The sequence below is a fragment of the Xanthomonas sp. DAR 35659 genome (genome assembly GCF_041242975.1).
GTDB lineage: Bacteria > Pseudomonadota > Gammaproteobacteria > Xanthomonadales > Xanthomonadaceae > Xanthomonas_A > Xanthomonas_A medicagonis.
In genome coordinates, this window is sequence record NZ_CP162488.1 from 2,771,151 (window position 1) to 2,828,821 (window position 57,671).

General features: G+C 69.7%; 39 protein-coding genes (2 of these 39 cut by a window edge). All 39 read left to right on the plus strand.

Translation table 11 applies throughout. The features are described 5' to 3' along the window. Positions 1-36, plus strand: partial view of a flagellar motor switch protein FliN gene (gene fliN / locus AB3X07_RS11705; protein ID WP_369938789.1) — the 3' portion only. It extends 303 nt beyond the left edge of the window; the window shows 36 of its 339 coding nt (coding positions 304-339); the start codon falls outside the window, past its left edge; its stop codon occupies positions 34-36. Continuing rightward, a complete protein-coding gene (gene fliO / locus AB3X07_RS11710) occupies positions 33-452 on the plus strand; it encodes a flagellar biosynthetic protein FliO (RefSeq protein ID WP_369938790.1) in 420 nt (139 codons plus the stop codon). Before fliN ends, fliO begins: the two co-directional genes overlap by 4 nt. Before the next feature lie 2 nt (positions 453-454). Then, on the plus strand, positions 455-1,303 hold the full coding sequence (gene fliP / locus AB3X07_RS11715) for a flagellar type III secretion system pore protein FliP (RefSeq protein ID WP_369938791.1): 849 nt from the start codon (positions 455-457) through the stop codon (positions 1,301-1,303). Between the two features lie 4 nt (positions 1,304-1,307). Continuing rightward, positions 1,308-1,577, plus strand: a complete 270-nt coding sequence (locus AB3X07_RS11720; protein ID WP_369938792.1) for a flagellar biosynthetic protein FliQ — start codon at positions 1,308-1,310, stop codon at positions 1,575-1,577. Between the two features lie 16 nt (positions 1,578-1,593). Beyond that, positions 1,594-2,385: a flagellar biosynthetic protein FliR gene (gene fliR, locus AB3X07_RS11725; protein WP_369938793.1), complete on the plus strand. Its 792-nt coding sequence runs from the start codon at positions 1,594-1,596 to the stop codon at positions 2,383-2,385. Between the two features lie 123 nt (positions 2,386-2,508). Further along, on the plus strand, positions 2,509-5,457 hold the full coding sequence (locus AB3X07_RS11730) for a diguanylate cyclase (protein WP_369938794.1): 2,949 nt from the start codon (positions 2,509-2,511) through the stop codon (positions 5,455-5,457). Between the two features lie 168 nt (positions 5,458-5,625). Next, positions 5,626-8,544 carry a diguanylate cyclase gene (locus tag AB3X07_RS11735; protein WP_369938795.1) on the plus strand — a complete coding sequence of 973 codons (2,919 nt, stop codon included), beginning with the start codon at positions 5,626-5,628 and terminating at the stop codon, positions 8,542-8,544. 293 nt (positions 8,545-8,837) lie between these two features. Beyond that, on the plus strand, positions 8,838-9,968 hold the full coding sequence (gene flhB, locus AB3X07_RS11740; RefSeq protein ID WP_369938796.1) for a flagellar biosynthesis protein FlhB: 1,131 nt from the start codon (positions 8,838-8,840) through the stop codon (positions 9,966-9,968). Next, positions 9,965-12,049 carry a flagellar biosynthesis protein FlhA gene (flhA, locus tag AB3X07_RS11745; protein WP_369938797.1) on the plus strand — a complete coding sequence of 695 codons (2,085 nt, stop codon included), beginning with the start codon at positions 9,965-9,967 and terminating at the stop codon, positions 12,047-12,049. The genes flhB and flhA overlap by 4 nt, the downstream gene beginning before the upstream one ends. A gap of 170 nt (positions 12,050-12,219) precedes the next feature. Beyond that, a complete protein-coding gene (gene flhF, locus AB3X07_RS11750; RefSeq protein ID WP_369938798.1) occupies positions 12,220-13,872 on the plus strand; it encodes a flagellar biosynthesis protein FlhF in 1,653 nt (550 codons plus the stop codon). Then, entirely contained in the window at positions 13,859-14,743 is an 885-nt protein-coding gene (locus tag AB3X07_RS11755) for a MinD/ParA family ATP-binding protein (protein WP_369938799.1), read from the plus strand. The genes flhF and AB3X07_RS11755 overlap by 14 nt, the downstream gene beginning before the upstream one ends. Then, positions 14,740-15,489 carry an RNA polymerase sigma factor FliA gene (locus AB3X07_RS11760; RefSeq protein ID WP_145708117.1) on the plus strand — a complete coding sequence of 250 codons (750 nt, stop codon included), beginning with the start codon at positions 14,740-14,742 and terminating at the stop codon, positions 15,487-15,489. Before AB3X07_RS11755 ends, AB3X07_RS11760 begins: the two co-directional genes overlap by 4 nt. Before the next feature lie 17 nt (positions 15,490-15,506). Continuing rightward, positions 15,507-15,899, plus strand: a complete 393-nt coding sequence (gene cheY, locus AB3X07_RS11765) for a chemotaxis response regulator CheY (RefSeq protein ID WP_010341542.1) — start codon at positions 15,507-15,509, stop codon at positions 15,897-15,899. Then, complete coding sequence (locus AB3X07_RS11770; RefSeq protein WP_369938800.1) at positions 15,900-16,511, plus strand: protein phosphatase CheZ; 612 nt, start codon at positions 15,900-15,902, stop codon at positions 16,509-16,511. It abuts the gene before it with no gap. A 4-nt stretch (positions 16,512-16,515) separates the two neighbouring features. Next, a complete protein-coding gene (locus AB3X07_RS11775) occupies positions 16,516-18,252 on the plus strand; it encodes a chemotaxis protein CheA (protein ID WP_369938801.1) in 1,737 nt (578 codons plus the stop codon). Positions 18,253-18,600: 348 nt separating this feature from the next. Beyond that, positions 18,601-19,341 (plus strand): flagellar motor protein, encoded by a 741-nt coding sequence (locus AB3X07_RS11780; RefSeq protein WP_369938802.1) that lies wholly within the window; start codon positions 18,601-18,603, stop codon positions 19,339-19,341. 9 nt (positions 19,342-19,350) lie between these two features. After that, positions 19,351-20,319: a flagellar motor protein MotD gene (gene motD, locus AB3X07_RS11785; RefSeq protein ID WP_369938803.1), complete on the plus strand. Its 969-nt coding sequence runs from the start codon at positions 19,351-19,353 to the stop codon at positions 20,317-20,319. Between the two features lie 12 nt (positions 20,320-20,331). Beyond that, positions 20,332-21,120 (plus strand): ParA family protein, encoded by a 789-nt coding sequence (locus tag AB3X07_RS11790; RefSeq protein WP_369938804.1) that lies wholly within the window; start codon positions 20,332-20,334, stop codon positions 21,118-21,120. Beyond that, complete coding sequence (locus tag AB3X07_RS11795) at positions 21,117-22,568, plus strand: chemotaxis protein CheW (RefSeq protein WP_369938805.1); 1,452 nt, start codon at positions 21,117-21,119, stop codon at positions 22,566-22,568. The genes AB3X07_RS11790 and AB3X07_RS11795 overlap by 4 nt, the downstream gene beginning before the upstream one ends. A gap of 235 nt (positions 22,569-22,803) precedes the next feature. Continuing rightward, entirely contained in the window at positions 22,804-23,112 is a 309-nt protein-coding gene (locus AB3X07_RS11800; RefSeq protein ID WP_369938806.1) for an STAS domain-containing protein, read from the plus strand. Further along, positions 23,109-23,474 carry a response regulator gene (locus tag AB3X07_RS11805; protein ID WP_369938807.1) on the plus strand — a complete coding sequence of 122 codons (366 nt, stop codon included), beginning with the start codon at positions 23,109-23,111 and terminating at the stop codon, positions 23,472-23,474. Before AB3X07_RS11800 ends, AB3X07_RS11805 begins: the two co-directional genes overlap by 4 nt. Before the next feature lie 34 nt (positions 23,475-23,508). Beyond that, positions 23,509-25,506 carry a chemotaxis protein CheA gene (locus AB3X07_RS11810; protein ID WP_369938808.1) on the plus strand — a complete coding sequence of 666 codons (1,998 nt, stop codon included), beginning with the start codon at positions 23,509-23,511 and terminating at the stop codon, positions 25,504-25,506. Positions 25,507-26,029: 523 nt separating this feature from the next. Continuing rightward, complete coding sequence (locus AB3X07_RS11815) at positions 26,030-28,195, plus strand: methyl-accepting chemotaxis protein (protein ID WP_369938809.1); 2,166 nt, start codon at positions 26,030-26,032, stop codon at positions 28,193-28,195. Between the two features lie 520 nt (positions 28,196-28,715). Further along, positions 28,716-30,878, plus strand: a complete 2,163-nt coding sequence (locus AB3X07_RS11820) for a methyl-accepting chemotaxis protein (protein ID WP_369938810.1) — start codon at positions 28,716-28,718, stop codon at positions 30,876-30,878. A 343-nt stretch (positions 30,879-31,221) separates the two neighbouring features. Continuing rightward, positions 31,222-33,465 (plus strand): methyl-accepting chemotaxis protein, encoded by a 2,244-nt coding sequence (locus tag AB3X07_RS11825; protein ID WP_369938811.1) that lies wholly within the window; start codon positions 31,222-31,224, stop codon positions 33,463-33,465. Between the two features lie 278 nt (positions 33,466-33,743). Next, positions 33,744-36,404: a methyl-accepting chemotaxis protein gene (locus AB3X07_RS11830; RefSeq protein WP_369938812.1), complete on the plus strand. Its 2,661-nt coding sequence runs from the start codon at positions 33,744-33,746 to the stop codon at positions 36,402-36,404. A 295-nt stretch (positions 36,405-36,699) separates the two neighbouring features. Beyond that, on the plus strand, positions 36,700-37,464 hold the full coding sequence (locus AB3X07_RS11835; RefSeq protein WP_369938813.1) for a transporter: 765 nt from the start codon (positions 36,700-36,702) through the stop codon (positions 37,462-37,464). 13 nt (positions 37,465-37,477) lie between these two features. Next, positions 37,478-39,835: a methyl-accepting chemotaxis protein gene (locus AB3X07_RS11840; RefSeq protein WP_369938814.1), complete on the plus strand. Its 2,358-nt coding sequence runs from the start codon at positions 37,478-37,480 to the stop codon at positions 39,833-39,835. 662 nt (positions 39,836-40,497) lie between these two features. Next, on the plus strand, positions 40,498-40,641 hold the full coding sequence (locus tag AB3X07_RS11845; protein WP_369938815.1) for a hypothetical protein: 144 nt from the start codon (positions 40,498-40,500) through the stop codon (positions 40,639-40,641). Between the two features lie 222 nt (positions 40,642-40,863). Next, on the plus strand, positions 40,864-43,116 hold the full coding sequence (locus AB3X07_RS11850) for a methyl-accepting chemotaxis protein (protein ID WP_369938816.1): 2,253 nt from the start codon (positions 40,864-40,866) through the stop codon (positions 43,114-43,116). 303 nt (positions 43,117-43,419) lie between these two features. Further along, a complete protein-coding gene (locus AB3X07_RS11855; protein WP_369938817.1) occupies positions 43,420-45,978 on the plus strand; it encodes a methyl-accepting chemotaxis protein in 2,559 nt (852 codons plus the stop codon). Between the two features lie 195 nt (positions 45,979-46,173). Further along, on the plus strand, positions 46,174-48,879 hold the full coding sequence (locus tag AB3X07_RS11860; protein ID WP_369938818.1) for a Cache 3/Cache 2 fusion domain-containing protein: 2,706 nt from the start codon (positions 46,174-46,176) through the stop codon (positions 48,877-48,879). Between the two features lie 61 nt (positions 48,880-48,940). Further along, positions 48,941-49,723, plus strand: a complete 783-nt coding sequence (locus tag AB3X07_RS11865; RefSeq protein WP_369938819.1) for a flagellar brake protein — start codon at positions 48,941-48,943, stop codon at positions 49,721-49,723. Between the two features lie 114 nt (positions 49,724-49,837). Beyond that, on the plus strand, positions 49,838-50,329 hold the full coding sequence (locus AB3X07_RS11870) for a chemotaxis protein CheW (protein WP_128419442.1): 492 nt from the start codon (positions 49,838-49,840) through the stop codon (positions 50,327-50,329). Between the two features lie 179 nt (positions 50,330-50,508). Continuing rightward, the gene (locus AB3X07_RS11875) at positions 50,509-50,889 is read left to right on the plus strand and encodes a hypothetical protein (protein ID WP_369938820.1); all 381 of its coding nucleotides are present in this window, start codon (positions 50,509-50,511) and stop codon (positions 50,887-50,889) included. Between the two features lie 100 nt (positions 50,890-50,989). Further along, positions 50,990-53,380, plus strand: a complete 2,391-nt coding sequence (locus AB3X07_RS11880) for a methyl-accepting chemotaxis protein (RefSeq protein ID WP_369938821.1) — start codon at positions 50,990-50,992, stop codon at positions 53,378-53,380. Between the two features lie 153 nt (positions 53,381-53,533). Further along, positions 53,534-55,783: a methyl-accepting chemotaxis protein gene (locus tag AB3X07_RS11885; RefSeq protein WP_369938822.1), complete on the plus strand. Its 2,250-nt coding sequence runs from the start codon at positions 53,534-53,536 to the stop codon at positions 55,781-55,783. Between the two features lie 166 nt (positions 55,784-55,949). Next, positions 55,950-56,516 carry a Tar ligand binding domain-containing protein gene (locus AB3X07_RS11890; protein ID WP_369938823.1) on the plus strand — a complete coding sequence of 189 codons (567 nt, stop codon included), beginning with the start codon at positions 55,950-55,952 and terminating at the stop codon, positions 56,514-56,516. A gap of 67 nt (positions 56,517-56,583) precedes the next feature. Then, positions 56,584-57,671, plus strand: the 5' end (the start) of a protein-coding gene (locus AB3X07_RS11895; protein WP_369938824.1) for a methyl-accepting chemotaxis protein. Its footprint extends 1,150 nt past the window's final position; 1,088 of the gene's 2,238 nt are visible here — the first part of the coding sequence; its start codon is at positions 56,584-56,586; its stop codon lies off the right edge, out of view.

The following is a 57,671-nucleotide window of genomic DNA, read 5'->3' on the forward strand; positions in this document are numbered from 1 at the left end:
GTCAGCCCCACCGAGCGCATCCGGAGACTGCGGTGAGCGCACTGCTCGCCGCCGCGACCCAGGCGGCCAAGGCCGCTTCCGGCGTGGGCAGCAGCGCCGCGCCGTCGCCGCCAAGCCTGTTCGGCGCGGTGCTGGCGCTGCTGCTGGTGCTGGGCCTGATCCTGGGCATGGCCTGGGTGCTCAAGCGCCTGCCCGGCAGCGGCTTCCGCCCGGCCGACGGCCTGCGCGTGGTGGCCAGCCTGGCGGTCGGCGCCAAGGAGCGCGTGGTGGTGGTTGAGGTCAACGGCGAGCAGCTGTTGCTCGGCGTGTCGGCCGGCGGGGTACGCACCTTGCATCACCTGCCCGAGCCGCTGCCGAAGGCGCCGGCCCCGTCGCTGCCGAACCTCAAGCAGCTCAAGCACCTTCCCGATTTCGCCCAGCTGCTGGCGCAGAAGCTGCGCAAGGACAAATGACCATGTTGCTTCGTTGGAACCGTTACGCGCGCGGCCTGCGCCTGTTGCTGATCCTGCTGGCGCTGAGCCTGCTGCCGGCGCTGAGCTGGGCCCAGGCCCGGACCGCACCGCCGGCGGCCCCGGCGGCCCCGGCGGCGCAGGACGCGCCGGCCGCGCAGAACGCCGCGCCGACCCTGCCCTCGCTGCCGCAGGTCAATGTCGGCAAGGTCGGCGCGCAGCCAGTGAGCCTGCCGCTGCAGACCTTGCTGCTGATGACCGCGATCACCCTGCTGCCGTCGATGCTGCTGGTGCTGACCGCGTTCACCCGCATCACCATCGTGCTCGGCCTGCTGCGCCAGGCGCTGGGCACCGGGCAGACTCCGTCCAACCAGGTGCTGATGGGCCTGGCCCTGTTCCTGACCGCGCTGGTGATGATGCCGGTGTGGGAAAAGGCCTGGGGCCAGGGCATGAGCCCCTACCTCAACGGCCAGATCGACTTCCAGACCGCCTGGACCCTGACCACCCAGCCGCTGCGCGCGTTCATGCTGGCGCAGGTGCGCGAGGCCGACCTGATGACCTTCGCCGGCATGGCCGGCAACGGCACCTACAGCAGCCCCGACGCGATCCCGTTCCCGGTGCTGGTGGCCTCGTTCGTGACCTCGGAGCTGAAGACCGCCTTCGAGATCGGCTTCCTGATCTTCATCCCGTTCGTGATCATCGACCTGGTCGTGGCCAGCGTGCTGATGTCGATGGGCATGATGATGATGTCGCCGATGCTGATCTCCGCGCCGTTCAAGATCCTGCTGTTCGTGCTGGTCGATGGCTGGGTGCTGACCGTCGGCACGCTGGCCGCCAGCTTCAACGGAGTCTGAGCCGATGAGTCCCGAATTGGCCCTGACCGAACTGCGCGGCGGCCTGATCACCGTGCTGTGGGTGGCCGGCCCGCTGCTGCTGGCGATGCTGGTGGTGGGCGTGGTGATCGGCGTGTTCCAGGCCGCCACCCAGCTCAACGAGCCGACCATCGGCTTCGTCGCCAAGGTGATCACCCTGACCGCGATGCTGTTCGCCACCGGCAGCATGCTGCTGGCGCACCTGGTCGAGTTCACCACCATGCTGTTCCAGCGCATCCCGCATCTGATCGGTTAGCCGGGCCAGCACGCCGATGGATTCCGCCACGCAAATGGTGATCGATGGCCAGCAGGCCTTCGCAATGGTCGGCGCGATCCTGTGGACCATGCTGCGCATCGGCGCGATGCTGATGGCGATGCCGGTGGTCGGCACCCGCGCGGTGCCGGCGCGGATCCGGGTGATGCTGGCGGCGACCCTGGCGATGGCGCTGGCGCCGTTGCTGCCGCCGGTGCCGGACTGGGACGGGTTCGATGCCGCCGTGGTGCTGAGCGTGGCGCGCGAGCTGGCGGTCGGCGCCAGCATGGGCTTCATGCTGCGGCTGATCTTCGAGGCCGGCGCGATGGCCGGCGAACTGGTGTCGCAGAGCACCGGCCTGGGCTTCGCGCAGATGGCCGATCCGCTGCGCGGGGTCACCTCCGGGGTGATCGGGCAGTGGTTCTACCTCGCCTTCGGCCTGCTGTTCTTCACCGCCAACGGCCACCTGGCGGTGGTGGCGCTGCTGGTGGACAGCTACAAGGCGCTGCCGATCGGACACGCCCTGCCGGACGCGCAGGCGATGGCCTCCGTGGCGCCGGACTTCTTCATGACCATGATGCGCGGCGCGGTGACCCTGGCGCTACCGGTGATGGTGGCGATGCTGGCGGTGAACCTGGCGTTCGGCGCGCTGGCCAAGGCCGCGCCGGCACTGAACCCGATCCAGTTGGGCCTGCCGGTGGCGGTGGTGCTCGGCCTGGCGCTGCTGGCGGTACTGGTCGGGGAAATGGGACCGCCGGTGCAGCGCCTGTTCGACGCGGCCTTCGACGCCGCCCGGCAGGTGACCGCCTGATCCGCCGCCAGGGGCGCGATTCAAGCCGCGCGCGGCGACGCCGATAGTGTCTTTACAAGGGGTTGCAGGCGCTGCAACGCCCACCGCCGCGCAGGGCCTTCCGGGGACGCTACAGTCATCGCCGTGCCGATCAGCCACCCGCCGCCGTCGCCCTCCCCGTCGCGCGGCATCGCGCGGCGGCTCGCCGCGCTGCTCGCGCTGTGCGTGTGCGCGGCCGGTGCGCTGGCGCAGGAGTACAGCTTCCGCGACTACGCGCAGTCCGACGGCCTGCAGGGCCTGAGCATCAACTGCCTGTACGCCGATCGCCACGACGTGGTGTGGGCCTGCACCGAACTGGGCCTGCACCGCTACGAGCGCGAGCGCTTCGAGCAGGTCGGCGCCGACACCGGCCTCAATAGCCCGCTGATCCACGCCATCGCCGAGGATCACCGGCAGCGCATGTGGGTCGGCGCCTCCAATGCGCTGTACGTCGGCGATGGCCGCCGCTTCACCGCGGTGACCGGCGCCGACGGCCGGCGCATTCCGATCGGCCAGGGCAGCGCGCTGGCCCTGCGCGGCGAGGAGTTGATCGCGCTCAGCGACAAGCGGCTGTTGCGCATCGGCGCCGACGCTGGCGGCCGCTGGCAGGTGGCGCCGTTGCGCAGCGCCGACGGCGCGGCGCTGGCCGAGATCTCCAGCGTCACCGCGATCGGCGGCACGCTGTGGCTGGGCTGCGGCCGGCAACTGTGCCGGCTCGACGCGCAGGGCCGGCTGCGCCGCTTCGGCGCCGCCGACGGCGTGCCCGAGGACCGCTGGGTGTCGCTGCTGCGCGGCCGCGACGGCACGCTGTGGGCGCGCGGCGTGCACCATGTGCTGGCCTGGCCGGCGGGCGCGGGCGGGTTCGCCGAACGCCCGCCGCCGCCGGGCAGCGCGTTGTCCACCCTGGCGGTGGGCATCAACCTGGTCGAGGACACCGCCGGCCGCGTGCTGACCCGCAGCGATGGCGGCCTGTTGCGCTGGGAAGGCGATCGCTGGCGCGCCTTCGAGGGCAGCCAGGGCCTGGGCGCGCTGGCGCCCAACATCTGTTCGGTGCTCAGCGACCGCCACGGCCGGCTGTGGATGGGCACCCGCGGCCGCGGCGTGCAGCGCTGGATCGGCTATGGCGTGATCCAGCACTGGGAGGAGCCGCAGGGACTGGCGACCGGGCCGACCTGGTCGATCCTGCGCAGCCGCGGCGATGGCCGCCTGTACGTCGGCAGCGAAATGGGCGCCAACGTGCTCGACCCCGCCAGCGGCCGCATGCGCCCGCTGACCGATGACGCCGGGCAGGCGCTACGCCAGGCCGTGCAACTGGCCGACGACGCCGACGGCACCCTGTGGCTGGGCCAGTCCTCCGGCCGCGTGCTGCGCCTGGACCGCGCCAGCGGCCGCATGCAGGAGATGACCAGGGTGCCCATGTCGCTGCAGCGGATGTTCTTCGACGCCGCCGGCACGCTGTGGCTGCTGACCGGCCGCGGCGTGTTCCTGCTGGCGCCGGGCGAACGCGTCGCGCAGCCGGCGCGCGACCTGCCGGCCGACCACTTCAACGGCGCCGGCTACGACCCCCGCGGGCGCCTGTGGCTGCTCGGCGACCGTGGCCTGTACCTGCGCCAGGCGCAGGGCTGGCAACCGATCCGCCTGCGCGGCGCGCTGCCGGATGCGGATCTGGACAAGTTCACGATCGACGCCGACAACGACGCCTGGCTGTCGTTCGGCGACGTCGGCGTGTGGCGTGGCCGCTTCGATCCGGGCAGCGCCAGCCTGGACCTGCGCAAGGTCGACGATCCGCTGCTGAACCGGATCGTGCCCTACGTGCTGCGCCAGGACCGGCAGCGACGGGTGTGGGTCGGCAGTAGCCAGGGTTTGGACCTGTGGGCGAACGGGCGCTGGATCCGCGTCACCCAGGCCGAAGGCCTGCTGTGGGACGACACCTCCGAGTCGGCGTTCTTCGAGGACGCCGACGGCTCGGTGTGGATCGGCAACAGCAAGGGCGTGAGCCAGGTGCTGGACCCGGCGCGGCTGTTCGCGCCGCGGCCGTTGCGGCTGCAGCTGCTGCGCGCCACCCGCGCCGGCCGTGCGGTCACTAACGGCGCGCAGTTGCCGTGGTCGCAGCAGCCGATCGAGATCGCCTTCGCCGTGCCCGGCGCGGTCGGCGGCAACGACACCCTCACCTTCCGCTACCGCCTGGAAGGCCTGCAGGAGCAATGGGCCGGCACCGAGCAGGAGCACCTGACCTACACCCTGCTCTCGCCGGGCCGCTACGCGCTGGAGGTGCAGGCGCTGGACGAACGCCAGCGCGCACGCAGCAAGGTGGCGCGGCTGGAATTCCAGGTGCTGCCGCCGTGGTGGCGCAGCCCGCTGGCATGGATGGTCTACGCCTTGGCCGCGGCACTGCTGGTGACCGCGGTGTGGCGCTGGCGGGTCAAGCACCTGCTGTCGCGCGAACGCACCCTGGCGCGGCTGGTCGCCGAGCGCACCCGCGAACTGGAACACGACAAGCGCGAACTGGAGGTCGCCCGCGCCGCGCTGGCGCTGAAGGCGGTGCGCGACGATCTCACCGGCCTGCTCAACCGCGTCGGCATCCTCGACGCGCTGGCCACGCAGATGCAGCGCAGCCGCGACGACGGCAGCCCGCTGGCGGTGGCGATGATCGACCTGGACCACTTCAAGCACATCAACGACCTGCACGGCCATCTGGTCGGCGATGCGGTGCTGGCCCGGGTCGGCCGGCGCATGAACGCCAATCTGCGCGGCGCCGACCTGATCGGCCGCTACGGCGGCGAGGAACTGCTGGCGGTGCTGCCGGGCCTGGCGCCGTCGGCGCACGCCCGGCTGTACGCGCTGCACCAGGTGATCGGCGCCACGCCGTTCCTCACCGACGCCGGTGTGCTGGAGGTCACCGCCTCGATCGGCGTGGCCTGGTACCGTCCGGGCGAGAGCGTGCAACAGTTGCTCAGCCGCGCCGACGACGCGCTGTACCGGGCCAAGCATGGCGGCCGCAACCGGGTCGAACTGCATCTGGATCCGGTCCCCGGGGACGCGGTGCGACAGTAGCCGGCGACGGCTCAAGCGCACGCCTGGCGCGGCCGATACAGCACACCATCGGCTGCGTCGCCGGTGCTGGCGCGTGCGCCGACACGGGCCGCCGCCTCCCTTCCCGACCGCCGCTTCCGCCTGGACACCCGCCGCACGCCATGTCCGCCTCTCCGCCAATTCCCGCCCATGACCGTCGCGGCATCCGCGCCGGCTGAGGCAAGGCGCCCGCGGCGCGGTCGCGCACGCGCCGCCGCGCTGCTGTGGCTGGGCCTGGCGCTGGGCGGCGCGGTGCAGGCGCAATCGATTCCGCTGCGCCGCTACGCGCACGACCAGGGTCTGCTCGGCCTGGCCGACACCTGCCTGCTGCAGACCGGCAACGGCAGCCTCTGGGTCTGCACCGAAAGCGGCCTGTACCGCTTCAACGGGCATCGTTTCGAGCAGGTTCCGTTGCAGGACCAGCGCGGCCACATCGTCAGCGCCGTGGCCGAGGACGCCGAGCGGCGCCTGTGGGTGACGACCTTCGATGCGGTCTACGTCGGCGACGGCAACCGCATGCGGCAACTCGGCACCGATGAAACCGGGCCGCTGCGCAAGAACACCTTGCGCCTGGCCACGCCGCGCTGGGGCACGGTGCTGCTCAACGGCCAGCAGGCGCTGCGCGCGGTCCCCACCGCCGGGGGGCGCTGGCGGCTGCAGCCGCTGTTCGACGCGGCGACCCTGGCGCGCCTGCCGCAGTTGCGCCGGATCGTCGCGGTCCAGGCCGAGGCGGACACGCTCTGGCTCGGCTGCGGCGAGGAACTGTGCCGGGTCGCCGCCGACGGCGCGGTCGCGGTGTACGGCCAGGCCCAGGGCCTGCCGCGCGACCGCTGGCGCCGCCTCGTGCGCGACCGCGAGGGCGCGCTGTGGCTGCGCGGCGAGCACCACCTGATGCGTCTGCCCGCCGCCGCCGCGCGCTTCGTCGCGCAGGCCCCGCCGGACAGCGTCGCCCAGGAAAAGCTGGTCGCGCGCGCGCAATTGGCGCTCGATCCGCAGGGGCGCGTGCTGATCCCCACCGCACAGGGCCTGGCGCGCTGGGAACACGACCGCTGGCGGCAGTTCGGCCGCGGCAACGGCCTGCCGGACGGCGGCATCGTCGCGCTGCTGTTCGACCGCGCCGGCGATCTGTGGATGAGCGTGGACGGCGAAGGCGTGGTGCGCTGGGACGGCTACGGCTGGATCGAGAACTGGGACGCCAGCCAGGGCATGAGCACCGCGCCGACCTGGAGCATCCAGCGCCAGGACCCGACCACGCTGCTGATCGGCAACGAAGGCGGGATCAACCGCCAGCGCGGCGCCGACCAGCCGTTCCGGCCCTGGCTGGCCGACGCCGGCGCGCAGATCGTCGGCTTGCAGGTCGCCGCGGACGGATCGGTGTGGAGCGTCGGGTCGCTGGGCGAACTGCACCACCACGACCGCGACGGCCGGCTGCTGCGCCGCTATCCGCGCCTGGGCAGCACGGTCAAGCGCCTGTTCGTGGACGACGCGGGACGGCTCTGGCTGCTCGCCGTGGACGGCGTGTACCTGCTGCAGCAGCCGCAATCCGATGCCGTGCCGCGGCGGGTGGAGGCATTGCCGGGCGGCGAGTATTCCGACATCCAGCAGCGCCGCGACGGCAGCCTGTGGGTCGCCGGCGCGGCCGGCGTGTTCCGCCTGCGCGGCAGCGCCTGGACACCGATCCGGTTGCTGGTCGACGGCACCTCCACGCAGTCGTGGGTGAGCAAGCTGCTGATCCAGGACGACGACCAGGTCTGGGCCGCGCTGTACCACCCGGGCGTGTGGCGGGGCCGGCTCGACGGCGACACCCTGCGCTTGCAGCGCACCGACCAGCCGCAGCTGCAGGAGCTGCAGATCTACCTGTTGCGGCGCACCGGCAACGGCTGGGTCTGGATCGGCCACAACCAGGGCCTGGACATCTACGACGGGCGCCGCTGGTCGCGCCTGACCCAGTCGCAGGGCCTGCTGTGGGACGACACCTCCGAATCGGCCTTCTTCGAGGACCGCGACGGCTCGGTGTGGATCGGCAACAGCAAGGGCGTCAGCCACGTGCTGGCGCCGCAGCGCCTGTTCCAGGGCCGCGCACCGTCGCTGACGCTGGACGAGTTCACCCGCGGCGGCCATCCGATCGCCGCCGGCGCGCGCCTGCCCTGGAACAACGAGCCGCTGCACATCGAAGTGGGCGCGCCGGACCTGTACGACGACCGCAACCGGGTCTCGTTCCGCTACCGCTTCGAAGGGGTCCACACCCGCTGGATCCACACGCCCAACTTCGAGATCGACCACCCGCCGCTGCCGCCCGGCAACTACGTGTTCGAGATCCAGTTGCTCGACGCCTACCGGCGCAGCGCCTCGGCACCGACCCGGGTGGCGTTCACGGTGGCGCCGGTGTGGTGGCGCAGCGTGCCGATGCTGACGCTGTATGCCCTGCTGTGCAGCGTGGCGGCGATGGCGGCCCTGCATTGGCGCGAACGCCGCCTGCACCGGCGCCAGCGCGAGCTGGCCGACCTGGTCGCGCTGCGCACCCAGGAACTGGAATACGACAAGCGCGAACTGGAGATCGCCCGCGCCGCGCTGGCGGTGAAGGCCACCCACGATGCGCTGACCGGCCTGCTCAATCGCGCCGGCATCCTCGAGGCGCTGGCCGCGCAGATGCAGCGCGCCCAGGTCGAGCGGCAGCCGCTGGCGGTGGCGATGATCGACCTGGACCACTTCAAGCGCATCAACGACGTGCACGGCCACCTGACCGGCGACGCGGTGCTGGTCAAGGTCGCCCTGCACCTGACCGCCAGCCTGCGCGGTTCGGACCAGATCGGCCGCTACGGCGGCGAGGAACTGCTGGGCGTGCTGCCCGGCCTGCCGATCCCCTCGCACGAGCGGCTGCAGCACCTGCGCGCGGCGATCGCCGGCCAGCCGCTGCAGATCGGCGACCTGGCGCTGGCGGTCACCGCCTCGATCGGCGTGGCCTGGTACCGGCCGGGCGAGAGCCTGCAGCAATTGCTGGCGCGTGCCGACGAGGCCCTGTACCGGGCCAAGCACCTGGGCCGCAACCGGGTCGAACTGCAGCGCTGACGCGCGGCGCCCTCCCTTGTATTCGCGGCCGGCCCGCTGGGGGCACTGTGGGAAGGACTGCAGTCCCGACGGCCTCCGAAGCCGGTGCGCTGGACGGCTTCGTTCGTCGCGGCTGAAGCCGCTCCTACAGGGACTCGCGGCCAGCCTGCCGGCTGCCGGGGTCCGCCGCCGGGCCGGGCCGCGGCATCGCTGCCGCCGTGCCGTGGGCCGCCGCCGCGCAGGCAGTGTCGACGGAACGGAACGGTCCTTGCAGGAGGCTGGGTCGACTCCCCTGCCCGGCCCTGCCCACTGCCATGTCCGAAAGCGAAGACGGCGGCGAACGCACAGAACAACCTACCGAAAAACGCCTGCGCGAGGCGCGCGAGCAGGGCAACATCCCCCAGTCGCGCGAACTGGCGACGGCGGCGGTGTTCAGCGCCGGCATCTTCGCGCTGATGGGCATGTCCGGCTCGTTGACCGCTGGCGCGGTCAGCTGGATGAAGGGCGCGCTGCGCCCGGACCCGCGCCTGCACGACAACCCGGACGCGCTGTTCGGCTATTTCGGCGAGCTGCTGCTGGGGCTGCTATGGGTGACGCTGCCGCTGGTCGGCATCTGCCTGGCCGCCGGCTTCGTCGCCCCGCTGCTGATGGGCAGCCTGCGCTTCTCCGGCAGCGCGCTGGTGCCCAAGCTCGACCGGCTCAACCCGATGGCCGGGCTGACCCGGCTGTACGGCCCGGAAAGCCTGGCCGAACTGTTCAAGTCGATGCTGCGCATGGGCTTCGTCGGCGGTGCCGCCGCCCTGTGCATCTCCAACAACGTGGACGGCCTGCGCAGCCTGATGCGGCAGCCGCTGGAGACCGCCATCGGCGACGGCCTGGGCTTCACCCTGCGCCTGCTGCTGTACACCGCCGGCGCGCTGGCGCTGCTGGCGGCGATCGACGCGCCGTACCAGAAGTGGAACCACACCCGCAAACTGAAGATGACCCGCGACGAAGTGCGCCGGGAAATGAAGGAAAGCGAGGGCAGCCCGGAGGTCAAGGGCCGCATCCGGCAGATGCAGATGCAGCTGTCGCAGCGGCGGATGATGGAGGCGGTGCCCAGCGCCGACGTGGTGCTGGTCAACCCGACCCACTACGCGGTGGCGCTGAAATACGAGGGCGGGCGCATGCGCGCGCCGACCGTGGTCGCAAAGGGCGTGGACGAGGTGGCCTTCCGGATCCGCGAGATCGGCGAACAGCACCGCGTCGCAGTGGTGTCTGCGCCACCTTTGGCACGCGCCTTGTATCGGGAAGGCGAACTCGGCAAGGAAATTCCCGTGAGACTGTATTCGGCGGTGGCGCAGATCCTCTCCTACGTGTACCAGCTGCGCGCCTGGCGCAGCGGGCCGATGCCGCCGTTGCCGCCGCTGGAGGTCGATGAATTCGCCCCGGGGAGCCAGCCATGAGCCAACCCGCCGCGCAGATGAACACGCGCAAGATGATGGACATGATCAAGCACGGGCTCGGCGCCCCGCTGATCGTGATGGCGATGCTGGCGATGGTGGTGGTGCCGCTGGCCGCGCCGGTGCTGGACGCCCTGTTCACCTTCAACATCGCCATCTCGCTGATGGTGCTGCTGGCGGTGGTGTACGTGAAGCGGCCGCTGGAGTTCAGCATCTTCCCGATCGTGCTGCTGATGACCACGATGCTGCGCCTGGCGCTGAACGTGGCCTCCACCCGCGTGATCCTGATCAACGGCCAGGACGGCCACGGCGCCGCCGGCAAGGTGATCGAGGCCTTCGGCCAGTTCGTGATCGGCGGCAACTACGCGGTCGGCATCGTGGTGTTCGCGATCCTGACCATCATCAACTTCGTGGTCATCACCAAGGGCGCCGGGCGCGTGTCGGAAGTGACCGCGCGCTTCATCCTCGACGCCATGCCCGGCAAGCAGATGGCGATCGACGCCGACCTCAACGCCGGCCTGCTGACCCGCGAGGAAGCCAAGCTGCGCCGCGAGGAAGTGCGCGAGGAAGCGGACTTCTACGGCTCGATGGATGGCGCCAGCAAGTTCATCCGCGGCGATGCCATCGCCGGCATCCTGATCCTGTTCATCAACTTGATCGGCGGCATGGCGGTCGGCGTCCTGCAGCACGGCATGCCGGTGGCGCAGGCCGCGTCCACCTATACGCTGCTGTCGATCGGCGACGGCCTGGTCGCGCAGTTGCCGGCGCTGCTGGTGTCCTCGGCGGTGGCGATGCTGGTCACCCGCGCCTCGCGCTCGCAGGACATGGGCGCCTCGATGATGGGCCAGGTGTTCGGCCAGCACAAAGCGCTGGCGGTGGCCGCGGCGATCCTGGGCCTGGTCGGCCTGGTCCCGGGCATGCCCAACGTCGCTTTCTTGACGCTGGCGCTGATCCTGGGCCTGCTGGCCTGGAAGATGTGGAAGCGCAGCCTGCTGCCGGAAGAGGCCAAGCCCGACCCGGCGCAACAGGCCGCCACGGCCGGCGCCCAGGCCAATGCCGAGCTGGGCTGGGACGAACTGCGCCCGATCGACCCGCTGGGCCTGGAGGTCGGCTACCGGCTGATCCCGCTGGTGGACAAGGCCCAGGGCGGCGAACTGATGGCGCGGATCAAGGGCGTGCGCCGCAAGCTCACCCAGGACATCGGCTTCCTGATCCCGCCGGTGCACATCCGCGACAACCTGGAACTGCCGGCCAACGCCTACCGCCTGTTGGTGCACGGCGTGCCGGTGGCCACCGCCGACATCCATCCGGACCGCGAACTGGCGCTGGACCCGGGTGGCGCGCTGGGCAAGATCGACGGCATTCCCGGCAAGGACCCCGCCTTCGGCCTGGACGCGATCTGGATCCAGCCGCACCAGCGCGCCCAGGCCGAGACCATGGGCTACACCGTGGTCGACCCGGCCACGGTGATCGCCACCCACTTGTCGCACCTGATCCGCGAACACGCCCCGGAACTGCTCGGCCACGAGGAAGTGCAGCAACTGCTGGCCACCCTGGGCAAGAGCGCGCCCAAGCTGGTCGAGGACCTCACCCCGAAGGCGCTGCCGCTGTCGGTGGTGGTGCGCGTGCTGCAGAACCTGCTGATCGAGAAGATCCCGGTGCGGCAGCTGCGCAAGATCGTCGAGGCCCTGGTCGAGCACGCCCCGCAGAGTCAGGAACCCGGCGCGCTCACCGCCGCGGTGCGCAACGCGCTGGGCCGGTTCATCGTCCAGGAAATCGCGGGTATGTCCGCCGAACTGCCGGTGTTCACCCTGGCCCCGCAATTGGAACGTGTCTTGCAGGACTCTACGCAAGGCAACGGTGCCGCACTGGAACCCGGCCTGGCCGAGCGACTGCACCAGAGCCTGGCCGAGTGCGTTGGCAAGCAGGAGGCGCGCAACGAGCCGGCGGTGGTGCTGGTGCCGGCGCAGGTCCGCGCGGCCCTGGCCAGGCTGGTCCGCCACAGCGTCCCCTCGCTGTCGGTCCTGTCCTACAGCGAGGTGCCGGAAGACAAGCGGCTGAAGCTGGTCGGGACGATTAGCTGAGGTGCGGGGAATCGGGAATCGGGAATGGGGAAGCGCAACAGCGTTCCCACAGCGGAGAGAGCAATGAGTAAGAACACCACAACCCAAGCACGGCATCGCGGCCCACCAGACGGCAGCGCAGGCGCCCCATCCATTCCCCATTCCCGATTCCCCATTCCCGGCCTCCACCCATGAAGATCAAACGCTTCGTAGCTCCCGACATGCGCACCGCGTTCCGCATGGTGCGCGACGAGCACGGTCCGGATGCGGTGATCCTGTCCAACCGTCGGACCGACGAGGGCATCGAGATCGTCGCCGCCAGCAACTACGACGAGGCGCTGGTGCAGCAGGCGCTGGACGCGGTGCGTCCGGACGAGACCGCGCGGCTGCCGGTGTCGGCCGCCAACCCGGCGCCGCGCCCGGCCAAGGCTTCGGCCAATCCGGCGATGGCGATGATGGCCGCGATCAGCCAGCGCCGCGCCCCGGCCGCCGGCCAGGCGAACCCGGCGCCCGCGGCGCAGGCCGCGCCGGCGCGGCCGCTGACCCAGCCGGCCGCGATCGCCGCCTCGGCGATGCCCGCCGGCACCGCGCCCGCGCCGAGCCGCCCCGCCGCCCCGAGCCGTCCGGCCGCTGCGCCGCCCGCCCCGGTGGCCGACACCGCCCCGTTCGCCGAATTCCGCATTCCCGAAGACGTGTTCCGCAACGCGCCGATCAGCGTGCCGATGCCCAGCCCGTTCGCCGCCCCGGCCGTGCCCGCCAGCGCCGCCGCCGCGGTGCCGGCCTGGCTCGAGGACATCGCCGCGGTGGCGCTGACTCCGACCGCCGCTCCCGCCGCCCCGGCGCCGGCCGCCGCGGCCGCGCCGCAGGCCGCCGCGAGCGCCGGGATCCCGACGGCGCCGGCGCTGGCGCCGGTGCCGAGCTTCCCGGCCGCGCAGAACGACGAACAATTGACTCAGCTGCGCGACGAACTGGCGCTGATGCGGCAGATGATCGAGCGCGAGATGAACCGCCTCACCGATGAACGTCTGCGCGGCTCGCCGGTGCGTGCCCAGGCGCTGGAGCTGATGGACGACTACGGCTTCGACAGCGGCATCACCCGCGACGTGGTCATGCAGATCCCCGCCGACCTGGAGCTGCACCGCGGCCGCGGGCTGATGCTGGGCCTGCTGTCCAAGCGCCTGCCGATCGCCGCGCTGGACCCGCTCGAGGAAGGCGGGGTGATCGCCCTGATCGGCCCCACCGGCGCCGGCAAGACCACCACCATCGCCAAGCTGGCCTCGCGCTTCCTGGAGCGCCACGCCGCCCGCGACGTGGCCCTGGTCACCACCGACACGGTCCGCGTCGGCGGCCGCGAACAGCTGCACAGCTACGGCCGCCAGCTCGGCATCGCCGTGCACGAGGCCGACAGCGACGCCGCCCTGCAGCAGCTGCTGGAGCGCCTGCGCGACTACAAGCTGGTGCTGATCGACACCGCCGGCATGGGCCAGCGCGACCGCGCCCTGGTCGCGCAGTTGCACTGGCTGCGCGCCTCGCGAGTGGTCCGGTCCTTGCTAGTACTCCCTGCCAATGCCCATTTCTCCGACCTGGACGAGGTGGTGCGCCGGTTCGCCGGCGCCGATCCGCAGGGGGTGATCTTGACCAAGCTGGATGAAACCGGGCGGTTTGGCAGTGCCCTGTCGGTGGTCGCGGACCACCGGCTTCCCATCACCTGGGTGACCGATGGTCAGCGCGTGCCGGACGACCTGCACCGCGCCAACGCCGCCAGCCTGGTATTGCGCCTTGAAGATTTGCGGCGCGCTGCCGATAAGCCCTGTACTCCGGAGCAGACCCATGCCGTCGCGTGATTACGTCAACCTGACCAATGCCTTCCCCCTGTCGGCAACGCGCAGCGAGCCGCTGGGCCCGGTGCGCACCATCGCCGTGACCGGCGGCAAGGGCGGCGTCGGCAAGACCAACATCTCGGTCAACCTGTCCATGGCGCTGGCCGACATGGGCAAGCGCACCCTGCTGCTGGACGCCGACCTCGGCCTGGCCAACGTCGACGTGCTACTCGGGCTGACCCCCAAGTTCACCCTCGCCGACCTGGTCGCCGGGCGCTGCACCCTGGAAGAGGTGCTGATCGACATGCCCAACGGCCTGATGGTGGTGCCCGCCGCCTCCGGCCGCCGGCACATGGCCGAACTGCCGCCGGCGCAGCACGTCGGCCTGGTCAACGTGTTCTCCGAGCTGCAGCGCGAGCTCGACGTGATGATCATCGACACCGCAGCCGGCATCACCGACAGCGTGCTGACCTTCTGCCAGGCCGCGCAGGACGCGGTGGTGGTGGTCTGCGACGAACCGGCCTCGATCACGGACGCCTACGCCCTGATCAAGGTGCTCTCGCGCGAACGCGGCGTGGACCGGGTGCAGATCGTGGCCAACATGGTCCGCGACCTCAACGAAGGCCGCCTGCTGTACGACAAGCTGAGCCGGGTGTGCGAGAAGTTCCTCGGCGACGTGTCGCTGAACTACCTGGGCTGCGTGCCGCAGGACGACTGGCTGCGCCTGTCGGTGCAGCGCCAGCAGCCGGTGGTCAAGGCCTACCCGTCCAGCCCGTCGGCGCAGGCGATCGCCGAGATCGCCCGCCGCACCGCGCGCTGGCAGGCCCCGACCGCGCCGCGCGGCAACGTCGAGTTCTTCGTCGAACGGATCATCCAGCGGGGGGTCGCCGCATGAACGCCGCCGCCCAGTACCGCGCCGTGCAGCGCAACAGCGCCAACGACTACATCACCCAGCATTCGGACCTGGTGCGGCGCATCGCCCACCACCTGGCGGCGCGGCTGCCGGCCAGCGTCGAGATCGACGACCTGATCCAGGCCGGCATGATCGGCCTGATCGAGGCCTCGCGCAGCTACGATGCCGACCAGGGCGCCTCGTTCGAGACCTACGCCTCGATCCGCATCCGCGGCTCGATGATCGACGAGATCCGCCGCGGCGACTGGGTGCCGCGCTCGGTGCACCGCCGCGCCCGCGACGCCGCCTCGGCGATCCGCAAGATCGAGCAGAGCACCGGCCGCGCCGCCGCCGCCAACGAAGTGGCCGCGGCGATGGACATGCCGCTTCCCGAATACCTGCGCTTGATGGAAGATGCCGCACGCGGCCAGGTGCTGAGCCTGGAGTCGCGGGTCGAGGACCATGGCGAACTGGACACCATCGCCAAGGGCGGCCCCAATCCGCAGCAGATGCTGGAACGCAGCGAATTCGGCCGCGAGCTGGGCAAGGCGATCGCGCAGTTGCCCGAACGCGAGCAGCTGGTGCTGTCGCTGTACTACGAGCAGGAACTGAACCTGAAGGAAATCGGCGCGGTGCTCGGTGTCAGCGAGTCGCGCGTGTGCCAGATCCACGGCCAGGCCACGGTCCGGTTGCGCGGGCGCCTCAAGGCGTTCGAAGCGGCCGACGCCGGCCTGGAAGACGAAGAATAAGACCCAAGGAGTAAGCGGTGAACAAGAACATGCGGATTTTGATCGTGGACGATTTCTCGACGATGCGACGCATCGTCAAGAATCTGCTCGGCGATCTGGGCTTCACCAACACCGCCGAGGCCGAAGACGGCAACAGCGCCCTCGCCGCGCTGCGCTCGGCACCGTTCGAGTTCGTGGTCACCGACTGGAACATGCCCGGCATGACCGGCATCGACCTGCTGCGCAACATCCGCGCCGACGACAAGCTCAAGCACCTGCCGGTGCTGATGGTGACCGCCGAGGCCAAGCGCGAGCAGATCATCGAGGCCGCGCAGTGCGGCGTGAACGGCTACATCATCAAGCCGTTCACCGCGCAGACGCTGCAGGAGAAGCTGGGCAAGATCTTCGAACGTCTGGGAGCGACCGCCTAAATGGAAGCCACCGCCGAACGTACCGCCCTGATCGAACGCCTGCAAGGCGCCCTGGACGCGCTGGAGAACGGCGACGAGGCCGGCTGGCGCAGGGAGATCGACACCCTCGCCGCCTGGCGCACGCGACCGATGATGCAGGGCCTGAGCCGGCTCGCCCGCGACCTGGGCCAGGCGCTCGGCGAACTGCCGGTGGTGCCCAGCGAGGCCGGCGAACTGGACGACGCCTGCTCGCGCCTGGACCACGTGGTGGAGATGACCGAACAGGCCAGCCACCGCACCCTGGACCTGGCCGAGGAATGCCGCGCGCTGGCCAACCAGCTCAGCGCCGGCGGCCTCAGCGGCGACCAGAGCGAGATCCTCGACAAGATCCGCCACAACCTCACCGAGATGGCCCTGGCGCAGAGCTTCCAGGACCTGACCGGGCAGATCATCCGCCGCGTCGCCACCATCGTGCGCCGCGTGCACGAAGGCTTCGGCGCGCTGGGACTGCCGCCGAAGGACGACAACAAGAAGGCCGACGGCGGCCTGGCCGGCCCCGCGCTGGCCGGACTGGACCGTCACGGCGTGTCGCAGAACGACGCCGACGACCTTTTGTCAGGACTGGGACTGTAATTTTATGAGCGCCGTACCCGACGACATCGCTGCCGACTTCATCATCGAGGCCCAGGAGATCCTGGACCGGCTCGGCGAGCAATTGGTGTCGCTGGAGCAGGCGCCCGAGGACAGCGGCCAGCTCAACGCGGTGTTCCGCGGCTTCCACACGCTCAAGGGCGGCGCCGGCTTCCTGGCGATCACCCCGATGGTGGAGCTGTGCCACGCCGCCGAGGACACCCTCGGCCAGGCCCGCGCCGGCCAGGCCACCCTGCAGGCACGGCACTTCGACGCCGCGCAGCAGTCGCTGGACTACCTGCAGTCGATGCTCGACGCGTTCGGCAGCGGCAACGAACCGCCGCGCGCGCCGGCGTCGCTGATCGCGCAGTTCGCCACCAGCGGCGAAGAGACGGCGGTGGTGGCGGCCAAGCCCGCCGCCGCGCCGGCCAAGGCCGCGGGCGCCGGCGACGACCTGATCGACGACGACGAATTCGAGGCGCTGCTGGACCAGTTGCATGGCGACGCGCCGCCCGCGGCCACGCCGCAGGCGCTGCAGCCGCCGCCGCGCGCGCCCAGCGCCGCGCCCAAGGCGGCCGCCGCGCCGGCCAAGGCCGCCGAACCCGAACACACCGTGCGCGTGGACACCAAGCGCCTGGACGCGATCGTGAACCTGATCGGCGAACTGGTGCTGTCGCGCAACCGGCTCAAGACCCTGCGCGTGCGCCTGCGCGACGAGGAACTGGACCGCGCGGTCAGCAGCCTGGACATCGCCACCGCGCGCCTGCAGTCGGCGGTGATGCGCACGCGCATGCAGCCGGTCGGCAAGGTGTTCTCGCGCTTTCCCAAGGTGGCGCGCGACGTCGCCCGCTCGCTCAACAAGGAAGTGGACCTGGAACTGGTCGGCGCCGAGACCGAACTGGACCGCAACCTGGTCGAGGCCCTGGCCGACCCGCTGGTGCACCTGGTGCGCAACGCGATCGACCACGGCATCGAGACCCCGGCGCTGCGCGAGGCCACCGGCAAGCCGCGCGGCGGCCACGTGCGCCTGTCGGCGCAGCAGGAAGGCGACTACGTCAGCATCGAGGTGCAGGACGACGGCGCCGGCATCGATCCGGAGCGGCTGCGCGCCAAGGCCCGCGAGAAGGGCCTGATCGATCCCGAGGCCGCCGCGCGCCTGACCACCGAGGAATGCCTGCACCTGGTGTTCCTGCCCGGCTTCTCGACCAAGTCCGAAGTCACCGACATCTCCGGCCGCGGCGTCGGCATGGACGTGGTGCAGTCGCGGATCCGCGAACTCAGCGGGCAGATCCAGATCCAGTCGGAACTGGGCCGCGGCAGCCGCTTCCTGATCCGCGTGCCGCTGACCCTGGCGATCCTGCCGACCCTGCTGGTGCAGGCCGGCGACACCGTCTACGCGCTGCCGCTGGCGCGCGTGGTCGAGGTGCTGCACGCCCCGCGCCGCTCGCTGGGCTGGTTCGACGGCCGTGCCGTGCTCGACCGGCAGTCGCACACCCTGCCGCTGGTGGACCTGCGCCAGTGGCTCAACATCGACGCCCCGCAACTGCCGCTGCTCACCGTGGTGGTGCTGCAGGCCGGCGAATCGCGCATGGGCCTGGTCGTGGACCAGGTCCGTGGCCGCGAGGAAGTGGTGATCAAACCCCTGCCGCGCGCCCTGCGCGGCCTGCCCGGCTACGCCGGCGCGACCCTGATCGGCGACGGCCGCCTGGCGTTGATCCTGGATGTGGATGGCTTGAAGGCCTGAAAGGCCGGGATTGGGGAATGGGGATTGGGGAATCGTAGGAGCCGCATCCCTGGCGCCTTGTTTCCCCTGTAGGAGCGGCTTCAGCCGCGACGCGGTGAGGCTGGAAATCGGGAATCGGGAATCGCAACAGCGGCTCCCGCTCTCCTCGTACCGCTTCAGACCTTCGCGCGCGCGCTTTTGCGATTCCCTATTCCCCAATCCCGCTTCCCGGCTTCACGGCTGCTGAGCTGTTCCTCCGACCAGCCGAGCCGCTATCGGCGCTCGCGCTTCTGCGATTCCCCATTCCCCAATCCCCATTCCCGGCCCCAAGGCCATCAAGTCCCAAGCCCCCTGGCCGATACCTCCTGCATGGACAAACTCAGTCTCATCGGTCTGCTGTTGGCGATCGCCTCGCTGGTCGGCGGCAGCATCCTCAAGGGCGCCGGCATTTCGGCGCTGTGGTCGCCGGCCGCGTTCGTGATCGTGATCGTCGGCACCGTCGCCGCGATCCTGGTGCACACGCCGCCGGCGGTGTTCCGGCGCGCCTTCCAGATCGCCAAGTGGATCCTGCATCCGCCGGCCAGCAACCGGCAGGAACTGCTGCAGCAGATCGTGGAGTGGAGCAACATCGCCCGCCGCCAGGGCCTGCTCGGCCTGGAAGGCCAGGTCCAGCACCAGCACGACCCGTTCGTGCGCAAGGGCCTGCAGATGCTGGTGGACGGCGTGGAGCCGGAATCGATCCGGCACATGCTCGAGATCGACCTGGAAGGCCAGGAACACTGCGACCTGGCCGCGGCCAAGGTGTTCGAGGGCATGGGCATCTATGCGCCGACGCTGGGCATCATCGGCGCGGTGCTGGGCCTGATCGCGGTGATGAAGAACCTGGCCGACCCGAGCAAGCTCGGCCACGGCATCGCCGCCGCGTTCACCGCCACCATCTACGGCATCGCCTCGGCCAACCTGCTGTTCCTGCCGATGGCCAGCAAGCTCAAGAGCGTGATCAAGCACAGCAGCGGCGAGCGCGAAATGATCATCGAGGGGCTCATCGCCATCGCCCAGGGCGAGAACCCGCGCAACATCGAATCGAAATTGGCCGGCTTCTTGCATTGACCGGACACTATGGCACGCAAGCGTCCCCACGAAGATCACGTCAACCATGAGGCATGGGCGATCCCCTACGCCGATCTGATGACGTTGCTGCTCGCCTTCTTCGTGGTGATGTATGCCTTGTCCACGGTCAACGAGGCCAAGTACCGGGTCATGGCCGACGCGATGAGCACCGCCTTCGGCGGCGCGCCGCGGACCGTGAGTCCGGTGCAGGTCGGCGACCACCTGATGCAGGGCCAGGGTGGCGAACGGCCGACTCCGATCAAGTCCAGCCCGGCGCTGTCGCTGCCCGACGCGAACCGGCTGCCGTCGGCCTCGCCGTTGCGCGCCAGCGGCGCGCTGCGCGACGAGGACCAGTTGCGGCGCGCGCAGCGCCAGCTCGACGGCATCGCCGACCGGCTCGGCGCGGCGTTGGCGCCGCTGATCCAGAAGAAGCTGATCAGCGTGCGCCACGCCGGCCTGTGGATCGAGGTGGAGATCAACAGCGACATCCTGTTCGGCTCCGGCTCGGCGACGCTGGACCAGAGCGCGCGCGCCACCCTGACCCAACTGGCCCAGGTGCTGGTGCCGGTGCCCAACGGGGTGCGCGTGGAGGGCTATACCGACAACACGCCGATCGCCACCTTGCAGTTCCCCTCCAACTGGGAACTGTCGGCGGCGCGCGCGGCCAGCGTGGTGCACCTGTTCGCCGACCAGGGCCTGCAGCCCTCGCGGCTGTCGATGATCGGCTATGGCGAATTCCGCCCGCGCGCCGACAACGACAGCCAGGCCGGCCGCAACGCCAACCGCCGCGTGGTGCTGGTGATCCTGGCCGACGCCGGCGACACCGATCCGAACGACGTCGAGACCGGGCGCAATGCGGCGCCGGTGGTCGCGACCGGCGCGCCGGCGGCCCAAGACCGATCCAGCGACGCCGGCACCGCGCCGGCGCCTCCGACCCACCCCGCCGGCGCGTCCCGCGCCGTACCTGCTGTGAATTGAAGGAGTGAACTGATGCGCATCTGGGCGATTGCCAACCAGAAAGGCGGCGTGGGCAAGACCACGACCACGCTGGCGCTGGGCCGTGGCCTGGCCATGCTCGGCCATCGGGTGCTGATGCTGGATCTCGATCCGCACGCCTCGCTGACCCGCGCCTTCGACGTTCCGCAGGAACCGCCGCCGAGCGGCGTGCTCGACCTGTTCTCGACCCCGCCGGGCGACCTGGCCACGCTGGCCCGCGCCACCGCCATCGAGCGCCTCGGCTACGTCTGCGGGCAGACCGCGCTGGCCACGCTGGAGCGGCGCAGCGCCAACCAGCCCGGGCTCGGCCTGGCGCTGCAGCAGGCGATGACGCGGCATGCCGGCCAGCACGACTACATCCTGCTCGACTGCCCGCCGACCCTGGGCCTGCTGATGATCAACGCGCTGGCCGCGGCCGACCGCGTGATCATCCCGACCCAGGCCGAGCCGCTGGCGCTGCATGGCCTGGCCAGCATGGTCCGCACCGTGGACATGGTCGAGCGCTCGCGCCGCCGTCCGCTGCCCGCCTCGATCCTGCCGACCCTGTTCGACAAGCGCACCCGCGCCGGCAACGACACCCTGCGGCAGATGCAGGACGCCTACGGCGAGCGGGTCTGGGAAGACGCGATCCCGGTCGACACCAAGATCTGCAACGTCAAGGCATTGACGGTCGCCGGCATTCCCGGCGACTACCCCGGCCGCGGCCTGGCCGCGTACCGCCGTGCGCTGGAATGGCTGATCGCCAGCGACGCCGCGCCGATGCAGCAGGAGCAGGCGGCATGAGCACGCCCGGGGTCATCGACGACTATCTGGAAGGCCTGTTGCACGACGTGATCGCCGAGGAGCGCAACGCCGAGCGGCAGGCGTCGTCGGCGGCCGTGGCCGAGGCGCCGCCGGTCGCCGCGGCGGACGCTGCCGCTGCGGCCGGTCCGACCCCGGAGCAGATCGCCGCCAAGGTTCTGGCCGAGGCCGACGCCGATCCGGCCCTGGCCGGCATCATGTCGCAGCAGGCACTGGCACCGACGCCGGCTGGCCCGACGCCGGAAGAGATCGCCGCCGCCGTGCTGGCCGAAGCCGACTCCGATCCGGCCCTGGCCGGGATCATGTCGCAACAGGCACTGGCACCCAAGCCAGTTGGCCCGACCCCGGAAGAGATCGCCGCCGCCGTGTTGGCCGAAGCCGACTCCGATCCGGCCCTGGCCGGGATCATGTCGCAACAGGCACCGGCCCCCGCGCCGGCTGGCCCGACGCCGGAAGAGATCGCCGCCGCCGTGCTGGCCGAAGCCGATTCCGATCCGGCCCTGGCCGGGATCATGTCGCAGCAGGCACTGGCACCCGCGCCCGCTGGTCCGACGCCGGAAGAAATCGCCGCCGCCGTGCTGGCCGAAGCCGATTCCGATCCGGCCCTGGCCGGCATCATGTCGCAACAGGCGCTGGCGCCCGCGCCGGCTGGTCCGACGCCGGAAGAAATCGCCGCCGCCGTGCTCGCCGAAGCCGATTCCGATCCGGCCCTGGCCGGCATCATGTCGCAGCAGGCGCCGTCCGACGCCGAGCGCCAGGCCGATCTGGACGCGGTCGCGGCGATGGAAATGCAACGCGCCGCCGCGCCGCCGCGCGATCTGGCCGCCGAGGACGATGCCGCCGCGGCGCGCGCGGTCAAGCGCCCGCCGATGGCGGTGCCGCCGGAACGCCGCGTCGAGGCCGAGCGCGCGCAGGCCGCCGGCGGCGCGCGGCTGCCGCCCAATCTGCAGTCGTTCATGGCGCCGAGCGCGGCTCCCGAAGCCTCCGCGCACCAGCGCCGCGCGCCGGACCGCAGCACCCGCTGGCTGCGCCTGCGCTGCGGCGAACAGGCCTATGCGCTGGAACTGCTGAAGGTTCAGGAAGTGGTGCTGCCGGTGCCGTTGCTGGCGCTGCGCGGCACCCCGCCGGCGATGCTGGGGATCATGAACCTGCGTGGCCAGGTGGTGCCGGTGATCGACCTGGGCATCCACCTGGGCGCCGCGCCGATCGAGATGGACATGCTGACCCGGGTGGTGGTGCTGGAAGAGAACGGCGAGACCCTGGGCCTGCGCGTGTCCGCGGTCGAGGACGTGGCCAGCCTCACCGACCAGCAGATCGAGCCGCCCGACAACGCCCGCATCTGCCGCATCTCCAACCACCTGTTCCGCGGCGTGGCGCGCCTGGCGCAGCAGCCGATGATCCTGCTCGACGCCGAGCAACTGCTGCACTGATCCGCCGTCGCCGCACCGCCCGGCCCGCGTCGCGGGCCGGCGCGCCGGCGACCGAGACACCCGGCAGCGCCGCCGTCCCGCGGCGCCCGCCAGCGGTGGCGGCCCGCCGCCCGCGTTGCGCAGCACGGCCGCCAGCCGCGGCGACTGCCAACCACACCGCACTTTCCCGATGCGCCGCTAAAGCTTCCCGCGCATTGGCCGTTATCTGCGATAGAACCATTCGTGCGGAGCAACGATGAGCACAGTCACCCTAGGCGAGGATCTCGGCATCGAGACCAGCGCCGACCTGAAACAACGCCTGACCCCGTTCCTGGCGTCGGACGGCGAACTGCGACTGGACGCCGGCGAGGTCCGCCGCATCCACACCGCGTCCGTGCAGGTGCTGTGCGCATTCGTCGACGCCCGCCGCCAGGACGGCAAACGCACCGTCTTCGATGCCTGCAACGACACGTTCCGCGACGCGGCACGCCTACTGGGGGTCAGCGAATCGCTGGGCCTTCCCGCAACCCCTGACAACCTGAAATCTGTGGAGAACGCCGCATGAGCGCACGTATCTTGGTGGTGGACGATTCGGCGTCGATGCGCCAGATGGTCGCCTTCGCCCTCACCTCGGCCGGCTTTGCCGTCGAAGAAGCCGAAGACGGCGCGGTCGCGCTGGGCCGCGCCAAGGGCCAGCGCTTCAACGCGGTGGTGACCGACGTCAACATGCCGAACATGGACGGCATCACCCTGATCCGCGAACTGCGGCAGCTGCCTGACTACAAGTTCACGCCGATGCTGATGCTGACCACCGAGTCGGCGGCGGAGAAGAAGTCCGAAGGCAAGGCCGCCGGCGCCACCGGCTGGCTGGTCAAGCCGTTCAATCCCGAACAGCTGATCGCCACCGTCCAGAAAGTCCTGGGCTGATTCCCTTCCCTTCCTTTTTCCGGATTCCCCGCCCATGAGCATGGACCTGCAACGTTTCCACGCCACCTTCTTCGAGGAGAGCCGCGAAGGGCTGGACGCGATGGAAGCCGGACTGCTGTCGCTGGAAGAAGGCAACCGCGATCCCGAAGTGATCAACTCGGTGTTCCGCGCCGCGCACTCGATCAAGGGCGGCGCCGCCACCTTCGGCTTCGAGGCGATGGCCGGCCTCACCCACGTGCTGGAGACGCTGCTCGACGAGTGGCGCGCCGGCAAGCGCGAAGTGGAAGGGCATGCGATCGATGCGATCCTGGGCTCGGTGGACGTGCTGCGCGCGCTGCTGCGCGAAGCCGAGCACGGCACCCCGGCCGACCCGGTCGCGGTCCAGGCCGTGCACGAGCGCCTGCAGCTGGCCTTGAACGGCACCGCCGCCGCGCCCGTCGCGACCCCGGCCGCCAACCAGTCGGCCGAACCGGAAGCCTGGCAGATCGGCTTCACCCCGGCGCCGTCGCTGTTCATGAGCGGCAACGACCCGCTGCGCATCATCCGCGAACTCGAACACCTCGGCCCGCTGCAGGTCGCCTGCCGCACCGGCCGCCTGCCCGGCTTCAACGACATGGACCCGCTGGAGGCCTACCTGGCCTGGGACCTGGGCCTGGTCGGCAAGATCCCGCGCAGCGCGATCGAAGACACCTTCGCCTGGGTCATCGACGACTGCGAGCTGGACATCCGTGCGGTGCCGCCGCCGAGCCTGGCCAGCGCGCCGGCGCCGGTGCTGGCGCAGCCCCCGGCCAGCGCCACCGCCGCCCCGGCCGCCGCCGTCGCCGCCAACGCGCCGGCCGGCAACGCCGCCGCCGCGCACGAAGCGGAAAGCTCGATCCGGGTCAGCGTCGACAAGGTCGATGCGCTGATCAACCTGGTCGGCGAACTGGTCATCACCCAGGCCATGCTCAAGCAGGTCTCCACCGGCCTGGACCAGGCCGTAGCCGAGCGCCTGTTCGCCGGCCTGGACCTGCTCGAACGCAACACCCGCGACCTGCAGGAAGCGGTGATCGGCGTGCGCATGCTGCCGGTGGACGCGGTGTTCCGCCGCTTCCCGCGCCTGGTCCGCGACCTGTCCACCCGCCTCGGCAAGCAGGTGCGCCTACGCACGATTGGCGAGGGCACCGAACTGGACAAGGGCCTGATCGAGAAGATCGCCGATCCGCTGGTGCACCTGGTGCGCAACTCCATCGACCACGGCCTGGAAATGCCCGAGGCGCGCCGCGCCGCCGGCAAGGACGAGACCGGCACCATCACCCTGGCGGCCTCGCACCAGGGCGGGCACATCGTCATCGAAGTCAGCGACGACGGCGCCGGCCTCAACCGCAACCGCATCCTGGCCAAGGCCGCCGAACGCGGCATCGCCGTGCCGGACAACCCGAGCGACGCGCAGGTCTGGGACCTGATCTTCGCCCCGGGCTTCTCCACCGCCGACGCGGTCACCGACCTGTCCGGCCGTGGCGTGGGCATGGACGTGGTCCGTCGCAACATCCAGGGCCTGGGCGGCGAAGTGCAGCTGGAAAGCAACGCCGGCCGCGGCACGCGCGTGCTGATCCGGCTGCCGCTGACCCTGGCGATCCTGGACGGCATGACCGTGTCCGTCGCCGGCGAGACCCTGATCCTGCCGCTGGCCTACGTGCTCGAAGCGCTGCAGCCGCAGCCCGACGACATCCGCACCATGGCCGGCGAAGGCCGCGTGTTGCGGGTCCGCGGCGAGTACCTGCCGATCCTGTCGCTGGCCGATTCCTACGGCTACGGCCGCACCGAACAGGCCGAGCCGCTGGTGGTGGTGGTCGAGGCCGACGGCCAGAAGATCGCGCTGGAAGTGGACGAACTGGTCGGCCAGCAGCAGGTGGTGGTCAAGAACATCGAGAACAACTACCGGCGCATCGGTGGCATCTCCGGCGCCACCATCCTCGGCGACGGCCGCGTCGCGCTGATCGTGGACATCGGCGGATTGGTGCGCGCGCTGAAGGTGCCGCAGGCGGCCTGATCGCTGTCGCCTCGCGGCCACGCGCCGCGCGGCCAGCAACCGTAAACGCCCCGGCAGCGATGCCGGGGCGTTTTGCGTTGGCGGCGCAGGCGCGCGCCGGATCGCGCCGCTCGGCGCCATGCGCTGCTTGCAAGGCGCAGCGCCATGCGACGGCGGACGTGCGCCGCCATGACATGAGTATCGCGCACGCAGGCGACTGGGCGTGCCTGCCGCGCGCACCACATCCGATCGGCGCGTCGCCATGCCACGGCGCGCGCGGCTCGCACCGTGGCACGCACACACCAAGAAATGTCGGCGCATCGCCGTTTCCAGCAGCATGGCCTGTCGGAGAAACGTCGTGATCGCGCAACGCGCAAAGCCGCCAGACAGCTACCTAACGGCAACGCAAACGCCTCCATGCAAGTTTGCTTTCGCCGCGTCGATAAGGTGGACGTGGCATCGCAACGACGCGACCCACGCGCAGCACTCCCGCCGAAGCGCCAGCCAGGCGCGCGGCCCATCCAGTGGATGAGAAAGGTCTGACATGAACACAATCCTTGAACGTTACAACGTCGGCCGCCGCCTCGGTGTCGCCTTCGGCGTGCTGATCCTGTTGTCCGGGCTGCTGGTGGCGATCGGACTGGCGACCATGGCCAACGCGCATCGGCAACTCGATGCCATCGTCAACGACAACATGGAAAAGATCCGGCTGTCCAACGACATGCTCGACGCCAACACCAATGTGGCGATCGGGCTGCGCGACATCACCATCGTGCAGGGCGATGCCGCCAACCAGCGCGTGCTGGACTTCATCAAGGCCAACCGCGAGCGCTTCACGCACGCCCACGATGCGTTGGAGGCGATGCCGAACGGCGCCGTCGAACGCCAGGCGCTGGACCTGGTCAATACCAAGCGCCAGGTCTCGGTGGCGCTCAACAACCAGGTCCTGGCCTTGGGCGAAAAGGACCAGAACGCGCAGGCGCAAAGCCTGCTGCTGGGCGCCGCGCAGGTGGCGATGGACGAGCAGCAGGCGGCGATTCGCGCCAATGCCGATCTGCAGCGGCGCTTGAGCAAGCAGGCCTATGCGACCGCGTTGTCCTCGATGGCCGCGAGCCGCTTCAAGCTGATCGGCGGCGGCCTGTGCGTGCTGTTGATCAGCGCGGGGCTGGCCTGGCTGATCACCCGCAGCCTGACCCGGCCGCTGCACCGCGCCACCCGCGCCGCCGAGGCGATCGCCGACGGCCGCCTGGACAACGACGTGCGCAGCGACGCCCGCGACGAACCCGGCCGCCTGCTCAACGCGATGGAGAAGATGCAGACGCAGTTGCAACGCTTCTCCAACGAAACCTCGCGGATGATCGAGCTGCACGCCGACGAGGACATCACGCACCGCATGCCGCAGGACTTCCCCGGCGTGTATGGCGACCTGAGCAAGGGCATCAATACGATGATGTTCGAGCATCTGGACGCGATCGTGGATGCGGTGGAGATCCTCAACGAGTACGCCAACGGCGACCTGCGCCGCGACGCCCGGCGCCTGCCCGGCAGCCGCGCGGTGCTGCACGAATCGATGGACGCGGCCAAGGCCAGCCTGCTGGCGATCAATACCGAGATCAAGCGTCTGGCCGCCGCGGCGGCGGCCGGCGACTTCAGCGCCCGCGGCGATGTCGCGCGCTTCCAGCACGATTTCCGGCTGATGGTGCAGGACCTCAACGCGATGATGGAAGTCAGCGACCGCAATCTGGGCAAGCTCTCCGCGCTGCTGCAGTCCATCGCCGCCGGCGACCTGACCGCACGCATGCACGGCGACTTCCAGGGCGTGTTCGCCACCATGCGCGACGACGCCAATGCCACCGCCGACCAACTGACCGGCATTGTCGGCCGCATCCAGACCGCGGCGGTCAGCATCAATGCCGCCGCCGGCGAGATCGCCGCCGGCAACGACGACCTGTCGCGCCGCACCGAACAACAGGCCGCCAGTCTTGAGGAAACAGCCGCCTCGATGGAGGAGCTGACCTCCACCGTGAAGCAGAACGCCGAACACGCGCGCCAGGCCAACCAGCTCGCGGTCGGCGCGGCCTCCGTCGCCTCGCAGGGCGGCGAGGTGGTCGGCCAGGTCGTCGCCACCATGAGCGGGATCGAAGCCGCCTCGAAGAGGATCGCCGACATCATCAGCGTCATCGACGGCATCGCCTTCCAGACCAACATCCTGGCCTTGAACGCGGCCGTGGAAGCGGCGCGTGCCGGCGAACAGGGGCGCGGCTTCGCGGTGGTCGCCAGCGAGGTGCGCACCCTCGCCCAACGCTCGGCCGGCGCCGCCAAGGAGATAAAGCAGTTGATCGACGACTCGGTCGGCCGCGTCGCCCAGGGCACGGTGCTGGTGGACCAGGCGGGCCGGACCATGCAGGACATCGTGGCCTCGGTGCGGCGCGTCACCGACATCATGGGCGAGATCTCCGCCGCGTCGCAGGAGCAGTACGCCGGCATCGAGCAGGTCAACCAGACCGTCACCCAGATGGACGAAACCACCCAGCAGAACGCCGCGCTGGTCGAGGAAGCCACCGCCGCGGCACGCGCGATGGAAGATCAAGCCGGCCAGCTCACCGCTGCGGTGGCGGTGTTCAAGCTGGAGGCCGAGCAGGCCAGCATCGCCCGCCCGGCGGCGACGCGCGCCTTGTCGGCACCGCCGGCGCAACGGCGCTGGGCCTAGCGACACCTGCCGGCCGGACGCGCGCGCGACCCGGCCGCAGGCCGGCTGTCACGCGCGCCATCACCACTCGCCCATCGACCGCGCAAGCCGGGGTCGATGGGCTTTCTGCTTCATGTCAATCGGTCGGCCCGGAAGACCAGGCGATCGGCTCGCGCCCCGCCATTGCCCCTGTCGCCGTACAAGGCGAAATCACGCATCCAGGCTAAAGAACTCGGCACACTTGTCGATACAGACTTAGCAGCACGGTTTTTGTCTACAAGTGGTGCACAGCGGCACGCCTCGGGAAGGATGCCGACGCTTCATGGGGATCGATCGGCGTGCGCCGCCGGTCGTTGAAGTGAAAGACAAGTCAGGAAAAAGACAGGTCGCCGGCCATGGCCGTCTCTCGCATTGCGCGGCACGCGTGCGGGTGGGACGCATGCTGTCCGCCGCGGCCTGTCCGGTCGTGCCTCCTCGAATTCAGCGCTCCGGCGCCGCGTGCCGCACGCGGATACCCCCGCTTCTTCCACTGGAGATTGAAATGACCGCTTTTCTGCAACGCTACAACGTCGGCGTCCGTCTGTCGGCGGCATTCGGCCTGCTGATTCTTCTGTCGGTGGCGCTGGTGACCATCGGCCTGTCCGGCATGGCCGAGGCGCGCAAGCAGTTGGACATGATCGTGCTCGACCGTATCGTCAAGATCAATCTCAGCAACCAGATGCTCGACGCGAACTCGTCGATCCTGATCGGGCTCACCACCTACGTGACCGCGACCGACGCGGCGACCCGGCAAAAGGCGCTGGACACGATCGCGCAGCAGCGTGCGCGCTACACCAAGACGTCCGCCGGCTTCGACGCCATGCCGAGCACCGCGACCGGCCGGGCGATGCGCGCGGAAATGGATCGAAAGCGCAGTGCCGCCAAGACGATCAACGACCAGATCGTGGCCCTGGCGGGGAAAGGCGAGACCGCCACCGCACTGGACCAACTCAATCGGGCCGCCATCCCCACGACGCTGGCCTGGCAGAACGACATCCGCGCCTTCGTCAGCCGCCAGGAATCGCGCAGCAACGATGCCTACCAGACGGCACTCAGGTCGATGGACCGCAGCAGGATGCTGTTGATTGGCGGCACCGTGCTGGCGCTGGCGATCAGCGCCCTGCTGGCATTCGCGATCACCCGCAGCCTGACCGTGCCACTGAACCTGGCCACACGCACCGCCGAGGCCATCGCCAGCGGCGACATGGACAACAGCGTGCGCACCGAGGCGCGCGACGAAACCGGGCGCCTGTTGACCGCCATGGCGCGCATGCAGCAGCAGTTGCGCGCGGTACTGGCGGCACAGGCGGAAATGGCGCAGCGCCACGACGCCGGCCAGGTCAGCTACCGCATGGACGCAGCGGCGTTCCCCGGCGACTACGGGCGCATGGTCCACGACAGCAATGCCCTGGCCGCATCGCATATCGCCGTCACCGAGCGTCTGGCGCAGATCATGGGGCGCTACGCGATCGGCGACCTGTCCGAGGACATGGACCGCCTGCCCGGCGAGAAGGCGGTGCTGAGCGCGACCATGGACACGGTCAAGCAGAACCTGGCCGCGATGAACCAGGAGATCGGCCACCTGGCCTCGGCGGCGGCGGCCGGCAACTTCGCCGTGCGCGGCGACGCGCAGCGCTTCCAGTACGACTTCCGCGTCATGGTCGACAGCCTCAACCAGCTGATGGCCACCGCCGACGGCAACCTGGACGCCCTGTCCACGCTGCTCAAGGCGATCGCCGCCGGCGACCTGACCGCGCGCATGCACGGCCAGTTCCAGGGCGTGTTCGGCACCATGCGCGACGACGCCAACGCCACCGCCGACCAGCTCGCCGATATCGTCGGCCGCATCCAGCACGCCGCGGTCTCGATCAACGCCGCCGCCGGCGAGATCGCCACCGGCAACGACGACCTGTCGCGCCGCACCGAGCAACAGGCTGCCAGCCTGGAGGAGACCGCCGCCTCGATGGAGGAGCTGACCTCCACCGTGAAGCAGAATGCCGAACACGCGCGCCAGGCCAACCAGCTCGCGGTCGGCGCGGCCTCCGTCGCCTCGCAGGGCGGCGACGTGGTCGCGCAGGTGGTGACCACCATGAGCGGCATCGAGGCCTCCTCGAAGAAGATCGCCGACATCATCAGCGTCATCGACGGCATCGCCTTCCAGACCAACATCCTGGCGCTCAACGCCGCGGTGGAAGCGGCGCGCGCCGGCGAACAGGGCCGCGGCTTCGCCGTGGTCGCCTCGGAAGTGCGCACCCTCGCGCAGCGTTCGGCGGGTGCGGCCAAGGAGATCAAGGGCCTGATCGACGATTCGGTCGAGCGCGTCGCCGCAGGCTCGACCCTGGTCGGTCAGGCCGGACAGACCATGCAGGAGATCGTGTCCTCGGTGCAGCGCGTGACCGACATCATGGGCGAGATCTCCGCTGCCTCGCAGGAGCAGTACGCCGGCATCGAGCAGGTCAACCAGACCGTCACCCAGATGGACGAGGCGACCCAGCAGAACGCGGCGCTGGTCGAGGAAGCCACCGCCGCCGCGCGCGCGATGGAGGAACAGGCCGGCCAGCTCACCACCGCGGTGGCGGTGTTCAAGCTGGCGGACCATGCCAGCACCCGCCCGGCGCTGTCGCGTGCCTTGCCGGCACCGCCGGCGCAGCGCCTCCGCGCCTAGCGCCAACCGCCGGCCGAGTGCGACCCGGCGGGCTGTAACGCGTTGTCCCCACACCCATCGGCTGCGGCGTACCGCAGTCGGTGGGTTTTTTCGTTCAGGCAGGTCGCAGTTCGGATCGCACGCATGGGCTCCGCATCACCGGTCTTGGCGAATGCACATCCCAATACTTCTACTGAAAGGCACAACCTAAAGCAACAAGCTCAATCGATTGAATAAAACTATCTATCGATATCAAAAAAACGATTGAATCCATCAAAGGGATTGGCCGCTACATGAGGTCATGGATGCAACGCACCGCATCCCACGCCGTTGCAGCCCGTTCTTCCCTTTCTGTGGATCATCGATGAAGACCAAGAACCTGTCCCTGTCGGCCCAGCTCGCCCTCGGCTTCGGCGCCGTCGTGCTGGTGTTGCTGATCGTCGGGGCGATCAGCCTGCGCAGCCAGTCCAAGTTCAACGACGCCGTCGCCATCAACCAGCACACCTTCCAGGTGTTGGCCACCGGCGAACTCATGCAGGCCAACGCGCTGAACGTGGAAACCGGGACCCGCGGCTACCTGCTGTCCGGCAACAAGGAGCACCTGCAGCCGTTCGTGTTCGGCCAGGCCGGCTTCGCCAAGAGCTTCGCCGACGCCCAGCGCCTGACCGCGGACAATCCGCGGCAGCAGGCGCGGCTGCAACAGCTGCAGGCCGCGTATCAGGACCTGGTGCGGATCGAGCAGCAGATCATCGACCTGCGCGCGCGTCCCGACAGCCAGGATCAGGTCATCGCCGTCTTCAACGAAGGCCGCGACCGCAAGGCGATGGGCACGATCCGCACCCTGCTGGGCGCCTTCGCCGAGGAAGAGCGCGGCCTGTTGGTCCATCGCGGCCAGCAGTTGCAGGCGGTGCGCGCGCAAGGCCGCTGGTCGGTGCTGCTGGGCGGCGTGCTGGCGATCCTGGTCGCGGTGGGCATCGGCGTACTGATCCGGCGGCAGTTGCTCAAGCGCCTGGGCCAGGTGACCGGCGTCGCCGACGCCATCGCCTCGGGCAAGCTCGACACCGTCATCGACACCCAATCGCGCGACGAGACCCGGCAGCTGCTGGTGAGCATGGGCAGCATGCAGACCCGGTTGCGCGAGGTGCTGGCGGCGCAGGCGGAAATGGCGCAGCGCCACGACGCCGGCCAGATCAGCTTCCGCATGGACGAAGCGGCGTTCCCCGGGGACTACGGGCGCATGGTCCGCGACAGCAATGCCCTGGTCGCGGCGCATATCGCGGTGAAGATGCGGCTGGTGCAGATCATGGGCCGCTACGCGGTCGGCGACCTGTCCGAGGACATGGACCGCCTGCCCGGCGAGAAGGCCGTGCTCACCGAGACCATGCAGACGGTCAAGCAGAACCTGAGCGCCATGAACCACCAGATCGGCGCCCTGGCCGAGGCCGCCGCAGCCGGCGACTTCAGCGTGCGCGGTGACGCGCAGCGCTTCCAGTACGACTTCCGCGCCATGGTCGACAGCCTCAACCAGCTGATGGCCACCGCCGACGGCAACCTCGACGCGCTGTCGCGGATGCTCCGCTGCATCGCCGCCGGCGACCTGAGCGCGCGCATGCACGGCGAGTTCCAGGGCGTGTTCGCCACTATGCGCGACGACGCCAACGCCACCGCCGCGCAACTGGCCGGCATCGTCGGCGGCATCCAGGCCGCCGCGCGCAGCATCGATGGCGCGGCCAGCGAGATCGCCGCCGGCAACGACGACCTGTCGCGCCGCACCGAGCAGCAGGCCGCCAGCCTGGAAGAGACCGCCGCGTCCATGGAGGAACTGACCTCCACGGTCAAGCAGAACGCCGAGCATGCGCGCCAGGCCAACCAACTGGCGGTCGGCGCGGCCGCGGTCGCCTCGCAGGGCGGCGACGTGGTCGGCCAGGTCGTCGCAACCATGAGCGGGATCGAAACCGCCTCGAAGAAGATCGCCGACATCATCTCGGTGATCGACGGCATCGCCTTCCAGACCAACATCCTGGCCTTGAATGCGGCCGTGGAAGCGGCACGTGCCGGCGAACAGGGCCGCGGCTTCGCCGTGGTCGCCAGCGAGGTGCGCACCCTCGCCCAACGCTCGGCCGGCGCGGCCAAGGAGATCAAGCACCTGATCGACGACTCGGTTGGCCGCGTGGCGCAGGGCACGGTGCTGGTGGACCAGGCCGGCCGCACCATGCAGGAGATCGTGGCCTCGGTGCAGCGCGTGACCGACATCATGGGCGAGATCTCCGCCGCCTCGCAGGAGCAGTACGCCGGCATCGAGCAGGTCAATCAGGCCATCACCCAGATGGACGAGACCACCCAGCAGAACGCCGCGCTGGTCGAGGAGGCCACCGCCGCGGCACGCGCGATGGAAGACCAGGCCGGCCAGCTCACCGCTGCGGTCGCGGTGTTCAAGCTCGACGATGCCGTCGTCGGCACGGTCGCGACGGCGTCCAGGCCCGGCGCGGCCGCGGCCCGGTCGGCCACGCAGGCCCGGCCGGCCGCGATCGGCCGCGGCCCGGCCCCGCGCCGCGCGGTGCACGCCGTCGCCGCCGCTGCCGACACCGCGCAATGGCAGGAGTTCTGAGCACGGCCGCGCGGCGCGGCTGCGCACGTGCCGGCCGCCGAACACCGGCGGCACGGCGCCGCGCAAGCCACGCTGCGGGTCGGGGCGTAGGTACGCCGCCCGCCCAGCCAGGCTGAAGGAAGGCAGACCGACCGGCCGCGGCTTTCCGCGGCCGGTTCAATTTTTGCGACGCAGTGCCGCTAACGACTCAGAACCCGACATGCCCCGCCTGCCGTCGCACGCGCTCCAGCGCCCGACGCCGCAGCCGCGTACGGGTTCGCCCGTCCTCCCGCCAGCCGATGAATGCCATGCCTCCGACACCCACCTCCCGCTCCACCAGCGTCGCCACCCGCCTGATGCTCGGCGTGGCATCGATCGCCGTGCTGTGCTTCGGTGTCACCGCCGCGATCATCTACGTGCGCAGCAGCGATGCCCTGCTCACCTCGGCCAAGGCCGGCATGACCGATGCCGCCTATCTCGAAGCCAAACGCATCTCCAGCGACATCGGCACCGCCTTCGTCTCCAACCAGGCCTTCGCCAACACGCTGCTGGCGCAGCGCAACCAGGACGGCAAGGTCCGCGACACGTTCAGCGACATCCTGCACCGCGAACTGCGCCAGCATCCGGACTGGACCGGCCTGGGCACGCTGTGGGAACCGCAGGCGCTGGACGGCAACGACAGCGCCTACGCCAACACCCAGGGCCACGACGCCAGCGGCCGCTACATGGTGTACTGGGCCTGGCAGGGCGACACCCAGGTGCGCGAGCCGCTGCGCGACTACGAGGTGCCCGGCGCGGGCGACTGGTACCTGAAGGCACGGCAGCAGCACCGCCCGACCGTGGTCGAGCCCTACGTATACGAAATCGGCGGCAACAAGGTGCTGATGACCACGCTGACCACGCCGATCATGGAGGACGGCAAGTTCCTGGGCGTGGTCACCACCGACTTCGGCCTGGCCAAGCTGCAGGAGCGCGTGGCCAAGCTGCGCCCGCTGGGCGAGGGCCGCGTGCGCCTGTTGTCGCCCGGCGGCGCGATCATCGCCGACCGCGATCCGGCGATGGTCGGCAAGAAGCTGCAGGACCCGGCCACGCGCGCCTTGCTGGCCAGTATCGACAAGGGCGAGAACGTGATCCGCGAGGTCGCCGACGCGCAGACCGGCGGCACCGACGTGGAAGTCTACGTGCCGCTGCAGATCGGCCAGGCGCAGGAACGGTTCGCGCTGGGCGTGTCGGTGCCGCGCGCGGTGCTGATGGCGCAGGCGCGCTCGCTGCTTTGGACCATCGTCGCGGTCGGCCTGTGCGCGGCGCTGCTGCTCAGCGGCGGCCTGTTCGTGCTGCTGCGGCGGCTGGTGGTCCAGCCGCTGGCGCGGGCGGTGGAGGTCTCCGGCGCCGTCGCCGACGGGCGTCTGGACAGCCGCGTCCAGTACCCGCGCAACGACGAACTGGGCAGCCTGTTCGGCTCGTTGCAACGCATGCAGGAGCAACTGCGCGCGGTACTCGACGCGCAGAAGGACATGGCGCAGCGCCACGACGCCGGCCAGATCAGCCATCGCATGGACGCCGACGCCTTCCCCGGCGATTACGGGCGCATGGTCCGCGACAGCAACGCGCTGGCCGCTTCGCACATCGCGCTGACCCAGCGCCTGGCGCAGATCATGGGCCGCTACGCGATCGGCGACCTGTCCGAGGACATGGAGCAACTGCCCGGCGAGAAGGCGGTGCTGACCGAGACCATGCGCACCGTCAAGCAGAACCTGACCGCGATGAACCAGGAGATCAACCACCTGGCCTCCGCCGCGGCGGCGGGCAACTTCGCCGTGCGCGGCGATGCGCAGCGCTTCCAGTACGACTTCCGCGCCATGGTCGACAGCCTCAACCAGCTGATGGCCACCGCCGACGGCAACCTCCAGGCGCTGTCCGCCCTGCTGCAGGCGATCGCCGCGGGCGACCTGACCGCGCGCATGCAGGGCGAGTTCCAGGGCGTGTTCGCCACCATGCGCGACGACGCCAATGCCACCGCCGAACAGTTGGCCGGCATCGTCGGCCGCATCCAGACCGCGGCATTGAGCATCAACAGCGCCGCCAGCGAGATCGCCGCCGGCAACGACGACCTGTCGCGCCGCACCGAGCAACAGGCCGCCAGCCTGGAAGAGACTGCCGCGTCGATGGAGGAGCTGACCTCCACCGTCAAGCAGAACGCCGAGCACGCGCGCCAGGCCAACCAGCTCGCGGCCGGCGCGGCGACGGTCGCCGTGCAGGGCGGCGAAGTGACCAGCCAGGTCGTCGTCACCATGAGCGGCATCGAGACCTCGTCGAAGAAGATCGCCGACATCATTTCAGTGATCGACGGCATCGCCTTCCAGACCAACATCCTGGCGCTCAATGCCGCGGTGGAAGCGGCGCGCGCCGGCGAACAGGGCCGCGGCTTCGCCGTGGTCGCCAGCGAGGTGCGCACCCTGGCGCAACGCTCGGCGAATGCCGCCAAGGAGATCAAGGGGCTGATCGACGAATCGGTCACCCGCGTCGCCGAAGGCTCGGCGCTGGTGAACCAGGCCGGCCAGACCATGCAGGAGATCGTGACCTCGGTGCAACGCGTCACCGACATCATGAGCGAGATCTCCGCCGCCTCGCAGGAACAGTACGCCGGCATCGAACAGGTCAACCAGACCGTCACCCAGATGGACGAGGCCACCCAGCAGAACGCGGCCCTGGTCGAGGAAGCCACCGCCGCGGCGCGCGCGATGGAGGACCAGGCCGGCCAGCTGACCCAGGCGGTCGCGCTATTCAAGCTCGACGCGACGGCCGCCGCCCCGGCGGCGGCCACGGCCCGGCCGGTCGTGGCGGCGGTGCCGGCGACCACGAAGCCCAGGAGCACGCCGGGCAAGCGCAGCCAGGCGCCGGTGCGTGCGGTGACCAGCGTATCCAGCCACGGCAACGAGGGGCAGTGGCAGGAGTTCTGAGCCCTGCCCGCCGCTCCCCGCGCGGCGCCGGCCGGCATCCGCCGCGCCGGCGCGCGCACGCATGTTGCACTGCGCGACCGCGCTCAGGCGCGGTCGGCGCATGACCGCCGCGATGGCCTCCCACGCCATTGGACGGACAAATTTAAAGAAAGTGTCACCGGGGCCGTTAGCGTGAGGACATTCCGCTAGCTGCATCCGTCACCGCGACGGCCGGTCCACACCCATCCCCGGCCAGTTCACGGACATACCGCAGCCAAGTACCTGCGTTTCAGGATCGACCGTTCAGGGGACCGCAATGAAGCCGATCGTTCTCGCCAGCTGCCTGACCTTGTTGGGCATCGCCAGCCTCGCGCACGCCGAAGAGGAGCCGATCGCCACCGATCGCCCGGACTTCGTCGAATCCAGCCTCACCGTCGGCGACCGCCGGCTGCAGGTGGAGACCAGCGTCGCCTGGGAGCGCGACGACGGCGCCAACGGCTATGCCACCCCTACCCTGTTCCGCTACGGCCTCGGCTCGACCTGGGAGCTGCGCCTGGAAACCGACGGCTGGCAGCACAACGACGTGCCCGGCGGCGATGGCGACATTTCCGGTTTCTCCGACGTCTCGCTCGGGGTCAAGCATCACCTGGCCGGGTCCGACGACGGCGCCTCGCTGGCCTGGTTGCTGCACGTGGACCTGCCCAGCGGCGCGCAGCGCCTGCGCGGCAACGGCGCGCGGCCGTCGTTCCGCCTGGTCGCCGAATGGGAACTCAGCGACAGCCTCTCCGCCGGAGTGATGCCGGGCGTGATCTGGGACGAGAACGAGGACGGCCACCGCTACGCGGCCGGCATCTTCGGCGTGGTGCTCGGCAAGTCGTGGACCGAACGCAGCCGTTCGTTCGTCGAACTGGCGCTGCCGCAGATCGCCAAGAGCGACGACGGCGGCACCGTCGCCCTGCTCGACGTCGGCTCGGCCTGGCTGCTGAGCAACGACGTGCAACTGGATGTGGCCTACAGCTACGGCCTCAACGACCGTTCACCGGATCACGCGCTCGGCGCGGGCCTGTCCTTCCGTTTCTGACCAGGGCGCACCCATGAAGATCATGCACATGCTGGCGATCCTGGTGCTGGTGGCGGTGCTCGCGCTGCTCGCGCTGGGCGGCGTCGGCTACAGCGCACAGCACGGGTTGCTGGGCGCGGTCGCCGCGCAGGTCACCTCCTCCGACGCGCTGCGCAACCACATGCAGGCGGACATGATGCACGACGCCCTGCGCGGCGACGTGACCACAGCGCTGCTGGCCGCCTCGCGCCAGGACGACGCCGGGATCAAGGCGGCGCACGCTTCGCTCGACGAACATGCCGAGGAATTCCGCCAGGCGCTGGCAGACAACCGCAAGCTGCCGCTGGACCCGGCGTTGCGCGCCGAGCTGGAGGCGGTCGCGCCCGCGCTGCAGGCCTACATCGCCGCCGCGAACCAGGTCATCCACGTGGTGGAGACGCATGCCGACAGCAGCGCGGCCTATGCCGACTTCACCGAAAAATTCTCGCAGTTGGAAACGCGCATGGGCGCGATCAGCGAGCGCATCCTGGCGCTGAATCAGGCCAGCCGCAGCGCCGCCGAACAGCACAGCCGCCGCGCCACCTGGCAGCAGGCCAGCGCCGTGGCGCTGGCGGTGCTGGGCCTGGCCCTGGCCGCCGGCTGGATCCTGCGCTCGGTGTCGCGCCTGCTCGGCGGCGAGCCGCGGGTGGCGATGGATGCGGCCCGGCACATCGCCGAGGGCCGGCTGGACCAGCCGATCCCGGTGGCGGCCAAGCACGGCAACAGCCTGATGGCGGCGCTGGCGCGGATGCAGCGCGAACTGCGCGAGCGGATCGAGCGCGAGCGGCGCGTGGCCGCCGAGAACCTGCGCATCCGCACCGCGCTGGACAACGCCTCGACCGGCATGTACATCGCCGATCCCGACCTGACCATCGTCTACGCCAACGGCGCGCTGCAGACCCTGCTGCGCAGCTATGGCGAGGACATCCGCGCCTGCGCGCCGGCCTTCGACCGCTCGCTCGATGTGGTCGGCCAGTCGGTCTCGCTGCTGGAAGTGGGCAATGCGCAGGACGCGGAGATCTACCAGCGACTGGATCGCCAGGGCGCGGCGCAGCGCGAAGTGCGCTATCGCAGCGCCTGCATCGCCCAGGAGATCTCCGCGATCCGCAACGAGGCCGGCGAGCATCTGGGCTTCGTGTGCGAGTGGCGCGACCGCACCGCCGAGGCCAAGGTCGAAGTGGAAGTGGCCGAGGTCGTGCGCAGCGCCGCCGCCGGCGACCTGTCCAAGCGCATCGACGGCGACGGCAAGCAGGGCTTCTTCCTGCTACTGGCGCAGCAGCTCAACAGCCTGCTCGACGCCAACGCGGTCAGCATCGACGAGGTCTCGCGCCTGCTCAGCGCGCTGGCCGACGGCGACCTCGGCGCGCGCATGCATGGCGAGTTCCATGGCGTGTTCGCCACCATGCGCGACGACGCCAACGCCACCGCGGAACGCCTGGCCGGCATCGTCGCGCGCATCCAGCAGGCCACCGGCAACATCCACACCGCCGCCAGCGAGATCGCCGCCGGCAACGACGACCTCTCGCGTCGCACCGAGCAGCAGGCCGCCAGCCTGGAAGAGACCGCCGCCTCGATGGAGGAGCTGACCTCCACGGTCAAGCAGAATGCCGAGCATGCGCGCCAGGCCAACCAGCTCGCGGCGGGAGCGGCCGCGGTCGCCTCGCAGGGCGGCGAGGTGGTCGCGCAGGTGGTGAGCACCATGAGCGGCATCGAGACTTCCTCGAAGAAGATCGCCGACATCATCTCGGTGATCGACGGCATCGCCTTCCAGACCAACATCCTGGCGCTCAATGCCGCGGTGGAAGCGGCGCGCGCCGGCGAGCAGGGTCGCGGCTTCGCCGTGGTCGCCTCGGAGGTGCGCACCCTCGCCCAGCGCTCGGCCAATGCCGCCAAGGAGATCAAGGGCTTGATCGACGACTCGGTCGGCCGCGTCGCCGACGGTTCGCTGCTCGTCAACCGCGCCGGCCAGACCATGCAGGAGATCGTGGCCTCGGTGCAGCGCGTGACCGACATCATGGGCGAGATCTCCGCCGCGTCGCAGGAACAGTCGGCCGGCATCGAGCAGGTCAACCGCACCGTGACCCAGATGGACGAGGCCACCCAGCAGAACGCCGCCCTGGTCGAGGAGGCCACCGCGGCGGCACGCGCGATGGAAGAGCAGTCGGTGCAGTTGAGCGACGCGGTCGCGGTGTTCCGGCTGGTGCAGGACGCGCCACGCGCGGCCGGCGCTTCCGCCCTCGCCGCGATCATGGCCCGCACTGCCTCGGCGCCAGGTTCGGCCGGGCACGCACGCGCGGAGCAGGATGCGCAAGCCCTCGCCGATACGATCGACGCGCAGTGGCAGCCTTCCTGAGCCTGTAGGGAAATCAACCGTTCAGGGTCGGGAATCGACCTACGCCGAAGAGGCTATCGATCAGCGTGCAACCGCGCCGCTATTCAATCAAGGCGACGGTAGCGTCATGCACGGATAGCACAGCGACACCGCGACAGGCCGGTTCCATGCCTGTGGGCGCGTCATTCATTGCCGCCCCGCCTAGCCGCTCCAGTCCGCCACGCCGCGTCCCACGCGAACGCGGCGAGGTGGAGCTTCTGCGCCAATGCTCGGTGATCGATGAGGCACGTCATGACGCCCCCTTCCGCAACGCTACGACGTCGGACGCCGCCCCGCGGCGCGGTCGGCATTTTGTTGTACGCGATGGGAGCGCAAGCCATGCGGCTGCACGGCGGCGTCACCGTGCCCGACCTCGATGGCACTCCGACACCGCCCGCCCCGCCTCGCGCCATTGCCGTGCCGCCGATCGCGACGGCGGCGAGCGCCAGGCCGCGGATCGACACTGACAAGCGCGCCACGCGCAGCGCGCCCAGATGTCGCGGGCGAGCGCAGCGGCGCGGGCTGCAGGGAACTCCGACGCAATCGGTCGGCATACCGCTCGGTCGAGACATCACAGGACATGCGAGACAACGCCCGGCACGCGTTGCGAAGACGACGGCTGCCGCGCTGGCGAACAACCGCCTTTGCTGGCACGCCGCGCCATCGCCAAGCCGTTGCCCGGCGAATGCAAGGCATTGAATGAGAACAGTTATCGCTTCATGACCCGCGATACGGAATACAAGCCACAGTTGTGGAAAATTTTGGCTTCAACCCTCAAGACCGCGTGAAAGCCGCCGCTAAACGTCTCAGTTTTGGAATTTGTCTAAAAAATACTACTCAAGTTTTTGTTCCTTGCTCGCGCTGCTGGCGCGGCCAAGACCAAGAACTTCGCTGTGCCATTACGCCTGCATCGTCACGAACCCTTGCAGACGGCTGTTTCCGCCTTGGCCAATGAAGCGGCCGACTCCGCTCCACCGTTCGATCGTCGTCCACCTGACCGGTACAGCCCTATGAAATCCAAGAATCTGACCATTTCCACCCAACTCGCGATCGGTTTCGGCGCCGTGGTGCTGGTGATGCTCGTCGTCGGCGCCATCAGCCTCAACAGCCAGTCCAGCTTGAACAGCGCGATGGAGATCAACGAACACACGTTCAAGGTGTTGGCGAGCGGCGAGGAGATGCAGGAGAACGCCCTGAACATCGAGACCGGCACGCGCGGCTACCTGCTGTCCGGCGACAAGCAGCATCTGCAGCCCTTCGAGAAGGGCCAGGCCGCGTTCGAAAAGGGCTTTGCCGACGCCAAGCAACTGACGGTGGACAATCCCAAGCAACAGACGCGCCTGGCGGAAGTGGACAAGGCGTACCAGCAACTGCTGGCCGTGGAAAAGGACACCATCGGCATCCGCGAGGGCGACAACGGCGCCGAGCAGGCGCTGGCCGTGTTTCGCGAGGGACGCGACCGCGTCGCGATGGGCAAGATCCGCCAGCTGCTCAGCGACTTCAGCAACGAGGAGAGCGGCCTGTTGGCCAAGCGCGCCGCCGAGCTGGAGGCCGTGCGCGCGCGGGGCAAGTGGTCGGTGCTGCTGGGCAGCCTGATCGCGGTCGTCGTGGCGATGGGCATGGGCCTGGTGATCCGGCGCCAGTTGGTCAAGCGCATGGGCCAGGCCATCACCGTCGCCGACGCGATCGCCGCGGGCAAGCTCGACAACGCCATCGACACCCAGTCGCGCGACGAGACCGGCCGCCTGCTGATCAGCATGAACAAGATGCAGACCCAGTTGCAGTCGGTGCTGGCCGCGCAGGCGGAAATGGCCAAGCGCCACGATGCCGGGCAGATCAGCTACCGCATGGACGCCAAGGCGTTCCCCGGCGACTACGGGCGCATGGTGCACGACAGCAACGAACTGGCCGGTTCGCACATCGCGGTCAAGCTGCGCCTGGCGCAGATCATGGGCCGCTACGCGATCGGCGACCTGTCCGAGGACATGGATCGACTGCCCGGCGAGAAGGCCGTGCTGAGCGAGACCATGGACACGGTCAAGCAGAACCTGACCGCGATGAACCAGGAGATCGGCCAACTGGCTTCCGCGGCAGCGGCCGGCAACTTTGCCGTGCGCGGCGATGCGCAGCGCTTCCAGTACGACTTCCGCGCCATGGTCGACAGCCTCAACCAGCTGATGGCCACCGCCGACGGCAACCTGGAATCGCTGTCCACGCTGCTGAAGGCCATCGCGTCCGGCGACCTGACCGCGCGCATGCAGGGCGAGTTCCAGGGCGTGTTCGCCACCATGCGCGACGACGCCAACGCCACCGCCGCGCAGTTGGCCGACATCGTCGGCCGCATCCAGGCCGCGGCGGTCAGCATCAATGCCGCGTCCAGCGAGATCGCCACCGGCAACGACGACCTGTCGCGCCGCACCGAGCAGCAGGCCGCCAGCCTGGAGGAGACCGCCGCGTCCATGGAGGAACTGACCTCCACCGTGAAGCAGAACGCCGAACACGCGCGCCAGGCCAACCAGCTTGCCGTTGGGGCCGCGTCGGTCGCCTCGCAGGGCGGCGAAGTGGCCGAACAGGTCGCCGTCACCATGAGCGGCATCGAGACCTCGTCGAAGAAGATCGCCGACATCATCAGCGTCATCGACGGCATCGCCTTCCAGACCAACATCCTGGCACTCAATGCCGCGGTGGAAGCGGCACGCGCCGGCGAACAGGGCCGCGGCTTCGCCGTGGTCGCCAGCGAGGTGCGCACCCTCGCCCAGCGCTCGGCCAATGCCGCCAAGGAGATCAAGGGCCTGATCGACGACTCGGTCACCCGCGTCGCCGAAGGCTCGGCCCTGGTGGACCAGGCCGGCCGCACCATGAAGGAGATCGTGGCCTCGGTGCAGCGCGTGACCGACATCATGGGCGAAATCTCCGCCGCCTCGCAGGAACAGTACGCCGGCATCGAGCAGGTCAACCAGACCGTGACGCAGATGGACGAGGCGACCCAGCAGAACGCCGCGCTGGTCGAGGAAGCCACCGCCGCGGCGCGCGCGATGGAAGACCAGGCACGTCAGCTCACCGACACCGTCGCCGTGTTCAAGATCGACGATGGCGCCGCGACGGCGAGCCGGCGCCAGCCGACCAGCGTCCCGGCTCCGATCGCCGCGGTGGTCAAGGCGCAGGCAGCGGCGCCGCGCACGGTGCGCGGCACCGCTCCCAAGCGCGTGGCCGGTGCCGCCGCTGCCGCGATCACCGCCGACACCAGCTGGCACGAGTTCTAAGGCCGGTCAGCAATCGGCCGACGATCGCCATGCCGGTTCTCCGGCATGGCGATCGCGTTTGTGGCCGCCGCGGCGCTTGTCGGATCCAACCGCCGGATGCCGCCGCATCCACACCCGCTCCGAACCAGCGACCGCTTCCCGCTCCATCGCCACTCGGCCAATCCTCGCGAAGTGCCGGCTACATCCCCGCTCCACACGCAGATCGCGGCCAAGGACAGCCCGCCCCGCTCGACCGGCAGACGCCGCCCGGCCCTCGCCGCGCGCGGCCTGGCGGTCGTCCCGCCGACGTATCAGAGATTCTTCATGCCCCTGTCCCCCCAGGCCGCCGCCTCTCCCCGCCCTCACGGCCTGCATCGCATGGTCCGTGCCTGGCACGACCTGGCGATCGCCAAAAAACTGAGCGTCATCGGCCTGCTCGCCTTGGCCGGGCTGGTGACCCCGGTCCTGCTCTACAGCGACAAGCTCGACGAGAGCGTCGGCGTCAGCCGCAGCGAACTGCGCAGCTATGCGCCACTGCGCGACATGCTGTCGCTACTGGGTGCGCTGCAGGCCGAACGCGTCGAAACCGGCGCCCATGCGCAGGCGGCGGCGGGTCGCGCGGATCGATCGCTGGCCGAGCTGGAACGCAGCGTGCCCACCCTGCCCGGCTTCGACCAGAGCGCAAAGGCGCTGGCGCGCCTGCGCGAGACGCTGGCCACCGGGCGTGGCGACAGCGAGGTGGTCGCCGAGCGCGCCGCCGCCGCGCTGGATGCGATGCGCGACGACAGCCAACTGGTCTACACGCCCTATGTGGAAAGCTACCACCTGGTGGTGGCCAGCCTGATCTACGGCCCGGACACCAGCGAGGCGTTGACGCGCCTGGATGCCGCCGCCGACCCGTCGCAGGCCGGCGCGCAGGCGCCGGTCCTGCACGAGCAACTCGCGCAGATCGCCCGCCACCATGCACGGCTGCGGCAGGAACTGGAAAAAGCGCTGGGCCTGCTCGAGCGTCCGGATCCGGCGCTGGCCGCGGCCGTCGCGACCGAGGCGGGCCGGGCCGACCACGCCCTGGCGCAACTCTCCGGCGCGTTGGACAGCGGTGCGCCCGACGCGGACCAGCGCTGGAATCGCGCACTGGACGAATGGGGCCAGGCGCTGCAGACGCTGAGCGCCGCCTCGCTGCGCGCCCTGCAGGGACAGTCCGCCCGCCACCTGGCGGAAGCGCGCAGCGCGATGTGGTGGACGATCGCCGGGCTCAGCCTGCTGACGTTGCTGCTGGTGGTGCTGTGTGTGCGCACCCTGGCGGCGCTGACCCGCAACGTGCGTCGTGCCGCCAGCGTCGCCGCCCAGATCGCGCAAGGCCGTCTGGACACCGCGATCGCGGCGACCAGCCGCGACGAAAGCGGCCAATTGCTGGAGAACATGCAGCGGATGCAAGAGCAAGTGCAGCGCGTGCTGGCGGCGCAGGTCGAGATGGCGCAGCGCCACGACGCGGGCCAGATCAGCCACCGCATGGACGCCGACGCCTTCCCCGGCGATTACGGGCGCATGGTCCGGGACAGCAACGCGCTGGCCGCTTCGCACATCGCGCTGACCCAGCGCCTGGCGCAGATCATGGGCCGCTACGCGATCGGCGACCTGTCCGAGGACATGGAGCAATTGCCCGGCGAGAAGGCGGTGCTGACCGAGACCATGCGCACGGTCAAGCAGAACCTGACCGCGATGAACCAGGAGATCAACCACCTGTCCTCGGCGGCGGCGGCCGGCAACTTCGCCGTGCGCGGCGATGCGCAGCGCTTCCAGTACGACTTCCGCGTCATGGTCGACAGCCTCAACCAGCTGATGGCCACCGCCGACGGCAACCTGGACGCCCTGTCCACGCTGCTCAAGGCCATCGCCGCCGGCGACCTGACCGCGCGCATGCACGGCCAGTTCCAGGGCGTGTTCGCCACCATGCGCGACGACGCCAACGCCACCGCCGACCAGCTCGCCGATATCGTCGGCCGCATCCAGACCGCGGCGGTCAGCATCAATGCCGCGGCCAGCGAGATCGCCACCGGCAACGACGACCTGTCGCGCCGCACCGAGCAGCAGGCCGCCAGCCTGGAAGAAACCGCCGCGTCCATGGAGGAACTGACCTCCACCGTGAAGCAGAATGCCGAACACGCACGGCAGGCCAACCAGCTCGCCGTGGGCGCCGCTTCGGTCGCCTCGCAAGGCGGCGAAGTGGCCGAACAGGTCGCCGTCACCATGAGCGGGATCGAGGCGTCGTCGAAGAAGATCGCCGACATCATCAGCGTCATCGACGGCATCGCCTTCCAGACCAACATCCTGGCACTCAATGCCGCGGTGGAAGCGGCGCGCGCCGGCGAACAGGGCCGCGGCTTCGCCGTGGTCGCCTCGGAAGTGCGCACCCTCGCCCAGCGTTCGGCGGGCGCGGCCAAGGAGATCAAGGGCCTGATCGACGATTCGGTCGAGCGCGTCGCCGCAGGCTCGACCCTGGTCGGTCAGGCCGGCCAGACCATGCAGGAGATCGTGGCCTCGGTGCAGCGCGTGACCGACATCATGGGCGAGATCTCCGCTGCCTCGCAGGAACAGTCCGCCGGCATCGAACAGGTCAACCAGACCGTCACCCAGATGGACGAGGCCACCCAGCAGAACGCCGCGCTGGTCGAGGAAGCCACCGCCGCCGCGCGCGCGATGGAGGAACAGGCCGGCCAGTTGGCCGATGCGGTCGGGGCTTTCAAGCTGTCCACCACCGCGTCCACGGCCAAGGCCCATCCTGGCGTATCGCCGAGTCCATCCAGCAAAGCTCCAGCACTAGATACAAGGCACGCCACGCGAGCGGCCAGCCCCCTGGGCCTCCAAGCACACGGGGCCTGATCCCCCAGCCCGCATCCCGTGGGCCGCCGGGCCGGCACGCCCGGCACACCCCCTGCCCCGTCCTGCGAGGCAGGGCCCGCGCATCGCGAGGCGTCACAAAACGGAAAGCGCCTGGTCAATTTTTCGTGAAAACCGCCGATAGGGGTTCACGCGCCGCTCACATGCCTGCGCCGCCCCGTTTCCATAGGCGTCCCCATGAACAAATTCAGCCACTTGTCGGTCGGTACCAAGCTGTCCGCCCTGCTCACCCTCGCGGTCAGCGCCGCGCTGGTGCTGCTGGCGACCCTGATCTACCGGCAATCCGCGGCCAGCCATGAGCATCAGGTCATGCAGGAGATGGCATCGGCCACCACGCTGATGAACCAGTCGGTAAGGATGTACGACCGGGTGCTGAGCGAGGAAACCGATCGGCTGGGGCAGATGTTCGCCGGCATGCTGCCCACCGGCGAACCGCAGCTGGACCCGGCCAACACCGTGCAGATCGGCGAGGTGCAGACGCCGACGTTGCGTCTCGGCGCGCATGTGCTGAATCTGGATTTCGCCTCGGTGGACAAGTTCGCCGCGGCCAGCGGCGGCGTGGCGACCGTGTTCGCGCGCAAGGGCAACGACCTGGTCCGCATCGCGACCTCGCTGCACGACCAATCCGGCGCGCGCGTGGTCGGCACCGTGCTGGACCATGCGCACCCGGCCTATGCGCTGCTGCTGCAGGACAAGGCCTATACCGGGCCGGCGCATCTGTTCGGCAACGACTACATGACCCACTACCAGCCGCTGCGCAACGCGCAGGGCGAACTGGTCGGCGCGCTGTTCGTCGGCCGCAACTACACCCAGGGCCTGGTCGCGCTGCAGGAGCGCCTGCGCAGCACCCGGATCGGCGACAGCGGCCACTTCATCGCGGTCGACATGCACCCGGCGCGGCGCGGGCGCCTGCTCGCGCACCCAGAGTCCAAGGCCGCGATGGTCGATGCGCTGGTGCTGGACGCGGACAAGCCCGTGCTGCAGGCGCTGCTGGACGGCAAGCAGACCAGCGCCACGCTGCGCCTGCGGCGCGGTGCCGGCGCCGACGCGCCGACCGAACCGTTCCTGGTCACCGCGCAGGCCTACGCGCCGTGGCAGTGGGTCCTGCTCGGCGTGCAGCCGCGCAGCGCCATCGAAGCGCCGCTGCACGCGTTGATGCGCAGCGTGCTGGGATTCTCCGCGCTGATGCTGGTCGGCTGCGCGGTGCTGGTGTTCGTGCTGGCACGGCGGATGGTGTCGCGCCCGCTGGCGGCGGTCGAGCAGGTGGTCGGCGACATCGCCGCCGGGCGGCTGGACAGCCACATCGAGGTCGGCGCCGGCCAGGACGACGTGAACCGGCTGCTGCACGGCATGCGCCGCATGCGCGACGATCTGCGCGAACGGCTGCGCACCGAGCGCGTGGTAGCCGCGGAGAACCTGCGCGTGCGCACCGCGCTGGACGACGTCAGCACCAACGTGATGATCGCCGACGCCGACCGCCGCATCGTCTACGTCAACCGCCCGCTGCTGCAGATGCTCGGCGACGTGCAGGACGACCTGCGCCGCGACCTGCCGCAGTTCGACGTGCAGACCCTAATCGGCAACACCATCGACGTGTTCCACCGCCATCCCGAGCACCAGGCGCGCCTGCTGGCCGAACTGAAGACCACCTACCGCGCGCAGATCCGCGTCGGCGGCCACACCATGCGCCTGATCGTGAACCCGGTGATCGACGGCGACGGCAACCGCCTGGGCTTCGTCGTCGAATGGGCCGACCGCACCGACGAGGTGGCGGTGGAAGAGGAAATCGCCGGGATCGTGCGCAGCGCCGCCGCCGGCGAGCTCGGCGGCCGCGTGCGCCTGGACAACAAGCAGGGCTTCCTGTTGCTGCTGGCCGAGCAGATCAATGCCTTGCTGGAGGCCAGCGGCTCCGGCCTGGCGCATATCCAGCACATGCTGCAGGCGCTGTCCGAGGGCGATCTGTCCACCCGCATCGATGCGGACCTGCAAGGCGTCTACGGGCGCATGAAGGACCACGCCAACACCACCGCCGAACAACTGGCGGCGATCGTGCGCCAGATCCAGGGCGCCTCCGACGCGATCAACACCGCCGCCGGCGAGATCGCCGCCGGCAACGACGACCTGTCGCGGCGCACCGAGCAACAGGCCGCCAGCCTGGAAGAGACCGCCGCGTCCATGGAGGAACTGACCTCCACCGTGAAGCAGAATGCCGAACACGCGCGCCAGGCCAACCAGCTCGCCGTGGGCGCCGCGTCGGTCGCCTCGCAGGGTGGCGAGGTCGCCGAACAGGTCGCCGTCACCATGAGCGGCATCGAGGCGTCGTCGAAGAAGATCGCCGACATCATCAGCGTCATCGACGGCATCGCCTTCCAGACCAACATCCTGGCGCTCAATGCCGCGGTGGAAGCGGCGCGCGCCGGCGAGCAGGGCCGTGGCTTCGCCGTGGTCGCCAGCGAGGTACGTACCCTCGCCCAGCGCTCGGCCAATGCCGCCAAGGAGATCAAGGGCCTGATCGACGATTCGGTCAGCCGTGTCGCCGAAGGTTCGGCGCTGGTGGACCAGGCCGGCCGCACCATGCAGGACATCGTCGCCTCGGTGCAGCGCGTCACCGACATCATGGGCGAAATTTCCGCCGCTTCGCAGGAACAGTCGGCCGGCATCGAACAGGTCAACCAGACCGTGACGCAGATGGACGAGGCCACCCAGCAGAACGCCGCGCTGGTCGAGGAAGCCACCGCCAGCGCCCGCACGATGGAAAGCCAGGCCGGCGAACTGGCCCGCGCGGTCGCCTCGTTCACCCTGGAGCCGCGCGGGCACGGCGCCGCGGGCCACAATGTCGCCACGTTGCATCCAGGCTACAAAAAAGCCGGCCACGGCCGATAGGATCGTGGGACGGGGCGAACTGCGCCGCCCCGTCCCATTCCACCTCACCTTGTTGCCCACTATGGCCGAAGGCAATACCAGCGATTCCCCCGAGCCGTCCGTGCACGATGCGACGGAGCAGGACGACCGCTTCCTGCTGACCAATGCACGGCAGATCCGGCAATTGCTGCAATCGCTGATCAACCAGCGCTCCCAGGTCAGCGCGCACCCGAACGGCCGCGACCACGCCTTCTCGACCGCGCTGCTGGAACTGGACGAGGACTCCCTGCTGCTGGACCTGAGCGTCAACGACGCCAACAACCGCATGGCCGAACAGGCCGAGTACGTGCTGTGCTTCGCGCAGCTGGACAAGGTCCGCCTGCGCTTCCGGATCGCCGGCCTGGAACTGGAGCAGCGCGACGGCGTGGCCGGCTTCCGCGCGCCACTGCCCGACACCTTGTATTACCTGCAGCGCCGCGAACACTTCCGACTCGAGACGCCCATCACGGAATCCCCGATGTGCGTCCTGCGGCTGACCGAGACCAGCCCGCCCACCGAGCTGGTGCTGCGCGTCATCGACATCAGCGGCGGCGGCGTGGCGGTGGCGCTGACGCCCGGCCAGCCCCTGCCGCAGAGCCAGCAGAGCTACCCACGCTGCGTCCTGCAGCTACCCGACGCCGACGCGATCCCGCTGACCCTGCAGGTCTGCAACATGCACCCGCACAAGCTGGCCAACGGCCAGGAGACGCTGCGCGTGGGGCTGCGCTTCGCCGACCTGCCGCGCGGCGCCGACGCGACCATCCAGCGCTACATCTTCCGCATCGAACGCCTGCGCAGCGCCCGCAAGAGCGGCGCGCTGTCATGAACCGGTCCTTGCCGGGTCGCTAAAGTTCCGCCGGCGCGCGCCGATCTTGTGCATGAGCCGCGCTTCCCCCTTCCCGCCTTCCTCCGCAATACCGGTGCGCACCAGGAGCCCACGATGAACGACAAGAACACCTCTGCCTCCGGCGCCACCGGCGGCGAATTCCTCAGCTTCACCCTCGGCGAAGAACACTACGGCGTGGATATCCTCAAGGTGCAGGAAATCCGCGGCTACGACTCGGTCACCCGGGTCCCGGACGCGCCGGAATACATCAAGGGCGTGATCAACCTGCGCGGCACCATCGTGCCGGTGATCGACCTGCGCCTGAAGCTGCGCTTGAAGGAAGCGCGCTACGACGCCTTCACCGTGATGATCGTGCTCAACGTCGAGGACCGCGTGGTCGGCATCGTGGTCGACAGCGTCTCCGACGTGATCCCGCTCAACGCCGAGCAGATCCGCCCGACCCCCGAGTTCGGCGCCGCGGTCGATACCCGCTTCATCTCCGGCATCGGCACCCAGGACGACAAGATGCTGATCCTGCTGGACATCGAGACGCTGCTGGACAGCGCCGACCTGAGCCAGCACGCGCACGTGGACGAAGCGGCCTGAGCCCCGGCCGCCGCCCCGTTGCAGAAAACCCGCCGCGCACCGGCGGGTTTTTTTTGTGGAAATGCGAACTGCTTATCACTTGCGCCGATCAAGTTCGGCGGGATCGCGCCGATAGCTGATTAGTGGCCCGCCCCAGCATCGGGCCGATCCATTTCCCCACCCTAAAGGAGTCGTCCCCCATGAAGCCGAAGTTCCCCCTGCTGCTGATCCTGCTGCTTGCCGCCAGCCCGAGCGTGTTCGCCCAGTCGCAGCAGATGATTCCGCCGGAGATGGCGTCCCGCTTCGTCGGCAAGGACGGCATGGTCTGCGGCAAGGTCGAGAAGGCCAAGTACGCGCAGAACTCCGAAGGCGAACCGACCTTCCTGTACATGGGCGGCATGTTCCCGCGCCACACCTTCTCCGCGCGCATCGCCGGCGCCGACCGCGGCAAGTTCGGCTTCGCGCCGGAAACCCTGGAAGGCAAGGACGTGTGCGTGATCGGCAAGATCGAACGCGACAGCTCGCGCGCCGAGATCCAGGTCAGCGCGCCGTCCAGCCTGAAGCTGGCCACGATCAAGTAAGCCGGGAGCGTCGCTGCGCCGGAGCCTTCGCGCTTCGGCACGGCGGCGCTTTCGCTTTTTGGGACTTCGCCGCCGTCGCCGAACCAAGGGGAATGCGTTCATGCAGTGGATAAAGAATCTGAAAGTGATGCCGAAGCTGATGCTGGCCTTCGGTCTGGTGCTCGCGATCATGCTGGTGCAGGGGCTCGCGGCCTACAACGGCCTGCGTTCGCTGAACGACGTGGCCGATGGCGTCTCCAAGAACGTGGTGCCCAGCGTGCGCACCGGTGGCGAGATCCGCGGCATCCTCGGCGAGTACCGCAATGCGGCCTACCAGAGTCTGATTCGCAGCAGCGATGCGCTGAAGAAGGAGTCGGGGGAACGCCAGATCGCGCTGGGCAAGCAGTTGGACCAGACGCTGGCCGCCTATCCGGCGCTGATCGGCAGCGAGAAGGAGCGCGAGATCTACAAGCGCATGCTCGCCGACTGGACGAAGGCGAAAACGTCGTACCAGTCCGTGAACGAAATGCTGCAGCTGGAGCTGCACGACGACGCGGTCGATACCTTCACCAGCGAGACCCGCACCCTGCACAACAAGGTGGTCGCCGATGTGGTGGATCTGATCGCCGAAAACGATCGCCGCGCCAAGGACGCCGCGCAGACCGCCGGCGGCACCTACGGCAAGGCATCGGCCACCCTGCTGGTCTGCCTGCTGATCGGTGTGGCCGGCGCGGTCGGCCTGGCCTGGCTGTTCGGGCGCATGCTGGCCAGCAACGTGCGCAGCGCGGTCAAGATCGCCAACGATGTCGCCGGCGGCAAGCTCGACGGGCACATCGACGCCAGCGGCCAGGACGAGATCGGCGAACTGATGCAGGCGCTCAAGCGCATGCAGCAGGACCTACGCGAGCGCACCGAGCGCGATGCGGCGGTGGCCGCCGAGAACCTGCGCATCCGCACCGCCCTGGACAACTCCACCACCGGCATGTTCATCGCCGACCTGGACTACAACATCGTCTACGCCAACCCGTCGATGCAGGGCATCGTCGACAAGTACGCCGACCAGATCCACAGCGTCGCCCCCGCCTTCGATTCGAGCATGCCGCTGGTCGGCTCCTCGCTGACCGTGCTCGAGCACGGCAACCTGCTCGACACCCGCACGCTGGCGACGATCGAGTCCAAGGGCGTCACCGAACGCGAGATGGCCTATGGCCATGCCCGCATCGCCCAGATCATCTCCAGCATCCGCGACGCGCATGGCAGCCATGTCGGCTTCGTCTGCGAATCGCGCGACCGCACCCTGGAATCCCAGGTCGAGGAGGAAGTGGCCAGGATCGTGCAGGCCGCCGCCGCCGGCGACCTGTCCGGACGCGTGGCCACCGACGGCAAGCACGGCTTCTTCCTGCAGTTGGCGCAGCAGCTCAACGGCCTGCTGCAGGCCAACGGCGACAGCATCGGCGAAGTCTCCAAGCTGCTGACCGCGCTGTCGCAAGGCGACCTGACCGCGCGCATGCATGGCGATTTCCACGGCGTGTTCGCCACGATGCGCGACGACGCCAACGCCACCGCCGAACAGCTGGCCGGCATCGTCGGCCGCATCCAGCAGGCCGCAGTCTCGATCAACGCCGCCGCCGGCGAGATCGCCTCCGGCAACGACGACCTGTCGCGCCGCACCGAGCAGCAGGCGGCGAACCTGGAAGAGACCGCCGCCTCGATGGAGGAACTGACCTCCACCGTGCGCCAGAACGCCGAGCACGCGCGCCAGGCCAACCAGCTCGCCGTGGGCGCGGCCTCGGTCGCCTCGCAGGGCGGCGAGGTGGTCGGCAAGGTCGTGACCACCATGAGCGGCATCGAGACCTCCTCGAAGAAGATCGCCGACATCATCAGCGTCATCGACGGCATCGCCTTCCAGACCAACATCCTGGCGCTCAATGCTGCGGTGGAAGCGGCGCGTGCCGGCGAGCAGGGCCGCGGCTTCGCCGTGGTCGCCTCGGAAGTGCGCACCCTGGCCCAGCGCTCGGCCAACGCCGCCAAGGAGATCAAGGGCCTGATCGACGCGTCGGTCAGCCAGGTCGCCAACGGCTCGGCGCTGGTGCGCCAGGCCGGCCAGACCATGCAGGAGATCGTATCCTCGGTGCAGCGCGTCACCGACATCATGAGCGAGATCGCCGCCGCCTCGCAGGAGCAGTCGGCCGGCATCGAGCAGGTCAACCAGACCGTGACGCAGATGGACGAGACCACCCAGCAGAACGCCGCCCTGGTCGAGGAAGCCACGGCCGCCGCACGCTCGATGGAGGAACAGGCCGGGCAGTTGACCGAAGCGGTCGCGATCTTCCGCGTGGAGCAGTCGCCGGCCAGCGCGCCCGCCAGTGCGCCGGCACCGCGCCATGCGCAGGTGCACTCGATACGCGAGGTGGCGAAGAAGCCGGCCGCGGTGCCGAGCAAGCCGGCGCTGGCGACCAGCAGCAAGAAGTCCGTACCGGCCCTGGCCGATTCGGACTGGCAGGAGTTCTGAGGCGCCAGCCTCGCGCCCCTGCGGCATCCAGGATCCCCGGCCTTCGCGCCGGGGATTTTTTTTGGGGAGGACCGCGCGCATGCCGGGCGCACATCTCAACTTTGTGACGGCGGCGCCGCTAAGACTTTCGAGACAACTCGAAGGCCTTACTCCATGTCGTACACCTCGCTCGTTGCCCGCCTGTCGGATCTGCCGCTGCGCCGCAAGTTCGTCTGGCAAACCGTGCTGCTGGGCGGCGGCATCGTGCTGCTGGCGATCCTGGCCGCGCGCATGCAATACGTGGACATCCGCAATACCCGCGAACAGGCGCTGAAGAGCCAGATCGAGCTGGCGCTGGGCGTGGTGCAGGCCTATGCGGCCAAGGCGGAGGCCGGGCAGATGCCGTTGGCCGATGCGCAGCGCACCGCCCTGGCCACGCTCGAATCGATGCGTGCCCGCGACGGCGTGGACTATTTCTACGTGCATGACATGCACCCGACGATGCTGATGCACCCCACCCGGCACGACCTGGTCGGCAAGGACCTCAGCGGCGTGCTCAGCGCCGACGGCAAGCCGATCTTCCGCCAGTTCGTGACCGCCGCCAACGCCGGCGGCGGCTACGTGGACTATCTGTGGCCCAAGCCGGGCAACGACAAGCCGGTCGAGAAGGTGTCCTACAACGCGCCGTTCAAGCCCTGGAACTGGGTCATCGGCACCGGCGTGTACATGGACGACGTGCAGGCGCAGGCGCTGCGGTTCACCGGGGTGATGACCGTGGCCGGCGGCCTGCTGGTGCTGATCACCTTCGGCATCAACTGGCTGATCGGCAGCTCGGTGCTGGTGCCGGTGGGCCGTGCGCTGCACGCGATCCGCGCGGTCTCCAGGGGCGACCTCAGCGTCCGCATCGACAACCCGGGGCGCGACGAGACCGGGCAGATGCTGCGCGCCACCGGCGAAATGATCCACGTGCTGGAACGCTTCTCCAGCGAGACCTCGAAGATGGCGCTGCTGCACGCGGACAAGGACATCTCCCACCGCATGCCGAACGACTTCCCCGGCGTCTATGGCGAACTGGCGACCGGCATCAACACGATGATGTTCGAGCACCTGGACGCGATCGTGGAGGCGGTGGAGATCCTCAACGAGTACGCCAACGGCGACCTGCGCCGCGACGCCCGGCGCCTGCCCGGCAGCCGCGCGGTGCTGCACGAATCGATGGACGCGGCCAAGGCCAGCCTGCTGGCGATCAATACCGAGATCAAGCGCCTGGCCGCCGCGGCCGCGGCCGGCGACTTCAGCGCCCGCGGCGATGCGGCGCACTTCCAGCACGATTTCCGGCTGATGGTGCAGGACCTCAACGCGATGATGGAGGTCAGCGACCGCAACCTGGGCAAGCTGTCCGCGCTGCTGCAGTCCATCGCCGCCGGCGACCTGACCGCGCGCATGCACGGCGAGTTCCAGGGCGTGTTCGCCACCATGCGCGACGACGCCAATGCCACCGCCGACCAGCTCGCCGATATCGTCGGCCGCATCCAGCACGCCGCGCTCTCGATCAACACCGCGAGTACCGAGATCGCCGCCGGCAACGACGACCTGTCGCGCCGCACCGAACAACAGGCCGCCAGCCTGGAGGAGACCGCCGCCTCGATGGAGGAGCTGACCTCCACAGTGAAGCAGAACGCCGAACACGCGCGCCAGGCCAACCAGCTCGCGGTCGGCGCGGCCGCGGTCGCCTCGCAGGGCGGCGACGTGGTCGGCCAGGTGGTGACCACCATGAGCGGGATCGAGACCTCCTCGAAGAAGATCGCCGACATCATCAGCGTCATCGACGGCATCGCCTTCCAGACCAACATCCTGGCGCTCAATGCCGCGGTGGAAGCGGCGCGCGCCGGCGAACAGGGCCGCGGCTTCGCCGTGGTCGCCTCGGAAGTACGTACCCTCGCCCAGCGTTCGGCGGGCGCGGCCAAGGAGATCAAGGGCCTGATCGACGACTCGGTCACCCGTGTCGCCGAAGGCTCGGCGCTGGTCGACAAGGCCGGCCAGACCATGCAGGAGATCGTGGCCTCGGTGCAGCGCGTGACCGACATCATGGGCGAGATCTCCGCCGCCTCGCAGGAACAGTCGGCCGGCATCGAGCAGGTCAACCAGACCGTGACGCAGATGGACGAGGCCACCCAGCAGAACGCCGCGCTGGTCGAGGAAGCCAGCGCATCGGCGCGGGCCCTGGAGGAAGAGGCGCGCCGATTGGGCGAGGCCGCGGCCGTGTTCCGGCTCGGCGGCGCCGCCACCGCCACGGCACCTGTTGTTGCCGCCGCTGCGCCTGCGCGCGCGCCGGCGCGTCCCGCGGTCAAGCCGGCCCGGCCTGCCAGGAGCGCGCCGCGCGCGCCCACGGCGGTCGCCGAGACCAACTGGGCGGAATTCTGAACCGTGATGGTCCCCGCGGCGGGGACCGCTGCGGCATCCCAGTTGCATGGATGCCGCGGACCGAACCGCTCAAGCCCTGGGCGACCCCGTCGATACACGAGGTGACGCATGAACGCACTGCCTGCCCGATCCATGCCGTCGCCATCGCCGCTTCGGGGGACATGAGATGCCACGCTATACCGACCTGAGGTCGTCGCTGCTCGCCTCGCTGCTGTGCCTGATGGGCTGCGCGCTGGTGATCGGCGCGGCCCGACTGAGTACCGCGCTTGACGCCTCGCGGGAGCATCTGCTGCAGCTGCAGACCCGGCAGGCGCCATCGGCGCTGGCCCTGCGCGAACTGCGCGCGCAGTTGGCGGAGCTGCGGCTGTACCAACTCTCGCTGGTCGCCGCGACCGGCAACGCCGCGGACGTGGCCGACTGCGACCGGCGCATCGCGCGCACGTTGCAGGGCGTGCATCGGCAACTGGCCCTGTACGTCGCCAGCCGGCCCGACGGCGAAGAGGACCGTCGCTTCGCCCGGGTTCGGACCGAGCTGGACGCCTTCCTGGACCTGCACCGGCAGCTCAGCGCCGCGGTGCATGCCGGCGACCGCGACCGCGCCGGGCAGCTGTCCACGCAACGGGCGCTGCCGCTGCGGCGGACGCTGTTCGCCCACCTGATGGAGCTGGACCGGATCAACGCCCGCCAGGCGTCGGCCAGCCACGCAACGCCCCGCGCCTACGCCGCGCGCTAGCGCATCCCCTGCCCCTCCCCAGCACCGCTTCGGCACCTTCTTCGGCAAACGCCCGCACGGAATCGTCATGAACTTCTTCAAGCAGCTGAAAATCCGCGACAAGCTGATGCTCGCCTTCGCCCTGATCACGTTATTGACCGTGGTGCTGGGCGCGTTCACCTATTCGCGGACCACCCTGGCGATGAGCGAACTGCGGCGCATCGAAGTGGATTGGGTGCCGGCCACCCAGGCGCTGGCCGAGGTCCGTGCGCAGTTGGGCGAATTCCGCACCTACGAGCTGGCGCAGATCGCGCGCGCCAACGACCCGGAGGCGGTGGCGGATTACTTCAAGCGCATGCAGAAGGTGCGCGCCGAAGTGCAGAAGAACCAGATCGTCATCGAGCGGGTGATGCGCGAGAAGCAGCAGGCGCAGATGTACGCCGGAGTCAAGGACACGCTGCAGGCCTACCTGCACAGCAACAGCCTGATGGGCGATGCGCTGCGCGGCGGCGACGTCGCCGCCGCGCAGGCGATCTCCGACAAGCAGTCGCGGCCGCAGCGGCGCGAACTGTTCGACCGCATCGTGGCGCTGACCGACTACAACGTCGCGCAACTGAACCGGGAAATGGACGCCATCAATGCGCAACTGGCGCGGACCAAGCTGCTGATCATGACCCTGCTGGGGCTGGTCATCACCGCCGCCGCCAGCATCGGCTGGCTGATCGCGCGCGGCATCGCGCGGCAACTCGACGCGGCGCGGCAGCTGTCGCAGGCCATCGCCCGCGGCGAACTGGATAGCCGCGTACAGGCGCGCTCCAACGACGAGATCGGCCAACTGATGGGCGACATGCTGGACATGCGCGGCCGCATCCGCGCGGTGATCGACGCGCAGAACCAGATGGCGCAGCGCCATGAGCAGGGCACGATCAGCTACCGCATGGACGAGGCCGCCTTCCCCGGCGATTACGGGCACATGGTCAAGGCCACCAACGACCTGGTCGGCGCGCATATCGCGGTGAAGATGCGCCTGGTGCAGATCATCGAGCGCTATGCGATCGGCGACCTCAGCGAGGACATGGACCGCCTGCCCGGCGAGAAGGCGGTGGTGACCGAGGCGATGGACACCGCCAAGGCCAACCTGATGGCGATGAACGCGCAGGTCAAGCAACTGGCCGA

Bases quoted from the DNA above. Each gene is read 5' to 3' on its own strand.
- fliP (WP_369938791.1), top strand. From the start codon at position 455: ATGTTGCTTCGTTGGAACCGTTACGCGCGCGGCCTGCGCCTGTTGCTG.
- AB3X07_RS11720 (WP_369938792.1), top strand. From the start codon at position 1,308: ATGAGTCCCGAATTGGCCCTGACCGAACTGCGCGGCGGCCTGATCACC.
- fliR (WP_369938793.1), top strand. From the start codon at position 1,594: ATGGATTCCGCCACGCAAATGGTGATCGATGGCCAGCAGGCCTTCGCA.
- AB3X07_RS11735 (WP_369938795.1), top strand. From the start codon at position 5,626: ATGACCGTCGCGGCATCCGCGCCGGCTGAGGCAAGGCGCCCGCGGCGC.
- flhB (WP_369938796.1), top strand. From the start codon at position 8,838: ATGTCCGAAAGCGAAGACGGCGGCGAACGCACAGAACAACCTACCGAA.
- flhA (WP_369938797.1), top strand. From the start codon at position 9,965: ATGAGCCAACCCGCCGCGCAGATGAACACGCGCAAGATGATGGACATG.
- flhF (WP_369938798.1), top strand. From the start codon at position 12,220: ATGAAGATCAAACGCTTCGTAGCTCCCGACATGCGCACCGCGTTCCGC.
- AB3X07_RS11755 (WP_369938799.1), top strand. From the start codon at position 13,859: ATGCCGTCGCGTGATTACGTCAACCTGACCAATGCCTTCCCCCTGTCG.
- AB3X07_RS11760 (WP_145708117.1), top strand. From the start codon at position 14,740: ATGAACGCCGCCGCCCAGTACCGCGCCGTGCAGCGCAACAGCGCCAAC.
- AB3X07_RS11770 (WP_369938800.1), top strand. From the start codon at position 15,900: ATGGAAGCCACCGCCGAACGTACCGCCCTGATCGAACGCCTGCAAGGC.
- AB3X07_RS11775 (WP_369938801.1), top strand. From the start codon at position 16,516: ATGAGCGCCGTACCCGACGACATCGCTGCCGACTTCATCATCGAGGCC.
- AB3X07_RS11780 (WP_369938802.1), top strand. From the start codon at position 18,601: ATGGACAAACTCAGTCTCATCGGTCTGCTGTTGGCGATCGCCTCGCTG.
- motD (WP_369938803.1), top strand. From the start codon at position 19,351: ATGGCACGCAAGCGTCCCCACGAAGATCACGTCAACCATGAGGCATGG.
- AB3X07_RS11790 (WP_369938804.1), top strand. From the start codon at position 20,332: ATGCGCATCTGGGCGATTGCCAACCAGAAAGGCGGCGTGGGCAAGACC.
- AB3X07_RS11795 (WP_369938805.1), top strand. From the start codon at position 21,117: ATGAGCACGCCCGGGGTCATCGACGACTATCTGGAAGGCCTGTTGCAC.
- AB3X07_RS11800 (WP_369938806.1), top strand. From the start codon at position 22,804: ATGAGCACAGTCACCCTAGGCGAGGATCTCGGCATCGAGACCAGCGCC.
- AB3X07_RS11805 (WP_369938807.1), top strand. From the start codon at position 23,109: ATGAGCGCACGTATCTTGGTGGTGGACGATTCGGCGTCGATGCGCCAG.
- AB3X07_RS11810 (WP_369938808.1), top strand. From the start codon at position 23,509: ATGAGCATGGACCTGCAACGTTTCCACGCCACCTTCTTCGAGGAGAGC.
- AB3X07_RS11815 (WP_369938809.1), top strand. From the start codon at position 26,030: ATGAACACAATCCTTGAACGTTACAACGTCGGCCGCCGCCTCGGTGTC.
- AB3X07_RS11820 (WP_369938810.1), top strand. From the start codon at position 28,716: ATGACCGCTTTTCTGCAACGCTACAACGTCGGCGTCCGTCTGTCGGCG.
- AB3X07_RS11825 (WP_369938811.1), top strand. From the start codon at position 31,222: ATGAAGACCAAGAACCTGTCCCTGTCGGCCCAGCTCGCCCTCGGCTTC.
- AB3X07_RS11830 (WP_369938812.1), top strand. From the start codon at position 33,744: ATGAATGCCATGCCTCCGACACCCACCTCCCGCTCCACCAGCGTCGCC.
- AB3X07_RS11835 (WP_369938813.1), top strand. From the start codon at position 36,700: ATGAAGCCGATCGTTCTCGCCAGCTGCCTGACCTTGTTGGGCATCGCC.
- AB3X07_RS11840 (WP_369938814.1), top strand. From the start codon at position 37,478: ATGAAGATCATGCACATGCTGGCGATCCTGGTGCTGGTGGCGGTGCTC.
- AB3X07_RS11850 (WP_369938816.1), top strand. From the start codon at position 40,864: ATGAAATCCAAGAATCTGACCATTTCCACCCAACTCGCGATCGGTTTC.
- AB3X07_RS11855 (WP_369938817.1), top strand. From the start codon at position 43,420: ATGCCCCTGTCCCCCCAGGCCGCCGCCTCTCCCCGCCCTCACGGCCTG.
- AB3X07_RS11860 (WP_369938818.1), top strand. From the start codon at position 46,174: ATGAACAAATTCAGCCACTTGTCGGTCGGTACCAAGCTGTCCGCCCTG.
- AB3X07_RS11865 (WP_369938819.1), top strand. From the start codon at position 48,941: ATGGCCGAAGGCAATACCAGCGATTCCCCCGAGCCGTCCGTGCACGAT.
- AB3X07_RS11870 (WP_128419442.1), top strand. From the start codon at position 49,838: ATGAACGACAAGAACACCTCTGCCTCCGGCGCCACCGGCGGCGAATTC.
- AB3X07_RS11875 (WP_369938820.1), top strand. From the start codon at position 50,509: ATGAAGCCGAAGTTCCCCCTGCTGCTGATCCTGCTGCTTGCCGCCAGC.
- AB3X07_RS11880 (WP_369938821.1), top strand. From the start codon at position 50,990: ATGCAGTGGATAAAGAATCTGAAAGTGATGCCGAAGCTGATGCTGGCC.
- AB3X07_RS11885 (WP_369938822.1), top strand. From the start codon at position 53,534: ATGTCGTACACCTCGCTCGTTGCCCGCCTGTCGGATCTGCCGCTGCGC.
- AB3X07_RS11890 (WP_369938823.1), top strand. From the start codon at position 55,950: ATGCCACGCTATACCGACCTGAGGTCGTCGCTGCTCGCCTCGCTGCTG.